Raw genomic sequence first — 57671 nt, forward strand, 5'->3', positions numbered from 1 at the left:
CTCAAGATTCGCTCGACTTGCATGTATTAGGCACGCCGCCAGCGTTCGTCCTGAGCCAGGATCAAACTCTCCAAGAAAGTTGATATAGCTCATTTTGTTACGTTGGCTTAGCTTTTATAAAAAGCTAAAAAATTGTTTGTTGACGTTCTTGTTTGTTTAGTTTTCAAAGATCGATATCACTCATAAGCGACTTTATTAATATACCATCTTTCAAAATCCAAGTCAACGGTTATTTGTTTTTATTTTATGTAATACTGAACAAATATTGCCGACTCAAATGAGTATACCAGCATTATCACTATCTATCAAGAGAAAATTAACAAATTTTAAAAACTATATAGAAAAAAGGAGCACCAAATCAGGTGCTCCTTCCTTGAGAAGTGCTTATTCTTCAGTAGTATCGGAATGATCGTCTTCTGTATCCAACTCAGTTTCTTCGTCTTCTACTTCTGTATTAACCATTTCTACCGCTGATCCATCCATTACGATTGTTTCTTCCATGTCATCAGAATCTGTTTCTTCCGAAACCTCTTCTTTTTCTACTTTCGCAACAGTTGCAACGTAGTTATGGTCATCACTTTTAATACTAATTAATTTTACACCTTGAGTGTTCCGTCCCATTGTGGAAATGCCAGCCACATCAATACGGATAAGTACTCCGCCGGTGGTAATTAACATTAAGTCTTCTTCACCTGTAACAGCTCTTACGGAAACTAGATTGCCATTCTTTTCGGTAACATGGCAAGTTTTAATACCTTTACCGCCTCTGCCCTGAATACGGTACTCTTCAGCTGGTGTCCGCTTACCGTACCCATTCTTAGTAACAATCAGGACACTGCTATTTTCCTCAAGAACTTCCATTCCCACTACTTCATCATCACTGTCTAAGGTAATCCCTTTAACCCCTGTAGCAGTCCGTCCCATAGAACGAACGTCTGTTTCAGGGAAACGGATGAGCATTCCTTTTTTCGTACCAATAATCATATGCTTCGATCCATCTGTTAAGCGAACGGATATCAGTTCATCACCTTCACGAAGATTTAGTGCAATTAAACCATTATTACGGATATGTGCAAATGATGTTAATGGTGAACGTTTAGATATACCCTCTTTTGTCGTAAAGAATAGGAACCAGTCATCAACAAACTCCTCAATCGGGATAATAGCATTAACCCATTCTCCTTTTTCAACTCCAAGGAGGTTAATGATTGGCAGTCCTTTTGCCGTTCGGCTGTATTCAGGAATTTCATATCCCTTTGAACGATAAACCTTCCCTTTATTTGTAAAGAAGAGAATCGTATCATGTGTTGAGGTCGTAATTAAATGCTCGACAAAATCGTCCTCATTCGTTCCCATCCCTTGGATACCACGGCCGCCTCGTTTTTGTGCGCGATAGGTTGAAACCGGGAGTCGTTTAATATAGCCATTATGTGTTAACGTAATAACAATATTTTCACGTGGAATGAGATCTTCATCTTCAATATTTTCGATCCCGCCTGTAACGATTTCCGTACGGCGCTTGTCATTAAATCGCTCTTTGATTTCGATTAATTCTTCGCGAATAATTTCTAAAACCTTTTCATCGTCAGCTAAAATTGCTTTTAGTTCAGCAATCAACTTTACTAGGTTTTGATATTCTTCCTCAATTTTCTCCCTTTCCAGGCCAGTTAAACGTTGGAGACGCATATCAAGAATAGCTTGTGCTTGTTTTTCAGAAAGGTTAAATTGTGTCATTAAACCTTCGCGGGCAATATCCGTTGTCTGCGAGCCTCGAATTAAACTAATAACTGCATCAAGATTATCCAATGCAATTCTTAAACCATCCAGAATATGAGCCCGTGCTTCTGCTTTACGTAATTCAAACTCTGTTCTTCTGCGGATAACGACTACTTGATGGTCTAAATAATAGACTAAACATTGTTTAAGATTTAACACCTTTGGATGTCCGTTTACAAGAGCTAATGTATTGATCCCAAAGCTAGTTTGAAGTGATGTTTGTTTATATAAGTTATTTAAGAGGACATTCGCATTTGCGTCTTTACGAACCTCAATAACAATTCGCATCCCTTTACGATCTGATTCATCTCTTAAATCTGTAATGCCTTCTATCTTTTTATCACGATGTAATTCTGCAATTCTTTCGACTAACTTTGCTTTATTCACTTGATATGGAAGCTCGTTAACAATGATAACTTCTTTACCATTTGATTTTGTTTCAATTTCTACTTTTCCGCGAATCGTTATGGATCCTCGGCCTGTTTCATAGGCCTTACGAATACCGCTTCGACCCATGATGATTCCACCGGTTGGAAAATCAGGTCCCGGTATGATTTCCATTAACTCTTGAATCGATATGTCTGGATCTTGGGTAATGGCCAAGACGCCATCAATAACCTCACCAAGCTGATGTGGTGGAATATTCGTAGCCATACCAACTGCAATCCCAGAAGAACCGTTAACTAAAAGATTCGGGAATCTTGCTGGTAAAACAGATGGCTCTCTTTCCTCACCGTCATAGTTATCTTGAAAATTAATCGTATCTTTGTTTAAATCTCTTAATAATTCCATTGAGATTTTCGACATTCTTGATTCTGTATAACGCATCGCTGCTGCTGAATCACCGTCTACTGAACCAAAGTTCCCATGACCATCTACCAGCATATATCGATAGTTAAAATCCTGTGCCATACGTACCATCGTTTCATATACGGCTGAATCACCATGTGGGTGGTATTTACCAATTACATCGCCAACGATACGCGCTGACTTTTTATAAGGTTTATCTGCATGTATTCCTAGATCATGCATAGCGTATAGAATACGGCGGTGGACTGGTTTTAATCCATCTCGGACATCTGGAAGGGCACGAGAAACAATAACACTCATAGCATAGTCGAGAAAAGATGTTCTCATTTCATGACTAATATTAATATCTTTTATTTGGGAATTTGGTGTTTCTGCCATTTTAAGTACCTCCTATTTAGGTGACGATCTGCCTTTAATACGATCTAGATAAACGAAAAAAGGAGGATAGTGGTCACCCCTCTATCCCTTTTTAAAATAAGCTTTTCTTTATGTCTAGCTCCGGCGGCTAGGGGCTCGAGGTCATAAGCACCCCCCTGAAAAAGGCAAAAACCGCCTTTTTGCAGGGTGCGTCTTATGCTTGTCGCTCCTAAACGAGCCGCCTCCGCTTTTCTTTATACATCTAAATTCTTTACATATTGTGCGTTAGCTTCAATGAAATTACGACGTGGCTCTACCTTGTCGCCCATTAGCATTTCAAAGGTTTCATCGGCTTCAATTGCGTCTTCGAGACTAACCTGAAGCATCGTTCTAGTAGAAGGATCCATGGTCGTTTCCCATAATTGCTCAGGATTCATTTCACCTAACCCCTTATAACGTTGGATATTAGGTTTCGGCTGGCTTGGCAGCTCTGCGAATATTTGTTCCAGCTCTTTGTCATCATAAGCATAACGAATCTTTTTACCTTGCTGGACTTTATATAAAGGTGGCTGGGCAATATATACATAGCCAGCTTCTAAGATTTTTCGGATATAACGGTAGAAGAATGTCAAAATGAGTGTTCGAATATGAGCACCATCAACATCCGCATCCGTCATAATAACGACTTTATGGTACCTAGCTTTAGCAATATCAAAATCTTCTCCAATGCCTGTTCCGATGGCAGTTATCATCGAGCGAACCTCATTATTTGAGAGAATCCTATCTAATCGTGCTTTCTCAACATTAAGGATTTTCCCTCTTAATGGCAGAATAGCTTGAAAATGACGGTCACGGCCTTGTTTTGCTGAACCACCTGCCGAATCACCCTCAACAATATACAATTCACTAATAGAAGGATCCTTCGAAGAGCAATCTGCTAATTTCCCAGGTAAGCTTGAAACTTCTAAAGCACTTTTACGTCGTGTTAGCTCTCTCGCCTTCTTTGCAGCCATCCTTGCTCTTGCAGCCATTAGCCCTTTTTCAACAACTTTCCTTGCCACTGATGGGTTTTCCAAGAGAAATTTATCAAAATGACTAGAAAATAATGAGTCAGTAATCGTCCTAACTTCAGAATTTCCAAGCTTTGTTTTCGTTTGTCCTTCAAATTGAGGATCAGGATGCTTAATCGAAACGATGGCCGTTAAGCCTTCTCGCACATCTTCACCCGTTAGATTCGTATCATTTTCTTTAATCAAGCCATTTTTCCGAGCGTAATCGTTAATAACGCGAGTTAAACCAGTTTTAAAGCCTGATTCATGAGTCCCGCCCTCATACGTGTGAATGTTATTGGCAAATGAGTAAATACTTTCAACATAACCTTCATTGTATTGAAGGGCAACTTCCACACTAATTCCATCGCGCTCTCCCTCAAGAAAGATTGGTTCGTCATGAATGACCTCTTTCGTGCGGTTTAAATGCTCAACATATGATTTAATTCCGCCTTCGTAGTAATACTCATTCTTTTTATTTTCAACACGCATATCTTCAATCGTGATTTTAATTGCACGATTTAAGAATGCAAGTTCACGAAGTCGAGTTGCAAGAATGTCATACTCGTATTCCAACGTTTCAGTAAAAATTTCACTATCAGGTTTAAAGTGAATAATCGTACCCGTTTTGTCGGTAGTTCCAATTACCTCTAATTCTTTAACGACCGCTCCACGTTCAAATTTAATTTGATGTATATTACCATCAAGGTGTACATACACTTCCAAATTACTGGAAAGAGCATTAACAACTGATGCACCTACACCATGCAGTCCACCAGAGACTTTATATCCTCCGCCTCCGAATTTACCTCCGGCATGGAGAACAGTCATAATCACCTCAACTGCAGGTCTGCCCATTTTTTCTTGAATTCCAACGGGAATACCACGTCCGTTATCTTTAACCGTGATACTGTTATCTTCTTCAATGGTGACATTGATTTCATCACAATAGCCAGCCAATGCCTCATCAATACTATTATCCACAATTTCCCAAACGAGATGATGAAGACCTTTTCCACTCGTTGAACCAATGTACATACCTGGTCTTTTTCTAACAGCTTCTAGACCTTCTAGAACTTGTATTTGATCGGCACCGTATTCTTCTTCTAGGACTTCCTTTTGTTCTAATGTCAATTTAGTTCACCCGCACTTTCATTTTAAAAAAATATTCTAGTAACCAGAAATAAAATAAAAATTCACTAATCTAGCATTTCCTTTTGATTTGAACGTTTTTTTAATGTTCCAGAAGAAATTGGGGATAAATAAACCTTGTCATATGTAATTACGACTGATTTAAAGGGGTTTTTTGAAAGGTTAACGAGCTTTTCCTTATGCTGTTTTACTAACTCTTCAACTAAGTTTGAAGAGTTTACGCACCCTTTATCAAGAATGGCGATGATGTCCTTCGCCCTGATATTTAAATCTTCCCCGACATGTATATACACACTTCCACCTCAATTAACTTTATTGATAAAACCAGATTCTACTTCAAAAGTCGAAGCCTCTTTTAAGGTTTGATGATGGATGCCGTCTACACTTGTTGTAGTAACAAATGTTTGAACTTTTCCTTGAATGGTATTAAGCAAGTGTGACTGACGATAATCATCTAATTCTGACAATACATCGTCAAGGAGTAAGATTGGATATTCCCGAATTTCTGAATGAATTAATTCAATTTCGGCAAGCTTAACAGAAAGTGCAGTTGTTCTTTGCTGGCCCTGTGACCCAAATGTAGAAACATCTCTCTCATTGACAAAAAACAACAAATCATCGCGATGGGGACCAAATAGTGTTGTTCCACGTTCTATTTCCCTCGTTCTGACTTTACTAAATTTTTCCTCAAAGCATGCTTTCATTTTCGACAAATCTTGGTCTTCTAATACATCAACGGATGGTTTATAGGTTATTTTCAATGATTCTAGACCTCTAGAAATACCTTTATGAATTGGTTTAGCCCAATTTTCAAGCAAATAAAGAAACTCAAATCTTTTCGAAACTATTTTTACTGCCATGTTAATAAACTGTTCTGTCAGCACTTCAAGCATCGTCTGATCAGTCAGTTTTTTAATTTGCAGCATTTTTAAAAAATGATTACGTTGTTGTAGTATCTTTTGATATTGACTCATATCATGTAAATAGATTGGTGAAACTTGTCCGATCTCCATATCAATAAACCGCCGCCTAATTTGTGGGCTGCCTTTAACTAAATTAAGATCCTCTGGTGCGAACATAACCACATTCATGTTCCCAACATATTGGCTCAACTTCCGTTGTTCCATATGATTACATTTTGCCTTTTTGCCTTTTTTAGAAATAATCAACTCTAAAGGCAGAGAGCTATATTGTTTTTGAACCCTGCCTTCTATTTTAGCATACTCCTGATCCCAACGAATAAGATCTTTATCATTGGAGGTACGATGCGACTTAGCCATTGCTAAAACATAAATGGATTCCATCACGTTTGTTTTCCCCTGGGCGTTTTCCCCGAGAATCACATTCACCTTATTTTCAAATTCAACCGATAGGCTCTCATAGTTCCGATAATTTCTTAGTGCTAATTGTTCAATATACATAATTAATCGGTAATCAAAAACTCACCAAACCCAGGGATTTGAATCTTATCCCCAGCACGAAGCTTTCTTCCTCTTCTTTGGTCTTGTTCCCCATTAATAAAAATATCGTTTTCACTTAAAAACCATTTGGCCATGCCGCCAGATTGGATGACATCTGCTAATTTAAGAAATTGTCCTAACGTAATAAACTCTGTATTCAGCGTTATTTTTTCAGGCACTGTTTTTCACTCATTTCTAAAATGGTCTCAATACTTTATTTTACTAAAAAATTTAAAATAAAGAAAGTCACCAAAATCATGGTGACCATTTTTTAAGAAGACAAAGCATAAGTCTTTGAACTTAGATCATTGTCCAGCTACAGCCCCCTAACGGCTAGTGTCCTTCGCTCTCCGCCCTACGATAAGTCAACATCGAATCGCAAAAGGCGCTCTTCGTGTTTCCTTTATCTTTGGTTGGAGTGCTCCAGGCCATACGCCGCTGAACAGGGTGCTTGCGCTTTTTTCCTAATAAGTTCTAACTGGCAAAATTAACTGCAGGGTAGTTTCATCATGCAGTGGTTTAATAACAAATGGGCGCATTGCTCCAGTAAAACTGACTTTTATATCTGTGCCTTCAAGTGCTTTTAAGGCATCCATCATATATTTTGCACTAAAGGAGATCTTTAAATCCTCACCATCAATCGCTTGACTTTGAATTTCCTCAACTACTTTCCCTACTTCAGGGGTATTGGAGGAAATTTCAATTACTCCGCTATCAATCGTAGAGAGTTTTACTACATTGTTTCTTCCTTCACGTGCCAGCAGGGAGGCACGATCAATCGCATGCAAGAAGTCCTTTGTATTCACAATAATATCTGTTTTACTTTCATTTGGAATAAGTCTAGAAGTATCAGGATAGTTACCTTCCAAAAGCCTAGAGAAAAATAACAGATGTTTTGCTTTAAATAATATTTGATTTTCGGTGATAACAATATCAATTAATTCGTTAGAATCATCGATAATTTTACTTAGTTCATTCAAGCTCTTGCCTGGAATGACTACATTGTAGTTTTCGTTATTTTCCGTTTCAATTTTTGCCTTTCTTAATGCAAGACGGTGACTATCTGTTGCAATACAGTTTAATTCACCATTTTCGACTTTCCAGTTTACACCTGTCAAGATGGGACGTGTTTCTGAAGTGGATACAGCAAAAAAGGTTTGACGGATCATCGTCTTTAAGAGATCGGTGGCAATATGAAATTTATTATTTTCTTCGATTTGCGGAAGGTGAGGGTATTCCTCAGCATCAAGACCGTTTAAATTAAATTCAGATTTACCTGAACGTATGACGGTTTGTAATGAACCAAGTACTTCAATTTCAACACTATCTGTAGGTAACTTTTTTACTATTTCACTAAAGAACTTTGCTTGAAGGACAATTGAACCACTTAGCTTAATCTCAACGATTTCCTCTCCAGCTTCCTCTTTTGGAATAAATGATTCAATTGAAATATCTGAATCACTTCCTGTTAAAGTAACTCCATCGTCGCTAGCTGTTATTTTAATTCCTGTCAAAATAGGAATTGTCGTTCTTGATGTGACAGCCTTCATTACATCTTGGACACTTTGAACGAGGCGGTCCCGTTGGATGATAAATCTCATTTGATAATCCCCCCAGCAAATTTTTAATCTAATTTCGCATAAATTGAATTTCTTAAACATATAATAATAAGTTTTTTAAATAAAAAAACAGTAGAAGTACTAGTAGGGCCTGTTAGTATGTGGATAACCTGTTTTTCGTCATGGAAACACAGTCTATCCACATGTGGACAGACTGTGTATAAATAGACCTTAGTTATTCACAGTATTCTAGCTCCAGCGCCTAGGGTCTCGGGTCATAAGCCAATCCGTCAGAAAGGTTAAAGAACAACCTTCCCGCCGGCTCGTCTTATGCCGGTCGACCCTGTGCAAGGCGCTTCTGCTTTTTTATGTTCCCTTAAACTTTCAACAACTCGTTTATTTCTTTCACTTGTCGTTGTAATTGAAGGTCAGACTGCAGCAGCCTTGAAATTTTTTCGTGTGCATGGATAACTGTGGTATGATCACGTCCACCAAACTCTTCTCCTATTTTTGGCAATGAATAATCGGTTAATTCACGTGATAAATACATAGCTATCTGTCTAGGGTATGCTACAGATTTTGTTCGCTTCTTCGCCTTGAAGTCTTCAAGCTTCACACTAAAATGCTCACCGACAGTCCGTTGAATTTCATGAATGGTGATTACCTTTGGTTTCGAACTAGGAATGATATCCTTTAGTGCCTCTGACGCAAGATCGGCGTTAATATCCTTATTAATCAGGGAAGAATAGGCAACAACACGGATTAATGCTCCCTCAAGTTCTCTGATATTGGTATCAATTTGATTTGCAATATAAAGCATCACTTCATTCGGTATATCTAAACCTTCAGCCCTAGCCTTTTTCCGTAGGATGGCTATTCTAGTTTCTAAATCTGGTGGAGTAATATCGGTAATTAGTCCCCATTCAAAACGTGAACGCAATCTATCCTCGAGGGTCGGAATTTCCCGTGGCGGCCTGTCACTTGAGATAACGATTTGCTTGCTTTCTTCATGAAGAGTATTAAAAGTATGGAAAAATTCCTCTTGTGTTGATTCTTTTCCTGCTAAAAATTGAATATCATCAATTAGAAGCACATCGACATTTCGATATTTATTGCGGAATTCTACCGCTTTATTGTCACGGATAGAATTAATAAACTCATTCGTGAATTTTTCTGAAGATAAATAAACTACTTTAGCATTAGGCTTATGCTCCAGAACATAATGGCCAATCGCATGCATTAAGTGTGTTTTTCCTAAACCAACGCCCCCATAAATAAATAAGGGATTGTAAGCTTTTGCAGGTGCTTCAGCTACTGCCAATGAAGCTGCATGAGCAAACCGGTTGCCCGAACCAATAACAAATGTATCAAACAGGTACTTTGGATTTAAAATATTGGCGGGAAAATCATGTTGATCGTCTTCCTTTTTGGCCTTTTTAGCAGACATGAGCAACTCTGCGTCTTCCTCTTTTTGATTTTGCGGAATAATGAACTTTACAGATAGTTCTTCTCCAGTGATTTCATAAAGAATACCAGAGATTAACTGGGAATAGCGCTCCTCGAGCCAATCACGTGCGAATTCATTAGGAGCCGTTATCACAAGTAGATCTCCTTGAAGGGAATGGGCCTTCGTGGACTTCAGCCAGGTATCAAAACTAGGCTTGCTAATCTTCTTCTCGATATTGGTTAGGGCAGCATTCCATAGATCCGCAATATTCTCCAACGGTTGTCCCTCCTTTATTTCTTTTTTATCTATCTATTTCTAAAGTGCACGTTGCAGCTTTGTCTTACGTCTAAACTCCATATATAAGAATATTTTTTCACAAAGCGTTGTGAAGTATCCTCAAATCATCCTTATATCAAAATGGACAAAAGTTCCGTGAAAAAACGATGTTATACAAGGTGTACAACTGCTAATTTATAAATATACGAAACAATGGTTGTGGAAAAACATAATATAGGAAATAAAGTGGAGTTTCGACAATATCCACCGCTTGTGGACAAGTTTCTGCAGTATGCTGGAATAACTTGTCCACACCTTATCCACAATTTGTGGATAACATTTTTTTAGACGAAGTTATTCAGAGTGAAAACACAAATATAATATCAAATAAAAGGCAAGGGCGCAATGCCCTTTCGTGGTTTATCCACAACTGTAACAATATGTGGTTAAAACTTGTCCACAAGTAGTGTGTCCTGTGCAAAAACTGTCAATATCTTGTGAAATGGCAAATAAAAAGTCGAAAAAAATATCCACAGGTATGAATTTTAAAAGTTGGCTTTGAAGAAAAATCTTTTTAGTGTTAAAAAAATCTGTGTGCAAAAAAAATGGAACTGAGGGAACAATATGTTATGGGCGGTTGACAACATGAGGGTCCGTCTTTATAATTAGTTAGACTGTCTTTAACAGCTATTCCTCAGAGGAGGTGTCTTATAATGAAAAGAACGTATCAACCAAATAAACGTAAACATAGTAAAGTTCACGGTTTCCGCAGTCGTATGAGCTCTGCAAGCGGACGTAAAGTCCTAGCGCGCCGTCGTCTAAAAGGAAGAAAAGTATTATCAGCTTAGGCCACTGAAGCATCAGTGGTCTTTTTTCTCATAAAGTTTAAGAAAAGAGCTCTAATAAAGGATCTTTCTCATTGGAAAAGTTTTTGTATAGATGGATGGTGTTTTCTATGAAGAAAGAATTACGGGTAAAGAAGAATAAGGAATTTCAAGAGGCATTCCAAAAAGGACAATCTTTTGCTAATAGGCAATTCGTTATCTATAGCCTGAAAAAAGAGAATCAAGACTATTTTCGGATTGGTCTTTCTGTGAGTAAGAAGTTAGGAAATGCAGTGACTAGAAATCAAATAAAAAGATACATAAAACAAGCTGTGTTCGAACTATCAAGCCAGATTGTAACAGGGAATGATTACATAATCATTGCTAGGAAACCGGCTGCCGAAATGGACTTTTTTGAAGTGAAAAAGAGTTTAACTCATGTCCTTAAGGTAGGAAAGGTTTTTATTAAAAAATAGTTTTCGAATAATGATGTAATCGTCATAAATTTAAGAGACAAGGTATTCTAAAAGATGGTAAAATACCTATGAAATAGTCCAATGGATATTTTTTCTTGGAAAGGTATTCATACTTATCTCGTATTTATAATACTCAAGGAGGAAATTTCGGTTGAAAAAACGAATATTACTTTTGATTGGCATCGTTTCTGTTTTTCTGTTCTTAACAGGATGTACAGAAATTAATAAGCCAATTGATGCTGAAAGTACAGGTTTTTGGAATGAATACATTGTCTATCCGTTATCTTGGGTGATTGTAAAAGGTGCAGAAATACTAGGTGGAAGCTTTGGTTTTTCATTGATTGTGGTTACAATCTTAATTCGGTTAGCGATTCTACCATTAATGATAAAGCAAACAAGAAGCTCTAAAGCTATGCAGGCCTTACAGCCAGAAATGAAGGCCCTTCGAGAAAAATACAGTTCCAAGGATCAAAAAACGCAGCAGAAATTACAGCAGGAAACAATGGCACTTTTTCAAAAACATGGTGTTAACCCCATGGCGGGATGTTTTCCTTTAATTGTACAAATGCCGATCTTAATTGGTTTTTACCATGCGATTTCAAGAACAAGAGAAATTGCTGATCACAGCTTCCTTTGGTTCAGTCTAGGGGACAAAGATCCATTTTATGTATTGCCAATTATTGCTGGTATCACAACATTTATTCAGCAAAAATTGATGATGGCTGGTCAAGAGCATAACCCACAAATGGCGATGATGCTTTGGATGATGCCGATTATGATTGTCATTTTTGCTTTCAATTTCCCAGCAGCCCTTTCTTTGTATTGGGTAGTAGGAAATACTTTTATGATCGTCCAAACTTATTTCATTAAAGGGCCGGACCTGAAGAAGAATGCAGTCGCCGGTAAAGCGGGAGGAGCAAAAAAGTGAAACAAGTAACTGCTACCGGACAAACTGTCGAAGAAGCAGTGGAATCAGCTTTAGCTCAATTAAATACAACTAAAGACCGTACAGATGTAGCCATTATTGATCAAGGAAAAAAGGGTATTTTCGGGATTTTTGGTGCCCGCCCTGCTGTCGTTAAGGTTACAGTGATCATCGATCCAATTGAGGAAGCGAAGAAATTTCTGCTTCAGGTTAGTGAGCAAATGGGAGCTCCAGCCAATATTGAAATCAAACGTGATGGAAAACAAGTTCATTTCATTTTGACAGGCGAAAAAATTGCTCTTTTGATTGGTAAAAGAGGGCAAACCTTAAATTCACTGCAATATTTGACACAGTTAATCATTAATCGATTCTCAAATCATTATTTAACTGTTATTTTAGATGCAGAGGATTATCGAAATCGCAGAAATGATACGCTCACCCAATTAGCACATCGCCTTGCCTTAAAAGCATTAAAAACTGGCAAGGATGTAGCATTGGAACCGATGCCTTCATATGAGCGTAAAGTCATTCACACAGCTTTATCCGATAATCGAAGGGTGAAAACTTTTTCAGATGGTTCAGACCCACATCGACATATCGTGATTTCACCAGTGAAATAAAAAAGACATCTTTTTGTGAAGATGTCTTTTTTTTGGCTGAAAAATTCGTTGATACCATTTTTTGAAATCTTATGTTTTATTGTTATTCACATGTGGATAAGTTAAAATAATACGTGAACATTATTAGACTGTGGATAATTAGTAGTAGGTTTACTGGTTTTTCACCACAGGTATAGATGTGGTATTCTACTAATTTGGAGTAAAATCTTAGTTGTTTTTAAATAGATTAAAGAGTGGTGAGAGTAATGGAATTTGATACGATAGCTGCCATATCTACACCGATGGGTGAGGGAGCAATAGCAATTGTACGATTGAGTGGCGATGATTCCATTAAAATCGCGGATCAAGTTTTTCGAAGCATCGGCGGTAAAAGGTTGACAGAGGTACCAACGCATACCATACATTATGGACATTTAATCAATCCAAAAAATGAACAGGTTATCGAAGAGGTAATGGTATCGGTAATGAAGGGACCAAAAACTTTTACAAAAGAAGATGTAGTTGAGATAAATTGTCACGGCGGAATTGTTTCTGTTAATCGAGTATTGCAGCATGTTTTAGCATATGGAGCAAGACTAGCTGAACCGGGTGAATTCACAAAACGTGCATTTTTAAATGGACGGATTGACTTATCACAGGCAGAAGCAGTAATGGATTTAATTCGAGCAAAAACAGATCGCGCTATGAATGTTGCGCTCGGACAAATGGAAGGTCGATTATCCAATTTAATTAGGAAACTTCGCCAGGAAATTTTAGAGATACTGGCACATGTCGAAGTAAATATCGATTATCCAGAATATGACGATGTTGAAGAAATGACCCATAAGATGTTATCGGAAAAAGCTATTTATGTCCGAGATGAGTTAAAGAAACTGCTACAAACATCGCAGCAAGGAAAAATTTTGCGCGAGGGTCTATCTACGGTCATTGTTGGCCGCCCAAATGTCGGGAAATCTTCGTTATTAAATAGCCTTGTTCAAGAAAATAAAGCGATTGTCACGGATATCCCTGGGACAACCCGTGATGTCATAGAGGAGTATGTCAACGTTCGCGGGGTACCGCTTAGACTCTTAGATACTGCGGGAATAAGAGAAACTGAAGATATTGTTGAACGCATTGGAGTAGAAAGGTCTCGACAAGTATTAAAGGAAGCAGATTTAATCTTGTTAGTGCTCAATTATGCTGATCATTTTACAAAAGAGGACGAAAATCTTTTTGAAGCTGTAAAAGGAATGGATGTCATCGTTATTATCAATAAGACAGACCTCGCGCAGCAAATTGATATGAATCGTGTGAAGGAATTGGCTGCAGATCATAAAATTGTCACGACCTCATTACTAGAGGATCGTGGTGTTGATGAGCTCGAAGAAGCCATCTCAACCTTATTTTTTGCAGGTTCACTTGAGACTGGCGATATGACCTATTTATCAAACAGCCGCCATATTGCTTTGATCGGGCAAAGTTTGCATACAATTGAAGAAGCGATAGATGGAGTAGAAATGGGAACGCCAATTGATATCGTCCAAATAGATGTTACTAGAACTTGGGAACTGCTTGGTGAAATCATCGGTGACAGTGTCCATGAAAGCCTAATTGATCAGTTATTTTCACAATTCTGTTTGGGGAAATAAGAAAAGCTTCAGCGCCTTCGAGAAATAGGCGCTAAAGCTACTAATAGTTTTAGAAAGAGGAGGAAATAAATGTCATACGAAGCAGGTAATTTTGACGTTGTGGTCATCGGGGCAGGTCATGCTGGCTGTGAGGCCGGCCTCGCGTCTGCACGCATCGGTGCAAAAACATTAATGCTTACGATTAACCTCGATATGGTTGCCTTTATGCCATGCAACCCTTCAATAGGCGGCCCCGCAAAAGGGATCGTTGTCCGGGAAATAGACGCCCTTGGCGGAGAAATGGGTAAAAATATTGATAAAACCCATATTCAAATGAGAATGTTGAATACAGGGAAGGGCCCTGCAGTTCGAGCATTACGTGCCCAGGCTGATAAAGTTGAATATCAGAGTGAAATGAAAAATACGATTGAAAATACACCTAATTTAACACTCCTGCAAGGAATGGTAGAACAATTACTTGTTGAGGACGGCGTTGTTGTCGGAGTTATGACAAAAACAGGTGCTATTTACCGTGCAAAAACAGTCGTTATTACGACTGGTACGTATCTTCGTGGAGAAATTATCCTCGGTGAATTGAAGTATTCAAGCGGCCCCAACAACCAGCAGCCATCAATTAGACTATCTGAGCATTTAGAAGAGCTTGGTTTTGAGTTGGTTCGTTTTAAGACAGGAACTCCGCCGCGGGTCAATAGTAAAACGATTGATTACAGCAAAACAGAGATTCAGCCTGGTGATGAAGAGCCAAGATCGTTCTCATATGAAACAACTAAGTATATTACCGACCAACTTCCATGCTGGTTAACATATACAAATGAACAAACACATACGTTGATTGACCAAAACCTCCATCGTTCACCCATGTATTCGGGTATGATTAAAGGATCAGGGCCGCGTTACTGTCCGTCGATTGAAGATAAAGTGGTCCGATTTAATGATAAACCGCGCCACCAAATCTTCCTTGAGCCAGAAGGCAGAAAGACGCAAGAAGTTTATGTCCAAGGCTTATCGACCAGTCTTCCGGAAGATGTCCAACAGCAGCTCATCAAATCCGTTCCAGGATTGGAAAATGCACAAATGATGAGGGCTGGATATGCGATTGAGTACGATGCCATTAATCCGACACAGCTTTGGCCATCACTAGAAACAAAGATTATAAAAAACCTTTTTACTGCCGGTCAAATTAATGGAACCTCAGGATATGAAGAAGCGGCTGGTCAAGGAATTATGGCTGGAATTAATGCTGGGCGAAGTGCATTAGGAAAGGACCCATTAATTCTTAGTCGTTCAGATGCCTATATAGGAGTGTTAATAGACGATTTAATTACTAAGGGAACAGCTGAACCGTATCGTTTGTTAACTTCAAGAGCAGAATACCGTCTTCTTTTGCGCCATGATAATGCCGACTTAAGGTTAACGGAAATGGGTCATTCCATTGGACTTATCACAGATGAGCGTTATCAAAGATTTCTAGCAAAAAGGGCTGCTGTTGAGGCGGAAAAAGCAAGACTATCTTCTGTTAGAATAAAACCTACAAAAGAAGTTCAAGAGCTAATTAGAGGTACGGGCGGCAGTGAGCTTAAGGATGGAATCCTTGCTGCAGATTTATTGAAACGACCAGAGATAACGTATGCACATATTGAAAGTTTAATACCTAGTGATGTGGAAATAGATCACGAAATAAAAGAACAGATCGAAATTCAAATCAAATATGAAGGATATATTGAAAAGTCGCTACAGCAGGTTGAACGCTTAAAGAAAATGGAGAATAAGAAAATTCCAGATAATATTGATTATGACTCGATATCTGGGCTTGCAAATGAAGCGAAGCAAAATCTGAAACAAATCAAACCTTTATCTCTTGCTCAAGCCTCAAGAATCTCTGGTGTAAATCCAGCTGATATCTCCATCCTCCTTATTTATTTAGAACAAGGAAGAATAGCTAGGACGAGTAATTTATAATTGGGCTGTGTATAATGCTGATAATTAATTTTGGCACTCTGTTGATTGGAGCGGAAGGCACGAAGACTCCTGCGGGAGGACGGGGCTGGGGAGACCCCGCAGGCGCTTAAGCGCCGAGGAGGCTCCCCGGACCGCCCGCGGAAAGCGAAGTGCCTGGAGCGGAATTCAACAGACAAGTTTATCAAAGCCAATCATTTTTAAAAAAAGAGGAAGTTTTGCTGATGAACACCGAACAATTTAAAGCTATGCTTCTTGAGAAGGGCATTACCCTTAGCGAGAAGCAGCTTGATCAATTTGATAAATACTTTCATACCTTGGTTGAGTGGAATGAAAAAATGAACCTTACAGCTATCACCGATCAAAGTGATGTATATTTAAAACATTTTTATGATTCCATCTCGGCTGCTTTTTATTTTGATTTCTCGCAGCCTCTTCACCTATGTGATGTAGGAGCTGGTGCGGGTTTTCCCAGTATTCCATTAAAAATTGTCTTTCCTCATTTAGAGGTAACCATCGTAGATTCCTTAAATAAGCGAATAACATTTTTAAATCATTTAGCAAATGTATTAAACTTGGAAAAGGTACATTTCATTCACGACCGTGCTGAAACTTTCGGTGTTAATCCGGCACATAGGGAATCATATGACCTCGTAACGGCTAGAGCGGTTGCGAGAATGTCCGTTCTTAGTGAGCTTTGCCTGCCGCTTGTAAAAGTTGGCGGCCACTTCGTTGCAATGAAAGCGGCTCATGCGAATGATGAGCTAGCAGTTGGTCAAAAAGCTATCACGACAATGGGCGGAAAACTGGAACAAACATTTACTTTCACATTACCGATGGAAGAAAGTGAAAGAAATATCCTAGTGATCAAAAAGGAAAAACAAACACCTAAAAAGTATCCGAGAAAACCGGGGACACCTGGTAAAATGCCAATCGAATAAACTCGGGTAGTATGTTTAAATAAAAACAACATGATTGGCAGGAAGACAACAGATAGATAGCGAATATGTAATAGGGAGTTTCGTAAAGGTGGTGTTGGGGATGAAGAATTCGTTTTCACGCTTTTTTGGCCTCGGCGAAAAGGGAGATCAAAAGGTTGAGTTGGAAAAAGAGCTTGATCAAGAGCTAGAATTAGAAGTGGTAAGAAATGAAGAAATAAAAAAGATTCCGATTGATCGTATTGTTCCGAACCGTTTTCAGCCTCGAACCGTATTTGATGATGAAAAAATAGAGGAATTATCACGAACAATTCATACACACGGAATCATTCAGCCAATTGTAGTCCGACAGTTTGATGGGAATTATGAAATCATTGCCGGTGAGCGCCGCTTTCGGGCAATGAAGAAACTGGGTTGGGATGAAGCTCCGGCAATCATAAAAAATTATACAGACAGAGAAACCGCTTCGGTTGCGTTAATAGAGAACTTGCAGCGAGAAGAGCTGTCGCCTATTGAAGAGGCAATGGCCTATGGAAAGCTGCTTGAGCTCCATAACTTAACACAAGAAGCACTTGCTCAGCGACTTGGAAAAGGTCAGTCGACAGTTGCCAATAAACTCAGGCTTTTAAAGCTGCCGCAGCCTATCCAAGAGTCCTTGTTAAATAAAGAAATTACCGAGCGGCATGCCCGAGCACTTATTCCGCTAAAAGATCCCCAGAAGCAGGTAGCGCTTTTACAAGACATTATTGAAAAAAACCTTAATGTAAAGCAAACAGAGGATCGAGTTGCCCGGATGCTCGAAGAAAAGAGTCAAAAACCTAAGCCAAAAAGAAAAGCCTTCAGCAAGGATATGAGAATTGCTGTAAATACCATTCGACAATCGTTAACAATGGTTTCGGATAATGGAATTAATCTCGACTCCACTGAGGAAGAATTTGAAGAGTATTATCAATTTACGATAAAAATACCAAAGAAAAAATAAAATAGTTTAAAAAATAGAGCCAGACTTTTAAGTAGTTTGGTTTTTATTTTTGTGAAATAGATCTTTTTCTTTTACCCGATGTAAAAAAATGTAAATTTTACTTTTAATCGTCATGAATATTTTATGAAAAAAAAGAACAATAAATCAGTTTCATGATAAAATAACAGAGCATGGAATTTTATATTACTAGTTTTGCTTGCTAGTCTGACGGGAAAACTAGTTATTTTTACTAGAATTTGAGCTTTATTATTTGAAACAAGGGTAGGTGACATCGTGGGCAAAACGATTGCAATCGCTAATCAAAAGGGGGGAGTTGGAAAGACGACTACCTCTGTCAATCTAGGCGCCTGCTTAGCATACATTGGGAAAAAAGTATTATTAGTAGATATTGACCCTCAAGGGAATGCAACGAGCGGAATTGGTATTGAAAAGGCAGATGTTGAACAGTGTATATATGATGTTTTAGTAGACGATGTGGAAGCAAAGGATGTTATTAAATCAACATCGGTTGAAAACTTATATGCCATACCTGCGACCATTCAGTTAGCAGGAGCGGAAATCGAGCTTGTCCCAACGATTTCAAGAGAGGTTCGTTTGAAACGTGCTCTTGAAGAAGTCAAAGATCAATTTGACTACATTATTATCGATTGTCCGCCTTCATTAGGTTTATTGACACTGAACTCCTTAACAGCCTCTGATTCTGTTTTAATTCCTGTGCAATGCGAGTATTATGCTTTAGAAGGTTTGAGTCAATTATTAAATACTGTACGTCTAGTACAGAAACACTTAAACCAGGACTTGAAAATAGAAGGTGTTTTACTAACGATGCTCGATGCCAGAACCAATCTTGGCATTCAAGTCATAGAAGAAGTTAAGAAGTATTTTCAAGATAAAGTATATAAAACCATTATTCCAAGAAATGTACGTCTAAGTGAGGCACCGAGTCATGGCGAACCAATTATTAATTATGATTCAAAATCGCGCGGGGCAGAAGTTTATTTAGATCTAGCAAAGGAAGTGGTCTCAAATGGCTAAAGGTCTAGGAAAAAAGGGCATTAATGCTTTTTTTACAACTATCGAAGCCGGTAAGGAAGAGACTATCGAAGAAATTAATCTTAAAGAATTGCGCCCTAATCCTTACCAGCCAAGGAAAACCTTTCACCAAGAGGCGATTGATGAATTGAAGGCCTCAATATTAGAGCATGGCATTCTCCAGCCCCTTGTGGTTAGAAAAAGCATTAAGGGATATGAAATTGTCGTTGGGGAAAGACGCTTCCGTGCAGCTAAGGAAGCAAAACTTGAAAGCGTACCGGCTGTTGTCAGAGAGTTAACAGAACAGCAAATGATGGAATTAGCGGTTTTAGAAAACTTGCAGCGGGAAGACTTGAACCCGATTGAAGAGGGACAGGCATACCAAACGCTTATGGAAAAGTTGAAATTCACCCAGGAAGAGGTTGCGAAGCGATTAGGAAAAAGCCGCCCGCATGTAGCGAATCATATACGCCTGCTTTCTCTTCCTGTTAAGATTCAAGAGTTGATTTCCAATGGAACAATCTCAATGGGCCATGGCCGTGCTCTTTTAGGGCTTCGCCAAAAGGCTAAGCTGCCAGCTTTAGTAGATAAAATTGTTCAGGAATCATTGAATGTCCGCCAGTTGGAAAAACTCATTCAGCAAGTCAATGAAAATGTTCCACGTGAAACAAAAAGGCCTGAAAAGAAACAGGATGTCTTTCTTCAGGAACGTGAACATTCCCTCCGCGAACGGTTTGGCACAACGGTAAACATCAAACAATCCAAAAATAAAGGTAAAATTGAAATAGAATTCTTCTCAAAAGAAGACTTAGAACGAATTCTAGAAATGCTCAGTCAAGAAGATCCACTTTAAACCATCAATGGATGGTTTATTTTTTTTATAGGGCTGTGTTAACCTATTTTTTTGCATAAAAACCGGTTGATTTGAACGGAAGGCGCTCGACTCCTCGAAAATGCTATCGCATTTTCTTCGTGCGGTGATTATTCGAAGGAGTAATTTCAAAGTCCTGCGGGAGGACGGGGCTGGGGAGACCCCGCAGGCGCTTCAGCGCCGAGGAGGCTCCCCGGACCGCCCGCGGAAAGCGTAGCGCCTCGTGACAGGAAAAGCCCGCCTGTCACTGCGGTGAGTATTCAAAGAAGCTTTCCTTAGTGGAGTTCAAATCAACAGTCAAGTTTAACACAGCCTTTGCCAAAATAAATCCTTCCCACGGAATGAAAAACATGATAGTTTAATACTATTATAAATTTCGAGACTCGAAGAATAGGTGAATAGTAGATGTTTTTATTAGGGACACTTGTAAACGCAGGTTTAATTGTTGTTGGTACGTTAATAGGAAGGCTCTTAAATCGGATTCCAGAAAGCATGAAAACAACGGTTATGTATGCCATTGGACTATCGGTGATTGTTCTCGGATTACAAATGGGTTTGAAGAGTGACAATTTTCTGATTGTAATTATTAGTTTGGTTATGGGTGCAGTTTTGGGTGAACTCATGCAATTGGAGGAAAGGCTAAATCAGCTTGGACTTTGGCTTGAAAAGAAAATGGGTTCAATTGGTAAAGGGGCTGTAGGAAACGGAAGTATTGCTGAAGGATTTGTTAACGCAACTTTAATCTTTGTGATTGGAGCAATGGCCATTATAGGAGCATTGGATAGCGGGATTCGCGGTGATCATGATGTTTTATACACAAAAGGACTAATTGATGGATTCACCTCAATTATTTTAACAACCACGCTTGGAATAGGTGTTATTTTTTCAGCTATTCCTGTTTTTCTTTATCAGGGTTTGATTGCGTTATTTGCTACTCAAATTAACACGATTATTCCTGAGGCACTGATGGATCAATTTATTGTGGAAATGACAGCAACAGGTGGGATCATGATTTTTGCTATCGGTTTAAATCTAACAGGATTAGTAAAAATAAAGGTTGCCAACCTCCTCCCTGCTATTATGATGACGGGGATTATTGTTACAGTTCTCTATCAATACCATAGCTACTTTTAATTATGTTACAGTATTTGTAAGTAAAAGAGCAATTGGGGATAAAACCCGATTGCTCTTTTAATTGGTTTTTTTATGTTCATGCGGCAGATCTTGCAGACGTCCTCTTGAATGAAGAATACTTGCTTGATAAATGCCATTTGCAATGGTTTTGGCCATTTTCATCACTAGATTAAGACGAGTGTTTTGCAGGACGAAGAATTCCATGAAACCGCTTACGTTAACAATTCCCGTTATATGAATATCACCGACTGCGGGAAGCTCTTTATTTACTCCAGCTCCAGGTTTAACCGGTCCATCCGCAACCTGTATAACCCCAATATTCTTCAATCTGCCCAAACAGGCATCAATACCTATAATATATGGATCTTGATGGTTAATCGTTATTTCTCTTAACCGTTCATTAAGATTAACGGCATGGATCGGTTCATCTAATGTACCGTAAACATGGAAGGAAGAAATATCTTTTTCCTCTAAAAAGGATCCAACAAGTGGTCCTAATGAATCGCCAGTGGAGCGGTCAGTTCCAATACAAACAAATACGATGGGACGTGTTTGTGTCCTGGGCAGAAACTTAAGTAATTCCATTGCCAGACTTTCAACGGCCAGAAAATCATCATGGTTAATTCGCTGTGTATTGGTCCTCCTATCAAAAAAACTTGGTTTCAGATTCATGAGCCCACTCCTCGTTCCGCTTTTCTTTTTAACAGTATACGGAATATTAAGAATATCTATACGTAGTGAATGAAAGATATTCTAAAGTAAATAAAAAGAATAAATCACAAATACTATAAAATATTGTGGATAATTTGATAAAATAAGTATGATTCAATAGCTAGAGAGGATAAGGTGTTTACATGAATTCAATTATTCAGCGATTAATTGATAAATTTCAAAATGAAGATACTTGGCTAGCGCTAGGGGAAGGCTTACTTAAAATTATTGCCATTTTAATCGTGGCCAAAATTCTGATTAAGGTAGGAAGCATCGCGATCGATAATGTCTTTAAGATAAGAACTCGTTCTCCTTTAAAGACTTCAGAACGAAGAGAAGAAACATTATCAAAGCTTCTCGATAATGTGCTTACATATGTGGTTTATTTTATTTCCTTTATGATGATTCTATCGGTGCTAACCATTGATGTAAAAGCTCTGATAGCTGGGGCAGGGGTTGTCGGACTTGCCGTTGGTTTTGGAGCTCAAAGTCTTGTCAAAGATGTTATCAGCGGTTTCTTTATCATTTTTGAGGATCAGTTTTCTGTTGGTGACCATGTACGGATTGGCCAATTTGAAGGAACCGTTCAAACGATTGGTTTACGGACAACAAAGTTAAAAAGTTGGACAGGGGAAGTTCATATTCTGCCGAATGGTAGTATTATTCAAGTAACGAATTTTTCTTTAAATAATAGCCTAGCCATTATTGATATATCTGTTGCCTGTAAAGAGGATATTGAAAGGACAGAAAAGGTAATAAGGGATTTACTTGAAAAATTGCCGGATCAATACGGAGAGTTAATAAAAGCTCCCGAGCTTTTAGGTGTTCAAACCTTAGGACCATCAGAGGTTGTGTTACGGATTGTAGCAGAAACATTGCCAATGAAGCATGCAGGGGTTTCAAGGAAAATAAAGAGTGATATTAAACAATGTTTAGATGAACATGGGATTGAAATTCTATACTCGAAAAGTTCTGGTAGTGTCAATGAACCTAGTGTCTAAAAGGGAGTGTATTCAATGGAAGAAAAAGAATTTGGGTTAAATGATGTCGTTGAAATGAAAAAGCAGCATCCATGTGGGACAAATCGTTGGACCATTATCCGGATGGGGATGGATATCCGGATTAAATGTGAAGGCTGCGGGCATAGCGTAATGATTCCAAGAAGAGAATTTTCACGGAAAATGAAGAAAATATTGGTGAAGCACGAGCAATAGTTTGTGCTTCTTTTTTTTGCTTATCTGTATTATTCTAATTAGAAAAGTAGATATGTAAATGCGGAGGTGGAGAATTTGGTTGAAATTCTGAAATCGGCTTGTCCTTTAAATTGTTGGGATAACTGTGGGCTACTCGTAACAATAGAGAATGATAAAATAATCAAAGTGGATGGAGACCCTTCTCATCCAATTACCAAAGGGAAAATTTGTGGCAGAGGAAGAATGCTAGAAACAAGGACAAATTCTCCTGAAAGGCTGCTTTATCCGTTAAAAAAAGTGAACGGTGAATTTAAACAAATATCATGGAATCAAGCTCTCAATGAAATAGCCTTCAAATTAAAGGAAATTAAAGATCAGTACGGCTCCGCTGCAGTCCTCCATAGTCATGATTATGCAAATAGCGGAATACTAAAAAATCTAGATCAGCGATTTTTTAATGGCTATGGCGGTGTGACAGAACTTTATGGGTCACTCTGCTGGGGTGCAGGAATTGAGGCACAGAGTTGGGATTTTGGCGATGCTTATGGTCATGAACCGGATGATGTTTTAGCAAGTAAAAACATTGTTATTTGGGGACGAAATGTAGCACGGACGAACATGCATTTTTACGAAAAGCTCCTCGAGGTAAAGAAAAACGGAGCAAAAATTTTTGTTATTGATCCATTATTTAATGCAACTGCAAAAATTGCAGATAAATATATATCAGTAAAACCTGGAATGGACGGTATCTTAGCTGCAGGTATTATAAAGGAAATCCTCCGTTTAGGGCTCGAAGATCGGAAATTTATCGATCAGCATACTCATGGCTTTCATGATGTAGAGGAGCTAATTGATAGTATTACCATCGAGAAAGTTAGTGAAATGACAGAGGTGCCTATTGAAACCATACAACTTTTAGCAAAGGTTTTTGTGGATCGACCAACCTCTACCTTCATGGGCCTCGGATTACAGCGCTACAAAAATGGCGGGAATACGATCCGTTTCATTGATGCGCTTGTAGCGATAAGCGGTAATATTGGAATTCAGGGCGGCGGCGCCAATTACGCCAATCTCCAAGTAGGGCAAAGCTTTGATTTAGCCAATTTAACCTTGAATGAACGGAAGACCAGCCATAGGAAGTTTTCGATTATGAAGCAGGCGGAGGAAGTGTTGACGGCAGTAAATCCGGAGATAAAAATGATCTTCGTCACCTGTGGTAATCCAGTAATACAGGTTCCAGATTCAGCTATTGTCGAAAGGGCATTTTCTTCGGTTTCCACGCTTGTTGTGGTTGAACAATTTATGACAGATACAGCTCATTTGGCTGATTATATCCTGCCAACGACCACCTCTTTTGAGGAAGAAGATGTTTATTATTCTTCAATGTATCATCATTACGTCAATTATGGGCCGAAACTTGTTTCTGCCCCAGGAGACGCAAAATCTGATTTGTGGATTTGGACACAGCTTGCTGAAAGACTTGGTTTTGGTGAGGATTTTAAGTATTCAAGAAATCAATGGCTGGAAATGACCTTTCAGTCATTAACAGCAAAGGGTATGACGCTTGATGTACTAAAGGAACGACATACCCATGAATTACCGGTGAAACGAATTCCGTGGGATGACTTTCAGTTCAAAACTCCAACAGGTAAATTTGAGTTCACATCCACGAACAAAGGTGGGCTGAAATTAGCAGTGCCGGAAGAATCAAAGTGGAGTAATCCTCTCCTGGCAGAAGATTTCCCATATAACGTATTAACGATTCATCCCTTAAGGTCAAACCATTCGCAAAATTACCATCTCCTGCCAAAAACTCCCCAACTAAAGGTTGAAGTGGCTGGTAATATTGCAGCTGAAAAATTCCTCAAGGATGGAGACCGTGTCCGGGTATGGAATAATCGCGGCGAAGTGAAGGGAAATATTTCTATAGCGCCTAAGGCTCATCCTAACACGATTAATATTGATGAAGGAATTTGGAAACAGTTTGGCGGCTCAGTTAATAACCTAACATCGAGCCGTGAATCAGATAATGGACTGGGCAGCACCTTGTATGATTGTCTTGTTAATCTTGAAAAAATAAATGAACTGCCGTGATGTGCGGCAGTTTTTCTATTTATCTAGCTTGTCTTTTTACCGGCTAATGCCTATAATTGTGAGAGGCTTTTTTAATTCATGGACGATATGTTTATAAATAGATATATATCTTGAGGAGTGAATAGTATGGCTTTAACAGCAGGGATTGTAGGGCTTCCGAATGTGGGCAAGTCAACATTGTTTAACGCAATTACCCAAGCAGGTGCGGAATCAGCTAACTACCCGTTCTGTACGATTGATCCTAACGTAGGAATTGTAGAAGTTCCCGATCACCGCCTAAATAAATTAACAGAATTAGTTCAACCGAAGAAGACAGTTCCCACTGCCTTTGAATTTACCGATATCGCAGGGATTGTAAAGGGTGCAAGTAAGGGGGAAGGGCTTGGAAACAAGTTCCTATCACATATTCGTCAAGTAGACGCGATTTGCCAGGTTGTTCGTTGTTTTGCGGACGACAACATTACCCACGTATCAGGTAAAGTCGATCCGATTTCCGACATTGAAGTCATTAACTTAGAGTTAATTCTTGCTGATATGGAATCCGTTGAAAAGCGGATTAGTCGTGTTGAAAAATTAGCTAAGCAAAAGGATAAAGAGGCGGTGGCTGAGTTTGAAGTGCTTTCCATGCTTCGTGAAGCCTTTGAAGCTGAAAAACCAGCACGGACGGTTGAATTTACCGAAGAACAAATGAAGATTGCAAAAATGCTTCATCTGTTAACGATTAAGCCGGTTCTATATGTGGCAAACGTTGGTGAAGATGATGTTGCAGATCCAGCTGGAAACGAATATGTACAAAAGGTTCGTGAGTTTGCAGCGGCGGATAATGCTGAAGTGATTGTGATTTGTGCGAAAATCGAGGAAGAAATTGCTGAACTGGAAGGCGAAGAAAAGCAAATGTTCCTTGAAGAGCTTGGAATTAAAGAATCTGGACTTGACCAATTAATTCGTGCAGCTTATGACCTGCTGGGATTAGCTACTTATTTTACAGCCGGTGTGCAGGAAGTTCGTGCTTGGACGTTTATAAATGGCATGAAAGCTCCACAATGTGCGGGTATCATTCACTCCGATTTTGAACGCGGCTTTATTCGTGCCGAAACGGTTTCTTATGAAGACCTATTAGCAGGCGGAAGCTATAATGCTGCGAAGGAAGCTGGAAAGGTTCGTTTAGAAGGTAAAGAGTATTTGGTGAAAGATGGAGATGTTATTCACTTCCGTTTTAATGTGTAAAAATTGTTAGCCTTGCTTAAGCAGGGCTTTTAAGCTTTTCTGGGAATTATCTTGAAATGGTGAACAGTCTTGCATTTCATCGAAAACTATGTTAAAATTTTAACTTGTGAGTAATGAATAATTGCTCCTTGCCCAAATGGGCCGTTTAGACCAAAAGGAGGTGACTGTGATGAATAAGTACGAAATCATGTACATCATCCGCCCGAATATTGAAGATGAAGCGAAAAAGGCTCTTGTAGAGCGTTTTAACGGAATTCTTCTTGAAAATGGTGCGGAAACTGCTGAAACAAAAGATTGGGGTAAGCGTCGTTTAGCTTACGAAATCAACGATTTCCGTGATGGTTATTACGAAATCGTGAAAACTACATCTTCAGCTGACGCGGTACAAGAATTTTCTCGTCTTGCGAAAATCAGCGAGGATATCATTCGCCATTTAGTAATTAGAGAAGAAGCTTAATATATATTTCGGTCAGAATGTTTCACATGAAACATTCTCCATAAAGAAAAGGAGTTGATTCTGATGATGAATCGTGTCGTGCTTGTTGGCCGTTTAACAAAAGATCCTGATTTGCGTTATACACCAAATGGGGTTCCTGTTGCTACCTTTACTTTAGCTGTTAATCGTCCGTTTTCTAGTCAGTCAGGTGAGCGTGAAGCAGACTTTATTAATTGTGTTGTTTGGCGAAAACCTGCTGAAAATGTGGCAAACTTCTTGAAAAAGGGCAGTCTTGCAGGAGTTGATGGCCGCATTCAAACTCGCAACTATGAAGGACAAGATGGTAAGCGTGTTTACGTTACTGAAGTTCAGGCGGAAAGTGTTCAATTTCTTGAACCTAAAAACTCGTCTGGCGGCGGTGGCGGAAGAAGCGACAATGATCACTTCGGTGCTCCACCAAGGGAACCACAAGGAAATCCTTATGGTGGCGGCAACCAAAGTCAGAATCAGAATCAACGCCAATATCAAAATAACAATAATAAAGGTTTTACTAAAGTGGATGACGACCCGTTCGCTGGTAACGGTCAAATTGACATCTCCGATGATGACTTACCATTTTAAAGAAAACCTTTTATGAACGGTTATGAAAAAATAAAGTAATAAAGGAGGGAATTTTCATGGCAATGGGAGGACGTAAAGGCGGACGCGCAAAGCGCCGTAAAGTGTGTTATTTTACAGCAAACGGTATCACTCGCATCGATTATAAAGATGTAGATTTACTTAAAAAGTTCATCTCTGAACGTGGCAAGATTTTACCACGTCGTGTAACTGGTACAAGCGCGAAATATCAACGTAAACTAACAGTTGCAATCAAACGTTCACGTCAAATGGCATTATTACCATTCGTGGCTGGAGAATAAATCGAACGTAAGCAGCAAGGGTCTCACCACCTTTGCTGCTTTTTTCTTTTCATATAAGTTGAATAGCAATGCTTTTCTAGCTAAAATTAAGGAATAGGCTCCAAGAAATAATTGAGGTGAAGTAGTGAAAAATGTTCGTAAACTTACTGAAGGTGCTATTCTTTTAGCAGCCTTTGCTGTTCTATTATTACTTACCATTTATGTCCCGTTACTTGGGATGATTGTAAATCTGTTTTTGGCTGTACCATTTATGCTGTTTGCAGCTAAGAATGATGTGAAGGACATTCTAGTCTTTCTTATTTCCTCTCTTCTTCTTTCATTCATTGTTGGGACGATTATGTCGTTGCCACTAACCTTGGCGTACGGTACGACAGGTGTTGTTATCGGGTATTTCATTCAGAAAAAGAAGAACATGGGTTTTTTATTCATTAGCGGGTCCCTTGTCTTTTTAATTAATTTAATTATTATTTATGTGTCAAGCATTGTTCTATTTAAAATAGATATGATCACGGAAATGATTGACATGATGCGTGAATCAATTACAACTTCTGCTGATTTACTAAAGAATTTTGGCAATCCACAAGATACGGAAAAGGTAATTGAACAATTCGAAAATGGATTAAATCTTATTAAAACATTGATTCCAACCCTATTTGTTCTCTCTTCGCTTTTAATCGTATTTATTATCCAACTTGTCTCATTACCGATTATTAAGAGATTTGGGATTAACGTAGAAAAATGGAAAAGCTTTAAAGATATCACCCTGCCTAAAAGCTTATTGTATTATTTTCTCTTTACTTTGTTACTAAGTATGTTGATGAATCCTGCTGAAGGTACCTTCTGGTATATGGCAATAATAAATATGACCTATATTCTGCAATTCTTAATGATCCTGCAAGGATATACATTCATCTTTTATTTCTTTGACCAAAAGGGTATTTCAAAGGCAGTCTCTATAATGATAGCAATTTTCACTTTCATCGTGCCATTTTTCCTTTATATTATAGGGATATTAGGTATAATTGATTTAGGCTTTGGTTTACGAAAAGGCTACAATAAAAAAGAGTGATGACTACTGTTTAGGAGCTGAAAAAATTGCCTGCATTTATTGAAAAGCGCTCGATTCGTTACCCTTTTTACGGGTTGATAGGCATTACAGTGGTGTTGCTCATTGTCCTTACCTACTATAATTGGATACTTAGCTTGATTGGATTATTTCTTATCACTTTACCGCTGTACTATATGTTTGACATCGATTCAAGGCAAAGGAAAGAAATGGAAGATTATATTGCAACCCTTTCTTACCGAGTGAAACGAGTGGGCGAAGAAGCGTTAATGGAAATGCCAATTGGGATAATGCTCATTAATGATGACTATTTTATAGAATGGGCCAATCCATTTCTGTCCTCCTATTTTGATGCAGATACGCTTATTGGAAAGTCCCTATATGAAATTGGAGATACGTTAATACCGTTGATTAAACAAGAAGTGGAAACCGAAATTATTACCCTCCATGGACGAAAGTTCCGTGTGATTCTTAAAAGTGAGGAGAAGCTCCTTTACTTCTTTGATGTCACTGAGCAAAAAGAAATTGAAAAAATGTATCATGATGATCGGACCGTGATTGCGATTATCTTTTTAGATAATTATGATGAACTCACACAAGGTATGGATGACCAGATGCGCGGCAGCATAAATAATATGGTTACTTCAACCCTAAATAAATGGGCTCAGGACAATGGTATTTTTCTAAAAAGAATTTCATCTGAACGGTTCATTGCTGTATTCAATGAGGCTATATTACTGCTCCTGGAAAAAGGTAAATTTCCCGTTCTGGATGAAATAAGAGAAATGACTTCTAAGCAAAATATATCCTTTACATTAAGTATTGGTGTAGGTGCAGGGACCCCCTCACTTCCTGAATTAGGTGTATTAGCACAATCAAGCTTGGATTTAGCCTTAGGAAGAGGCGGAGATCAAGTAGCGATAAAACATCCAAATGGCAAAGTGAAATTCTTTGGCGGAAAAACAAACCCGGTTGAAAAACGGACAAGAGTTCGTGCCCGCGTGATATCTCATGCATTAAAGGATTTAATAACAGCCAGTGATAAAGTCATTATTATGGGGCATAAAAATCCTGATATGGATTCGGTTGGGTCGTCAATTGGTATTTACAAAGTAGCACAGATGAATCAAAAAGATGCCTACATAGTCCTGAACTTTCAAGAGATGGATGGTGCTGTCCATAGGCTAATGGGGGAAATTCGTCAACAGGAGCAATTATTTTCGCATTTTATTGGGCCGGAAGAGGCATTGGAAATTGCAACAGAAAAAACTCTATTGGTGATTGTGGATACCCATAAACCAGCACTGGTTATTGAAGCACGTCTCCTTAATAAAATTGATAATGTAGTGGTTATTGACCATCACCGCCGCGGGGAAGAATTTATTGAGAATCCTGTACTCGTTTATATGGAACCATACGCCTCTTCAACATCAGAGCTTGTAACCGAATTTCTTGAATACCAGCCGAAACGCGGTAAAATAGAAATGATAGAAGCAACGGCTCTATTAGCCGGGATTGTGGTGGATACCAAAAGCTTTACTCTAAGAACGGGTGCGAGAACCTTTGATGCTGCCTCCTACCTAAGAGGGCAAGGAGCAGATACGATCCTTGTTCAGAAGTTTTTAAAAGAAAGCGTTGATACCTATATTAAGCGCTCTAAGTTAATTGAATCGGTTCTTTTTTATCACGATGGTATTGCGATAGCAAAAGGTGATGAAACGGATGTACATGATCAAGTTCTTCTTGCCCAGGCAGCCGATACGCTCTTAACTATGGATGGCGTTGCAGCTTCATTTGTAATTGCAAAACGCAATAATGAGGGGCTTATTGGAATTAGTGCGCGGTCACTTGGTAATGTAAATGTTCAGATAATAATGGAAAAACTGCAGGGCGGCGGGCACCTGACCAATGCAGCCACACAGCTGACCGGCATCTCATTAATAGAAGCAGAACAACAATTAAAGTTAGCAATTGAAGACTATTTTGAAGGTGGGAAAAAGGAATGAAAGTAATTTTTCTAAAAGATGTAAAAGGAAAAGGAAAAAAAGGTGAAGTAAAGAATGTTGCCGACGGCTATGCACATAACTTTTTAATCAAGCAAGGCTTGGCAATTGAAGCAAATAATACAAACATCAGCACACTAGAGGGCCAAAAGAAAAAGGAAGACAAACGTGCTGCAGAAGAGCTTGCGGAGGCTAAAAAACTTGGCGAACAGTTAGAAAAAACAACTGTTGAGTTAGCGGCAAAAGCTGGTGAAGGCGGTCGCTTATTTGGCTCAATTACAACAAAGCAAATCGCTGAAGAGCTTCAAAAGAAACACGGAATCAAAATTGATAAACGTAAAATGGAATTACCAGACGCCATTCGCAGCCTGGGTCATACAAAAGTTCCAGTTAAACTTCACCATGAAGTTGTAGCATCTTTAACAGTTCATGTAAAAGAAGTAAATTAATTACCAGTTCCTATTTTTGATAAACATGATAGAATAACTAAAGTAATGTGATCGGTTCTAGCTGGTCACTTTTCTTCATTATGGACATTATTTTAAATGAAAACTATTAAAATATATATTTTCCTCTTCAAAATAGGAGGTTTTGATAGATGAGCGATTTATATGCAGATCGTCTGCCACCGCAAAATATTGAAGCGGAACAGGCAGTATTAGGTGCGATTTTTTTAGAGCCATCTTCTCTAACAGTAGCTTCTGAAATATTAATACCTGAAGACTTTTATCGTGCTTCCCATCAAAAGATATATAACGCCATGCTAAAGCTGAATGATGAAGGCAAGGTAGTTGACCTTGTAACGGTAACTGAGGATTTAGCAGCAGCTAAGCTAATCGAAGATACTGGTGGGGTCAGTTATTTAAGCGAATTGGCACAATCGGTCCCTACCGCTGCTAATATTGAATATTATGCTAGAATCGTAGAAGAAAAGTCATTATTAAGAAGACTAATACGGACAGCAACAGAGATTGCATCTGATGGTTATGCACGAGAAGATGAAGTCGAAGCACTTTTAAGCGAGGCTGAAAAAAATATTCTGGCTGTGGCACAGCGGAAAAACGCTGGTTCTTTCCATAGTATTAAAGATGTTTTGGTACGTACGTATGATAATATTGAAGAAATGCATAACCGCGTAGGGGACATTACCGGTATTCCTACAGGATTTGCTGAACTTGATCGTATGACAGCAGGCTTCCAGCGCAATGATTTAATTATCGTAGGTGCCCGTCCATCTGTTGGTAAAACAGCCTTTGCTTTGAATATTGCTTCAAACGTTGCCATTAAAACGGATGAAAATGTCGCGATTTTCAGTCTAGAGATGGGTGCAGAACAGTTGGTCATGCGTATGCTTTGTTCCGAGGGCAATATCGATGCCCAAAGGTTGCGTACTGGTTCTCTTACGGATGATGACTGGGGTAAGCTAACAATGGCCATGGGTGCACTTTCAAACTCTGGTATCTTTATTGATGATACTCCAGGGGTAAAAATAAGTGATATTCGTTCCAAGTGCCGCCGCTTAAAACAGGAGCACGGTTTAGGCATGATTTTAATTGATTACTTGCAGCTTATCTTGGGAAGCGGTCGTTCAGGCGAAAATCGTCAGCAGGAAGTATCGGAAATCTCCCGTTCCCTCAAGCAGTTAGCGCGTGAGCTTAAGGTTCCAGTTATCGCACTATCTCAGCTTTCCCGTGGTGTCGAGCAGCGTCAGGACAAACGCCCGATGATGTCCGATATTCGTGAATCCGGTTCGATCGAGCAGGATGCGGATATTGTTGCCTTCTTGTACCGTGATGACTACTATGATAAGGAATCAGAGAATAAAAACATCATCGAAATCATTATCGCCAAACAGCGTAACGGTCCAACAGGTACTGTTTCACTAGCCTTTGTAAAAGAATACAATAAATTCGTGAACCTCGAGACACGATATGATCCAAGTGCATAAACGTTGAGAAGGCCGGCCATTCATTTGGCTGGCTTTTTTTGATAGATTCATTGATTTGTATTTTTGAAAGAAGCCGGTCCACAGAAAATAACGTTATTCGTGCCCGTTCAGGCTGAAAAGGGAAGTGAGCGGTAACGAATAGAGGCTATTCATGCCCGTTCTGGCTGAAAAAGGAGGTGAGCGGTAACGAATAGAAAAATTACTCCTTTAAAATGTAATAAGATGATCTACTATGTCTTATTAGTTCAAAGTTTTTTGCTAAAATACGTCTAATTGTTTTTTTAGACTTTATTATGCTACACCAAACATGAATACTATCTGTCGTAATCTTTCTATCTGGAAATAGTAAGCTAAATTCATTCACACACCTTAATATAGCTTCCTCGGTCTCCTCTATGCATCCACATTTTTTACATACAAACGATTCGTCGGAGAAAAAGGTCTTACAGTTTGGACAAGGTATTCCCTTTTTCAAATGCTCATAGGTATAGCACGGCAGCCGAGTATAGGGAGATTCCACGATATGGCGGGCGTTTAATTGGTGAGCTAATTGAAAATGTTTTTTATTTAGTTTTACCGGTCTAGTATTTAATTTTTTCAAGAAGCGGTTAAGCTGTGTTGGAAAAATAATAGCAGGATTTATTGAGGTGGTATATAAATGAAACTCGGGGTTGTTGAAGATTAGATAGGAGTCAATCAAATAATGGTATCCTAACTTGTGTAACAATTTTTTTAGTAAAGTCTCACATCGTTCTAGTTGATGTAATGGATTCTTTTGGAGGATGTCTGCGGGGTTATACCATTTATCATCATTGATTGAGTAATCCCCCTCAAAGTATTTAACATCTAAAAGGTAAATCTTCTCGTCTGCAATTATCAAAGTATCAATTTGGAACCTTGAACCATTATATTCAAGTAATAAGTCATTGAGGATCAACCATTCGTCCGTTAGACCTCTTAGCCAAACATCACTTCTTAATTCACCTTCATAGCCTTTTTCAATGTTCGAAAAACTCAGAGATTCACTGGAGCTAAACGTCATACGAGCGTTTAAATACCGTAAAAGAACTAATTCTAATTTTTCTGGTCGCAGTCGAAAAAACATATTCCACTTCCTTATTATTATTTTTAAAAAGCTCTAATACCTATTTTATGGAAAATCAGCCACCATTTCAAGCTAGATTCCTAAATTAATATTTTACGAACATATTCTAATAAAATACTATAAAACGTTCGTGTTTTGTTGACTTTTAGCTGTATTTATTGATAAAATTGAGTTTAGAAAAGGAAAAACGTATTTAATTTGGAGGTGCCTATATGACGTCAGTAGTGGTAGTTGGTACACAATGGGGAGACGAAGGAAAAGGTAAAATCACCGATTTTCTTTCTGAAAATGCAGAGGCAATCGCACGTTATCAAGGTGGAAATAATGCAGGTCATACCATAAAGTTCAATGGAGAAACATATAAGTTACATTTAATTCCATCCGGGATTTTTTATAAGGAAAAAATTTGTGTAATCGGCAATGGAATGGTTGTGGATCCGAAGGCACTTGTCGCTGAACTTGCTTATTTACACGAAAAAGGAATTACGACCGATAATCTCCGTATTAGCAATCGTGCACATGTTATCCTTCCATACCATTTGAAGCTTGACGTTGTTGAGGAAGAAAGTAAAGGCGTCAATAAAATTGGAACCACTAAAAAGGGAATTGGCCCTGCTTATATGGATAAGGCAGCGCGCGTTGGGATTAGAATTTCTGACCTCCTTGAACGTGAAGTTTTTGAAGAAAAGCTAGAGCGCAACTTAGCGGAGAAAAATCGTTTATTTGAACGTATTTATGAGACAACGGGTTTTACAAAAGAAGAAATCCTAGATGAGTATTATGAATATGGCCAGCAAATTAAGCAGTATGTTTGCGATACATCTGTCGTCTTAAATGATGCTTTAGATGAAGGAAAACGTGTGTTATTTGAAGGTGCACAGGGCGTGATGCTGGATATTGACCAAGGTACATACCCGTTTGTAACTTCTTCAAACCCAGTCGCTGGTGGTGTTACAATTGGTTCTGGTGTGGGTCCATCAAAAATCACCCATGTTGTAGGTGTTTGTAAGGCCTACACCTCTCGAGTAGGCGATGGACCATTCCCAACAGAATTACATGATGAGATCGGGAATCAAATTCGTGAAGTAGGTCGAGAATACGGTACAACTACCGGCCGTCCACGCCGTATTGGTTGGTTTGATAGTGTGGTGGTACGCCATGCCCGCCGGGTCAGCGGATTAACTGATCTATCTCTAAATTCGATTGATGTATTATCAGGAATTGAGACTTTAAAAATTTGTACGGCCTACAGCTATAAAGGCGAATTAATCACTGAGTATCCTGCAAGTCTAAAGGTACTAGGTGAGTGTGAGCCTGTTTATGAAGAACTGCCAGGTTGGAAAGAGGATATTACAGGGGTTAAGTCATTAGATGAATTACCTGTTAATGCGCGCCATTATGTAGAACGGGTAACGCAGCTTACCGGCATCCCGTTAACTACCTTCTCGGTGGGCCCAGATCGTAATCAAACCAATGTTGTTCGCAGCCCTTGGAGACAAATTTAATCATATATAAGCCCTCAATTTTGGGGGCTTATAAATTAATTAAAACTTTTATTAAAAAAGTATTGCACTATAGGACCAAGCCATGATATTATAAAAAGCGTCGTCACGAACGAAACAATTAGTAAAACACCTACAGTGTATAACGAAACAATTCAAAGTACGAGCCATTAGCTCAGTTGGTAGAGCATCTGACTTTTAATCAGAGGGTCGAAGGTTCGAATCCTTCATGGCTCACCAAGTTTTATTGCGATAGCAAAGAAACTTTCATTAGTGAAGAAAAATCATTTTCATTTAATATTGGCCCCTTGGTCAAGTGGTTAAGACACCTCCCTTTCACGGAGGTAACACGGGTTCGAATCCCGTAGGGGTCATTGGCATTTGATTGTTGGCAAGTGATTGGCAAGCCCGGTATCCTTGCTTACGATCAATATCAAAAAATGGTCTGGTAGTTCAGTTGGTTAGAATGCCTGCCTGTCACGCAGGAGGTCGCGGGTTCGAGTCCCGTCCAGACCGCCATAAAAAAATGGCTCAGTAGCTCAGTCGGTAGAGCAAAGGACTGAAAATCCTTGTGTCGGCGGTTCGATTCCGTCCTGAGCCATATAAAAAAGAAGCTTGCAAATTGTAAGCTTCTTTTTTGTTTGTCATGAATGTTACATTGTTGTAAAAAAACTTCCAAAAATTTACATTAAATTCACAACGCATGCCTCAACCTTTTTGAGGTGATCTTTTGATGACATCTAGTGAAAAACGTTGGTGTAACAGCTTTCTTTTATTGATATAGGGATAATAGCATAGTGGAAAGTGGGATAAAATTACTACTTCGGATGCCCATTTATTGCATAAAATGTCGCTTATTATACAATTTTGTTACATTATCAAGACTAATCATTATTTTTATTTGAAATATGTTAAAGTTATAGAGTGGAAAAAGAGGGAAATTTCTTTTGTGGTTAAAAAGCACTAGATTAAGAGAGTTGTTTCCGTAATTTAGGAGGATTCCAATGTTATTTTTTAATAAAGGAAATAAATCAAGTAAATTAGAGAAAAAACAATCTTTGAAAACAGTCATTATGACGGCGTTTACGGCTTCAGCACTATTATTTAGCACCATGTCTGCAAGTGCTGCTGGTTCGTTTAAATTAACAACGGTTTATCACGTATACCATAACCAACAATATATAGGGACTGTTTCCGATAAAGAAATAGTCAAGAAAATTGTCGAAGAAAAGGAAGACAAGTTTAAAGAATCTATGGCGGATTTGGATCTAAAATTTGGCTCTGATATTGAGTACATAAAAGAACAGGTTTTTCATTCAACAGCGAATAATAATGAAACGGTAAAAAAACTTGAGAGTGCCATTCAGCTTCAAGCAGAAGCTTCTTCCATTATTATTGATGGGCAGCCAGTAGTTTTCTTGAAAAACAAAGAAACTGCTGAAGATGTTATCAATCAACTCAAACTTACCTATGTAACGCAAGAACAACTAAATGAGGTGGAAGCTAGAAAGGCAGCACCTGAAACTGAGTTGCCACCACTTGCTGAAAATGAAACTCGTATATTAGACGTTACCGTATCGAAGGATGTTTCATTTGATACAAAAAAAGTTACTCCAGATAAAATTATGTCTGCAGAAGAAGCGGTAACGCTTTTACAAAATGGTACAACAGAAGAAAAGAAATATATTGTCCAAGAAGGCGACGTCCTTGGAACGATTGCGAATAATCATGGATTAAAATTAATCGATTTTCTTGCATTAAATCCTGAACTGACAGAAGACACTGTTGTAAATATTGGCCAAGAGGTCAATGTTACGGCATCAAAACCATATCTTGAAGTCATTGTTAATAAAGAAGTGAATCAAAAAGAAGCTATTCCGTATGCGAATGAAACAGTTAACGATGAGTCAATGCCAAAAGGTGAAACAAAAGTGAAGCAAGAAGGAAAAAATGGCGAACGTTCTGTTAACTATCAAATTTCGACACAAAATGGAACAACGATCAGCAGTGAAGTAACTAGTGAGGTTGTAATTGCACAACCTGTTAATCATATTGTTGTAAAAGGAACAAAGATCATTCCATCACGTGGCAGCGGCAACCTTGCATGGCCAACATCCGGCGGCTATGTTTCCAGTCAGCAAGGGCAAAGATGGGGAAAAAGTCATAAAGGAATAGATATCGCAAGACCAAGCAACCTTACGATAAAGGCAGCTGATAATGGTAAAGTAGTATCAGCTGGCTGGGATGGCGGCTATGGTAACAAAATAATTATTGACCACCAAAATGGAATTCGTACAGTGTATGCCCACCTTTCATCCATTGATGTTAGTGTAGGTCAATCTGTGTCTCAAGGTTCAGCCATTGGTGTTATGGGTTCAACAGGAAACTCTACTGGTGTACATTTACACTTTGAAGTTTATAAAGATGGAGCTCTACAAAACCCGCTTGGCTATTTAAAATAATTTAAAAGTAACACCAGAGCCTCTAGCTAGTACTAGGGGCTCTTTTAAGTGTCAAATACTACTAATAGATGAATTCACGGTGAAACCATGGTAAAGTAAACTAGTGTAGAAATGACATTTATTTTATAACAATAGATTTTAAATCAAAGGAGCAATGGGTATGGAAAAGAAAATTCTGGTAGTGGATGATGAAAAACCGATTGCGGATATATTGCAGTTTAACTTAAAAAAAGAGGGTTACGATGTTTACAGTGCTTATGATGGAAATGAAGCCATCACGATGGTGGAAGAAATACAGCCAGACTTAATCCTTTTAGATATTATGCTTCCGTTAAAAGATGGAATGGAAGTTTGTCGTGAAGTCCGCAAGAAATACGATATGCCGATTATTATGCTGACTGCCAAGGATTCTGAAATAGATAAGGTTTTAGGACTTGAGCTTGGTGCGGATGATTATGTAACCAAGCCCTTTAGCACAAGGGAATTAATTGCGAGAGTAAAGGCAAACTTACGTCGTCACCAAGTTGTCATCTCCCAGACGGATGAGGAAGTGGAGACAAACGAGATTGAGGTTGGCTCACTGACAGTACATCCGAATGCCTATGTTGTTTCAAAACGCGGTGAAACGATCGAATTAACGCACCGTGAATTTGAACTGCTTTACTATTTGGCGAAACATATCGGTCAGGTAATGACAAGGGAACACCTGCTGCAAACGGTTTGGGGCTATGATTACTTCGGAGATGTTCGAACAGTTGATGTAACCGTCCGCCGTTTACGTGAGAAAATTGAAGATAATCCAAGCCATCCTACATGGATCGTCACTCGTAGAGGGGTGGGTTACTATTTACGTAACCCGGATCAGGAGTAAGGCGATTCATGAAAAAGGTTAGTTTTTTTCGATCGATCCAGGTAAAGTTCGTCATCATCTATGTACTGCTTATTTTAATTGCGATGCAGGTTATTGGTGTCTATTTTGTTAAGCAGCTTGAAGAGACCTTAAGAACGAATTTTCAAACCGCCATCAAAGAACGTGTTAATTTACTTGCTTATAATGTCGTTGAAGAGATGGAAAAGAAAAGAACACCTGAGGATCCAAAACTCGAAGATGAAATTAGGAAAATACTTCGGGATTTTGAATCTGCTGATATCTTTGAAGTGAAAGTAGTAGACGGGAAAACTCGTAAAATCCTAGGAACTTCTAGCCAATATCAAGGAGTCGTTGGGCAAAGGACTACGGAGCTTAAGATTACTCAATCGATTAATTTAGCGGAGGATCAAAGCATTATTAAAATTGACCGAAAAAGCGGTCATCGAATTTGGGTGCTGTCAACGCCCATTCAATCAGGCAGTCAAATCATTGGTGCTATCTATTTGGAAGCAAAGATAGAGAATGTCTTTACGCAAATGAAAACCATCAACGGTATATTTGCGACGGGAACAGGTATTGCTTTAGCGATTACCGCCATTTTAGGAATCCTTCTAGCACAAACGATTACCAGACCGATTACCGATATGAAAAGACAAGCAATGGCCATGGCTAAGGGAAACTTTTCTCGAAAAGTAAGAGTATATGGTCAGGATGAAATTGGAACCTTAGCACAAACCTTTAACAATTTAACAAAAAAAATCCAGGAAGCCCAGGCTATGACTGAGGGCGAAAGAAGAAAGCTATCTTCGGTGCTATCGTATATGACCGACGGTGTGATTGCAACAGACCGAAAAGGCAGAGTCATGTTAATCAATGAACCAGCAGCTGAGATGCTGAATGTTTCACGTGAAACAGTTCTCTCGCAGCCGATTGTTTCTTTATTAGGGTTAACCGACACCAATACCTTTGAAGATTTATTAGAGGAAAAGGAGTCATTGATTCTAGATTATAGTACAAAAAAGGAACGATATATCCTGCGTGCTAACTTTTCTGTTATTCAAAAGGAGACTGGATTTGTCAATGGATTGATTGCTGTCCTCCATGATATAACAGACCAGGAAAAAATAGAGGCAGAAAGAAGAGAGTTTGTTGCCAATGTATCACATGAACTTAGAACGCCGCTCACGACAATGAGAAGCTACTTAGAGGCACTGGCAGATGGAGCATGGAAGGATGAAGAAATTGCTCCTAATTTCTTAGAAGTAACACGGACTGAAACGGAAAGAATGATCCGATTAGTCAATGATCTCCTCCAACTCTCTAAATTAGATAGCACTGATTATCGACTTAATAAAGAATGGGTAAACTTTGTTGATTTCTATGACCGAATTATTGATCGGTTTGAAATGGCGAAGGATCAAAATGTGGGCTTTAAAAGGAAGCTTCCTGACCACGCGATTTTTGTAGAAATTGATGAAGATAAGCTGACCCAGGTGCTTTACAATATTATTTCGAATGCACTAAAGTATTCCCCAGAGGGCGGTCAGGTTACTTTTTCGATAAAAGAGGAAGAGAAACGAATTGTCGTCAGTGTTTCTGACGAAGGCGTAGGGATTCCAAAAGAGAATATTGGAAAGGTCTTTGACCGTTTCTATCGTGTCGATAAAGCGAGAACGAGAAAATTGGGTGGAACAGGATTAGGCTTGGCGATTGCAAAGGAAATGGTAAATGTTCATGGCGGCATAATTTGGGCTGAAAGTGAAGAGGGCAAGGGAACCGTAATTTCCTTTTCACTCCCATACGAGCAATCTGAAGAGGATGAATGGTCATGAGGTACGAAAATAGTAAATCAGTGATTTTAATAGTACTAATCATGGTAAGCATAATTTTGACCTGGAATCTTTGGACCTACCAGCCTAACTTTGACCTGATGGAAAACAATGATTATGTTGCCGAGGTTACATTGAAGGAAAAGCGGGAGCTCCACAAGATTATTACTCCTGATTTAGTGCTCTTTCATCATAATGGTCAGCACCGTGGTACAACGAATGCAGTCGAGATTGATAAAATGATGAATGAAATAAGGAAATGGTCCTTCTATGACGTTGAAAATCTTTCCGATAATATCGAGGACATTAAAGCATTGGTACATGGAAACGGTAATGCAGAGATCATATTTCCTGCGGATATTCCCATTGAAATTTACAGAGGCGTATTAAAATTCGAAGAAAAGAGAATTCCTGCTTTTAATTTTAATCGGATAGTTATCAATGTTGAGAATTCTGAAAAGGGAAATGGGATTGTTTACTTTATTTCTTCCGATTATCAAAGGGTGTACATGAGCCATATATCACCCGGTTTATTAAACGAGTTTAATCGAAATTTTTTTAAAAATGCCATGCAGTATCAACCGTACTTTGCCTTTGATGCTTCAGAGCAGCGGACTGTCTTTATCCCTGATGGAAACGTGGAAATGATGGAATATAAATACTTGCCAGTCGTTCTTAATTCGGAGGCGTTTAAAGAAGCGTTGTTTAGTGACCCAAGTTTCGTTCAGAGAGGAACGATCTCACAGGTTGAAGAATACAGTGACGTTTCTAGTAAAATGACGGTCGATTCCAATACGAATATGCTGCATTATATTAATCCCAATGCAGATTCCAAGTATGATGAGAATGCTTATGATTTATTAATGAGAAGCATTGACTTTATCAATGGCCATGGAGGGTGGACAGACCCCTATCGGTATGTTGCAAAGGATGAAAAGAGGAAATCCGTTAAATTCCGTTTGTATAGTACCGAAGGGTATCCGGTTTTTAATGGAAGTGGATTGTCTGAAATTCAAGAAGTATGGGGCAGAAATGAAATTACGAAATATGTTAGACCAAATATAGCCTTAGAGCTTCCGTTAACGACAGAGATGGTAAAAGTAACACTTCCATCAGGAACAGAGGTATTGCAATTCCTTAAAAGCCGAAGGAGTTTTAAACCGGAATTACTAGAACAACTTGTTTTAGGATATCGGATGACAAGGGCTGACGATGTAAACAAACTTATCCTCCTAGAACCTGCTTGGTTTTATCAATATAACCAGGTATGGGGACAAATTACGAAGGAAGATCTAGGGGGGGCTTTACATGGATTGGAGTAAAATAAAAACGATTTTTATCATAACGTTTTTGATTTTAGATGTCTATCTATTATTTCAATTTATGAAGATTCGAGACGCTAATAAATATGAAATTATTACTGAGACCTCCATTGTAGAAAAGCTTGAGGCTGACGAAATTAGCTATAAAGAGCTGCCAAAAGCGCCGATCAAGGCCCAATATCTTAGTGCAAAACCAAAACTGTTTACAAAGGATGATATAGCCAAACTCAAGGGGCAAATCGTAATTCTGAAAGAACCAGCCACATCATTACAGGTGAAACTTGAAAAGCCAATCACTTTAAATACAAAGTTTGAGGCTGCAGAACTTTCTCCATTTATTAAGGATAATGTTTTGTACGGGGACCAATATCAGTTTTGGAAAAAAAATGATAAAAAGAATACGATTATTTACCTTCAGCATTATGAGAATATGACGTTATATGAAAACCTGAGCGGGATGATTACATTTCAAATCGATGATACCAATCAAATTGTTTCCTATGAACAAACCTTTTTGGAGGGCATTGAAAAAATGACCGATGGAGAGGAAATCCTCCTGCCGTTAAAGGCACTAGAGACCTTGCACCAAAAGGGTGTCTTAAAGTCAAAAAGTAAAATTACAAAAGTGGAGCTAGGCTATTCAACATTGATTCAGCTTGCAGCCTCGCAGGCTTTAGCGCCTACTTGGCGTTTTGTAGTGGATGATAAAGAGAGCCTTTATGTCAATGCACTAGAAGGACAGATTATTCAATTTAACAGCGATGAAACTAGGGATATGGAGTGAAAGTAAATGTCATTACGGTATAGCATTTTAGCGAGCGGAAGTACGGGGAATTCGCTTTATGTAGAGTCAGACGAACACTCCTTTCTGGTAGATGCCGGATTTAGTGGCAAGCAAATGGAGGCTTTTTTTCAACATATAGATCGTGATATTAGTAAATTATCAGGAATTTTTGTGACCCATGAACACAGCGACCATATAAAAGGGATTGGTGTTTTGGCACGTAAATATAAATTGCCTGTTTTTGCTAATGAAAAAACGTGGCAGGCAATGGATCGGCTGGTTGGTGATATTCCACTAGAGCAAAAGATGATTTTCAGTACAGAATCGGTGAAAAGCTTCGGCTCTACAGATATTGAATCATTTGGTGTGTCACATGATGCAGCAGAACCGATGTTTTATGTTTTCCATCATTCCGGTAAGAAATTAGTCTTAATCACTGATACAGGCTATGTTAGTGACCGAATGAAAGGAATCATTTCCAATGCAGATGCCTTTATTTTTGAGTCCAATCATGATGTGCAAATGCTAAGAATGGGAAGGTATCCTTGGAGTATTAAACGAAGAATTTTAAGCGATCTTGGCCATGTATCGAATGAGGATGCAGCGATTGCAATGAGCGAAGTCATCGGAGACAATACAAAGAGGGTGTATCTAGCCCATTTAAGTCTCGACAACAATATGAAAGACTTAGCAAGAATGTCAGTAGCACAAACACTTGAGAGCCAAGGGTTAATTGTCGGCGAGCAATTTGACCTCTACGATACAGACCCGAAGGTACCAACGATATTAACAGCGGTGTAACGAAGAACAAGGATACTTCATGGGTATCTTTGTTTTTTTTATGCTGTGTTATAGCTAAATGTTGATATATGCACCTGTTGATTTTCGCGGAAGGCACGAAGACTCCTGCAGGAGTACGGAGCAGGTGAGACCCCACAGGCGCTTGCGCCGAGGAGGCTCGCCGCAACGCCTGCGGAAAGCGAAGTGACTGGAGCGCAAATCAACAGACAAATTTAAAACACCCTTTTTTTTATAAAATGACGTTAGACAGAGTATAATTGTAACAATAAGCCAAAATATAAATTAGTTGCTTACGAAAGGGAGACGTGGTGAAAATGGGTTACTATGATGATCATTCACAAGAGCGTTACCAAAAGAAGAGTAGAAGCAGAGGAGGTTATTTTTTTGCAAGTATTGTCGGTGCGATAATTGGAGCCATGTTAGTAGTTATTTCTATTCCAGCATTATCTAACCAGGGATTCCTCCCCTACAATGTTCAGCCAAATCAAAATCAACCTGCTGGTGGAGCGAATAATAACAGTAATTTTATTCAGCAACAGGTATCCTTTGATGTGCAAACAGATACAACGAAGGCGATTGATAAGGCTGCAGATGCGGTAGTTGGTATTAATAATATCCAGACATCTAACTTTTGGTACAATGAGTCTGGTGACAATCAGGGTCCTGCTGGAACAGGGTCAGGTGTTATTTATAAAAGGACAGGGAATAAGGCATATGTTGTGACCAACCAGCATGTGGTTGAAGGTGCTACCCATTTAGAAGTTACCTTGAATGATGGCACCAAGATACCTGCTAAATTGCTAGGCGGGGATATTTGGACAGATTTGGCTGTCCTTGAAATTGATGCTGACAAGGTAAAAAAAGTTGCTGAGTTTGGTGATTCAGAGGCGTTAAAAATGGGTGAACCTGTAATGGCAATTGGAAATCCACTAGGAGCTACTTTCTCAGGTTCTGTTACCCAAGGAATTATTTCTGGGATTAATCGTACGATTCCAGTGGATATCAATCAAGATGGCATTATGGATTGGCAGGCGGAAGTTCTGCAAACAGATGCTGCCATTAATCCCGGAAACAGCGGCGGAGCATTAATCAATATTGCTGGGCAGCTTATCGGTATCAACTCGATGAAAATTGCCCAAAATGCCGTGGAAGGGATTGGTTTATCGATTCCCATTAACTATGCACGACCAATTATTAATGATCTTGAGAAATTTGGTGTAGTAAAACGTCCTTATATGGGAGTCGATTTAAAATCAGTGGCTGAAATCCCTGGTTATTATCAAGAAGAAGCATTAAAATTACCTAGGAATGTCAATTATGGAGTAGCTCTTCGTCAAGTCGTCTCAAATTCGCCTGCAGCACAAGGTGGCTTAAGAGAGCTTGATGTAATTGTTGAGTTGGATGGCAAAAAAATACATGACGTCATTGATTTGAGAAAGCATCTCTACCAAGAAACCAAAATCGGTGATCAAATGGAAATTAAATTTTATCGTGATGGAAAGCTGCAAACCACGACCATCACATTAGCCGAAGAAGATCGATCATAAAAGAAAGCAGAAAGGTGTTAATTGCCTTTCTGCTTTTTATCGAGGTTCATTGGGGATAACTTATCAACAGGTCGTGAATAGTATCAAAATATAACTGTATATATTGTGGCGAACAAATGATTCCATACAAGATGTGGATAAAAATTGTGGACATGTGGATAACTTTTGTGGATAACATGTTTGTAAAATAAAAAATAGGGGTTGTGGATTGTGAATATCTCAATTGTCACGGTTGGCAAATTAAAAGAAAAATATTTAAAAATGGGAATCGATGAATATCTCAAGCGATTGAATTCGTATGCAAAAGTAGAAGTTATTGAGGTGGCGGATGAAAAGGCACCGGAAGAACTTAGTGAAATGGAAATGCTTCAAGTAAAACAAAAAGAGGGAGAACGAATATTGGCTAAGATTAGCCAGGATACATATGTGTTTGCACTTGCGATTAACGGGAAGATGCAACCATCTGAAGAGCTTGCGGATACGTTAGACAAATTGGCTACCTACGGAAAAAGCAAGATTGCTTTTATAATCGGCGGGTCATTAGGGTTAAGTGAGGAAGTGTTGAAACGTTCAAACGAGCAGCTTTCTTTTTCAAAAATGACCTTTCCCCATCAATTGATGAAGCTGATACTTGTCGAGCAGATTTATCGAGCGTATCGGATTAATCGGGGAGAACCTTACCATAAATAGAGGCGTTTTTTTAACATTAATTTCTCTGAACAGTACTATAGGTAAATGAGGTTTTTAGCCAAATGCCTCTCCTTATGGATAGGCTGGCTTCCTTTAGTAATTGTAAATGCCTTTGTATATATTCTGATCCAAAGGTATTGATCAAATCTAAGAGTATTGAATGAGAGCTGTATTGATGCTGGTACTACCATTGCCAATTTTCTCTCCTTGCAAACTGGGGATAAGCGGACAAAAAGTTAATGGTGATGGGAGCTTGAACTAAATAAGGATATGTGTTGAAAAAAAATTGATCGCCGTATCTTATAGCAGTTAATGCAAGTGGTAATTCACGTCTAAATATTTCATTGCGTTTTGCTGAGACAGATGGGGTATATTCTCCTTGATCTATGTGTAAATAAACATAAAAATACAAAAAATCCCCATGACATTTCCACTCGCCTAAAACTTCATCCCTCATAGGGTTAATTTTTCCCCAAGCATAATTCATTCCGATGTTTAAATATAGTTCTCCAGTTATATCAGAATGAGTGAGTGTGTAACGCCTGGGCATTAATGGTTCCGTAGAAGAAACACCTTCCACGTATTGCACAGATAGTTTTTCGGGATAAAAAGTACTCAAGTAAATCAACCCCCATATTTTCATGATACTGAAGACCCCTACTGTTTTTTTATTCTTAGTATACATTTTAATTAAATGAAGGCAGTTTTATGACAAGTCAGAGCTACCTATTTTAAAGGGTTTTGAAAATGGGTTTCTATGAAAGCGGTAATCAGTTACAACTGCCATTAATGGTTTTTGAAAAAACAGTGTCTGACCCCAATGCGTTAAAGATTTGCATCATTGGGAGCAGGCATTGTTTCATGACTGTTAGAATCATCATGTTTAAGTCTGCCATCTTCCATTCGATACACTTGATCGCAGTATTCCAGCATTCGTTCGTCATGGGTAATGATTATATGTTTCATTTTTAACAAACCCGACAATTTTCATGTTTTCTAATGATCCTTCTATCTTCAGCGTATCACCAATCTTAAAGCCCTTTTCTTTAAAGTATCATTAGCGATAACATCCAAAGGTTCATTTGCCAGTCAATTTGAGGGATTACCACCAGAAGTGCTGCAACCACTTTTTGGAGGATAAATCACACAAGTGATTACCAAAGCAGAAATAGTAAATCAGCCTTATTCCGGGCAAAATAATGAGAGAATCTATGACGTATCGAGTCCATGGAATTCTCAATGAAGTATAACTTTGATGAAAAGGATAGTATAGCAAGAATTAAAAGCGAGGCTAACTCTCTATTTGAGTGAAATGATTATTTAGTAATTACTGTGTTCTTTGTGCTTTTATGCTCATTATAATATTGCGTTTGCCAGTAATGGCAAGGTGAACAGTACCATAAGTAAATGAGGTTTTATAAAAAAAATTACTATTTATTATCAGCTTATTTTTCTATCTCAAAAAATAAAATTTAGGTGAGGGATTTTAATGAAGAAACAATTAATGGAAATGTTAGAGGCCCGCAAAGATGAAATGATTCAAATTCGCCGTTATTTACATGAGAACCCGGAGCTTTCATTTAAAGAGGAAAAAACAGCTCAATATATTGCTGATTTTTACAAAGGAAAAGATGTTGAAATACATAGAAATGCAGGAAACGGAAACGGGATGATCGTAACGATAAAAGGCGGAAACGCTGGAAAAACGATTGCTCTTCGCGCGGATTTCGATGCACTGCCAATTTTGGAAGAAACAGATGTACCATTTAAATCGAAAAATGAAGGTGTGATGCATGCCTGCGGCCATGATGCCCATACTGCTTATTTACTTGTTCTAGCCGATTGTCTGATCCAATTGAAGGATTCAATTGCAGGAACGATTAAAATTATTCATCAACATGCGGAGGAAGCTCCTCCTGGAGGGGCGAAAAGTATTGTTGAATCTGGTGTGCTAGCGGATGTAGACAATATATATGGTATTCATATTTTCCCTACTCATCCAGCAGGTTTTGTCGGCTATCGCAGCGGATATTCGTTGGCGGGCAGGTCATTTTTTAAATTAATCGTCCAAGGTACAGGCGGGCATGGTTCTTCTCCGCATTTGGCCAATGATGCAATTGTTGCTGCTGCTCATTTTGTAACAGCGGTACAAACAGTGATCAGTCGCCGGATTAATCCTTTTGAGATGGGCGTGATTACAATCGGCTCATTCGATGGTAAAGGAACATTCAATGTGATTAAAGATCGTGTAGAGCTTGAAGGAGACGTTCGCTACATGACGGTTGAAACGCAGCAGCTCATCGCAAAAGAAGTCAATCGTATTGTAAAAGGGATTGAAGCGGAATTTGGAGTACAATGCAAGCTGGAGTATACGGCCGATTATCCGCCGCTCTATAATGATCCGGAAGTAACAGCAAACGTTGTCACAAGTCTAAAAAACATGAGTGATCCAGACATTAAAGAGGTTGGAGAATATCCGATGCTCTCTGGTTCAGAAGATTTTGCTTACTATCTTGAAAAAATCCCTGGTTGTTTCTTTTACATTGGCTGTAAACCAAAAGGGATTGAGAATGCCTATTTCAATCATCATCCGAAATTCGATATTGATGAAGAGTGTCTTCTTGTTGCAGCCAAATCAGTCGGACAAGTTGTCTGCAGCTATTATGGGGTGGAGTAGGACCTGCAAATCAGTGCCTGTCATCTCCCGTACTTTACTGAATAGGAAACTGGAAAACCCTTTTTGAAAAAGGAAGTTGAAAAGGGATAACATAAAAAAACTAGATGCCATATATGGAGGCATCTAGTTTTTTTTGAATAGTATAAATGCCTTCTCTTATAAAGTCCATGAAATAATTGGAATGCTTATCTCTTTGTTGCTATCTTCGTGTCCCAATGATTAATAGGTTACAGAATTGTAAGGATTGGCGATACATTTGTAAGGATAAATTATGGTTGCACCCCTCAATATCTTTTATAGTTAGATATATAAAATAAGCCGAGGGATGATGAAATGAATAAGGAAATCGTTTTGGAAGCTGTAAACATAAAAAAAGTATTTGGATCGAAGGGGAACATTCATACAGCAGTAAATGATATTGAACTGCAAGTGAATAAAGGAGAATTTGTTGGAATTATGGGTCCATCAGGTGCAGGGAAATCGACGCTTTTGAATGTGTTATCAACCATTGATGTACCGACTACAGGAGAAATTAAAATCGATCGGCAAAACATCTTCAAATTAAAAGAAGAAGATTTAGCGGATTTTAGAAGAGACAAGTTAGGTTTTATTTTTCAGGATTACAATTTAATTGAAACACTAACTGTAAAGGAAAATATTATCCTCCCTCTCTCCTTAGCAAATGTTTCGTATCAAGAAATTGAAAATAGAATAAAAAAAGTATCGAAGGCACTTGGAATTGAGGGTATCTTACATGCCTATCCATATAACATTTCAGGAGGGGAGCAGCAAAGAACGGCAACAGCAAGAGCGATTATTACAAATCCAAGCCTCATATTTGCGGATGAACCAACTGGTGCGTTAGACTCGAAATCTGCTTTTATGCTGCTTGGAATACTTGCTGAATTAAATGAACAACAAAAAGCTACGATTTTAATGGTTACTCATGATGCTTATGCAGCCAGCTTTAGCAGTCGTATCTTATTTATCAAAGATGGGTCGATTTTTTCTGAAATAAGGAAGGGAGACCGCAGCCGAAAGCGATTTTTTGAACAAATTATTGATATCCTCGCCACCCTTGGAGGAGGTGGGCATCATGACGTTATTTAGTCTAGCAAAAAAGAATATAAAGATGAATACAAAACATTATTTACTGTATTTTTATCCGATGGTATTCAGCATCGTTATTTACTTTACATTTGTTTCGCTCCAGTATAACAACCAGATTATCCAATCAGCGACAGCCCTTGGGAAAGTACAGCCAGCGTTTATGGCAGCATCTGTTTTGCTGTTGCTATTTTCAACCATATTTATATGGTATTCGAATCATTTTTTTATAAAAAAACGAAAAAAGGAGGTCGCTTTATACTCTTTATTTGGGATGAGGAAGAAACAGATTGCAAGGCTCCTATTCTATGAAAATCTGATTATGGGATTGGTTGCACTCGGGATTGGAATCTCGATTGGTGCCCTTTTGTCTAAACTATTTTCAATGTTATTAATAAAACTAATGGGATTCTCACTAATTGCAAATCTTGCACTATCTTCTGAAGCGGTCATTCAAACGTTAGCCGTTTTTATTGCGATTATTGGCGTTACTTCATTTTATAATTATCGGATGATTTACCGTTATACGTTATTGGATCTGCTAAAAGCTGACAAACATGGGGAAAAACAGCTGAAGGTCTCAAAGGTAGCCACTCTAGGATCACTAGTAGCGTTTGGAATAGGATATTACATTCTGTTGCAACCTAGTCATTCCGATATCTATAAGGAATATGGTTTCTCTGCTGTCTTATTTTCTCTGCTAATGATTGTAATTGGATCTTTTCTATTTATCCGGTCCGCATTTACTTCTCTTTTAGAAAGAATGGTAAAAGCCAAAAGGGTTTATTTTAAAGGGACAAATTTAATCAGCGTTTCGCACCTACGGTTTCGAATGAAAGGAAATATTCTCATCTTATTCACTATTGCTTTATTAAGCACGGTTACCCTTTTTGCTCTCGGGGCTATTTTCAGCTTACATCATAATTTAACGACAATTGCATCGGCTAATAATCCATTAAGTCTTATGTATACCTCGCAAAATAACGAAAAGGATGTACAAGTCGCCAAGTTAATTAAGGAAAGTGGAGAACACCAGATTGTTTTTTCGGATCGAGTAGAGTATTTACAGGTTGAAGGAGATCTTTCTGAAACAGGAAGGTGGCCAGATCGGTTTCCGGTCATTCTTCTATCGAACAAGGAATATCAACGATTGGCTGAAAAAATGGGAAATTACCATAATGAGGACATTGGAAAAGATAAAGCAATTGTATTTAATGATGGGAATATTAATCAAAATACGGACCCTTATACAGGGAAAACCATTACGATTATGGAACACGAAAAGCTTACCGTTCAGACATATGAAAAGAAGCTGGTGTTAAACCAAAGCTATTATGTTTTTCCAGTGGTAATCAATGATACAAAGTATCAGGAACTCAAAGAGCATGCCGTTGTAAAAGAAATGCAAATATATAAATTGAAAAACGAAAAATCATTGGAAAAATTAATAAAGGAGATTCAAGAAGTCGTTCTAAAAGATGTCAAAGTTGATGATGATGATGATTCAATCATGTTTTCCTCCTTCGTACTGGAGTTTCAGAAAGGTGTCCAAACATACGGTCTGCTTATTTTCATCGGTTCTTTTTTAGGGATTGTCTTTTTGCTGGCCACAGGTAGCATGCTGCATTATAAACAGCTAACAGAAGCAACCGCTGATCAGGGACGTTATCATATACTAAAAAAGATTGGAATGAGTAGAAAGCAAATTCAAGTAACCATTGCCAAGCAATTATTGCCTGTCTTTTTCCTTCCCTTGGTGATTGCCATACCCAATAGTTCATTCTTAATCACAGCACTGGCAAGGTTTTCACAGATGAATATGCTGCTGCCGTTTCTAAGTACCATCGCTATTTATGTGGCAATCTATTTGGTTTACTATTTGATTACGCTAAGGAAATACAACACGATTGTGAATAATTAAAAGAAAGGGCGTGATGGCTGCATCACGTCCTTATTTATTGGTGAAAGTTGTGTATTCTTCTCTTAGCAGATCAACTGTTTTTGAAAAATAGATGGAGGCTTCGGTATAGCTCCCTTCCTTCGAATGAAGAGAGAGCAGATGCCCCAATTTCGCTGCTGTTTTTTTTGCGAGGTATAATCCCATCCCAGTGGAGGCCGCAACTTGCCGTCCATTAATGCCTGTAAAGCCTTTCTGAAAAATTCTTGGCAAATCCTCTACGGGGATTCCCATTCCATGATCCCGGATGATGATTTTTCTTTCATTCGCTTTGATTTGAATGGAAATCTTGCCGCCAGCGGGTGTGTATTTTAAGGAATTTGATAGAAACTGGTTTAAAATAAAAAGAAGTCCTTTTTTATCGGTTAAGACCTCCATAGTTGTTAGATCTAAATGAAGCTTTATTTTTTTCGATAAAAATAACTTCCGATTCGCTTTTACTGCTTCCTTTACGAGTTGTTCTGCATTCATTTCTTGAATAAAATAGTCCTTACTGAAATCGCTAGCTCTTGTATAAGAAAGAACTTGGTCAACTAAATGCTCAATTTTCCCCATTTCCTCCTCCAGGCTTTCTGGATTCTGTTCCGTTTCGAAAATCATTTTGCTGACAGCTATCGGTGTTTTTATTTCATGAACCCAGGATGTCATATACTCATGCCATTCCTTTTGTTCATGTTTCAATCTCTCAATTTTTTGTTCATATTGCTCCTTTTGAATTTTTAAGAGTTGGATCGTTAATTTCTCTTCATTTCTGTGAGTGTGTGAGGGTTCCAATAGATATCCAGTTTCTGTTTTCTCTTTGAATTCACGATAAGAATCCTTTTTCCTACGGTAATCAAATTGTAAATAAATCAAAAATAGTAAGGCCAATATAAGCAATAAATAGAGAAGGTTGCTTATATGAATATGTAAGTTTGGATCAAGTAATATGATGATGGCTGTTAAGCCTAAGACAAGGGAAAATATAAATAATAGGAATCGGTGATCAACGAGATAATGTTTCCACTTCATCGCAAAAGGTATCCTTGTCTTTTTTTGGTCATAATCGCATCTTCTACGCCAATTTCTTCAAGCTTTTTCCGCAGCCGAGTTACATTGACAGTGAGCGTATTATCATCAATAAACTGCTCATCTTCCCACAATGCCCGCATTATTTCATCACGAGAGATAATTTGTCCTGCTTTTTTCATAAGGAGGTAAAGAATCTGAAATTCATTTTTTGTGAGTGAAGCCTCTTTTCCCTGATACAATACAAAGGAATTTTGGAGATTAAGAGTAAGCTCACCAATTGTAAGTAAGTCTTTTTCCTTGTGTTGAATGGAGTTAGACCGTCTGAGGACAGCATTCATCTTGGCCACCAATACTTCGAGTGAAAATGGTTTTTGTATATAATCATCCCCACCCATGTTCATGGCCATCACAATATCCATACTTTGCGAGCGTGAAGAAATAAAAATGATCGGTACGTCTGAAAGCTGGCGAAGTTTGCTGCACCAATAAAATCCATCATGTCCAGGTAAGTTAATATCTAGAAGGATAATATGGGGCTTTTCCCTTAACATTTGCTGGTCAATATCCTCAAATTCTTCCGCAATAACGGATTGAAAATTCCATTTTGCTAAGTACTGACCCATTAAATTCCTCATTTTATGATCATCTTCAACAATGAAAACCTTGTACATATTCATCACCCATTTAAGTATATCAAAGGGAAACCAGAATTTAACAGGGTATTTCAACTGAATACAGAACTGTATAGATTTGTTTAAGAAAGCAAGGTTTTTAAAGTGTCCAACCAACACATTTTCCATTTAAAAAAAACGCCATTTTCTCATAGTTCATTCATCCAAACAAATATGTATACGAAGAATCCTAGTAAGTATAAAATAGGACAGTTGGCGTTTTGTTGCAGGAAGGATGATAACTATGTTAAAAGCATATGCTTGGCTAACATTTTGTGTAATCGTGTGGGGAAGCAATTTTGTATTTGGAAAGTTGTTAGTCCAAGATTTTTCCCCAGCGCTATTAACCATGCTTAGACTTTTGTTTATTGTACTATTTTTAATTGGATTATCCTCATACAAAAAACACTTTAAACGAGTTCATAAATCGGATATACTAGCGGTTGTTTTTCTAGGGGTTATTGGTGTTTTTATCAACCAATGGTCTTTTTTTGTAGGTTTACAAACAGCTGATCCAACAACATCTGCATTAATTTTGGCAACTACCCCTATTTTAACTAGCATATTAGCTTCCATTTTTTTAAAAGAAAAATTAACCATTCGTATGTTGATGGGATCTATTGTGGCAATCATAGGTATTTATTTTGTTGTCGCAAAAGGGAACTTATCTTCTTTGCATATCGATAAAGGTTTATTATGGATTGTTATAACGATGATAACATTTGCTATTATGATTATCATGACGAGGCTTCTTTCTCACAGAATAGATCCACTAACCATTACTTTATATTCAAATGTTGTAGGCTTGATTGTTTCGATTCCTTTTGCTTTTTTACTAGACACTCCCTTACAAATAAGCTCTAAAATGACTGATTGGGCTTTTCTGATTGGAACTGCCGTTGTTGTGCACGGTATAGCAACATTGATTTGGAATAACAACATTAGACATGTTGATGCTTCAAGGGCGTCAATATTATCTAATTTAGAACCTTTTGTAGCTATGATCATGGGATTGATCTTGCTATACAAACCAATAACTGGAGCAGAACTTTTAGGATCACTATTTATAGTGGGTGGAGTAGTACTATCTACATATCAACGAAAAAAGCTAATTAGCCGATTGAATTAACAAGAACTATATATAGAAATAGAGCAAGAAGTTATACTTCTTGCTCTATTTCTATATATTTAGTGAGTTTTGCAAGATGTATGTCTACAAAAGGTTTTTTATTTAGGAAGATAAAAATGAGGGAATAAAATTTGTTTAGATTCCCCATAGTTGGACAATTATATAAGGGGTGGAAAGTTTTATAGTAAAAGGTAAATGAAGGAGGATGAATAATGTTACTAGTACCACGTGAGATAGACAAACTAATGATTGTTGTGGCAGCTGACCTCGCTAAAAGAAGATGGGATAGAGGTTTGAAGCTAAATTACCCTGAGGCCATCGCACTCATTACATACGAAGTATTAGAAGGTGCTAGAGATGGGAAAACCGTTGCAGAATTAATGGAATATGGAGCAACCATATTGACACGAGATGATGTAATGGAAGGAATTGCAGATATCATTGACGATATTCAGGTAGAAGCTACTTTTCCTGATGGAACTAAATTAGTAACTGTGCACGATCCAATACGTTAACTAGAGGCAGGAGGACACCCGAATGGAATGGGAACCAGGGCAATTGTTTTTAAAAGAAGAACCAATTATTTGCAATGAGGGAAGAGACCTTTTTCGAGTGAAGGTAACCAATACAGGTGACCGGCCAGTTCAAATAGGTTCACACTTTCACTTTTTTGAAGTGAATGAATCCTTACAATTTAATAGAGAAGAAGGGTATGGGAAAAGGTTAAATATTCCGGCCGGTGCGGCAGTCCGTTTTGAACCGGGTGATGAAAAGGAAGTTGAACTGGTTCCATATGGAGGCGAGCGTAAGGTTTATGGCTTTAACAATAAAATTGATGGGCCATTAGAAGGGGGCAATCGAAAATGAGTTTTGAAATGCCGAGGAAGCAATATGCCCAAATGTTCGGTCCCACTACTGGAGATTCGATTCGGCTGGCTGACACCGATTTAATCATTCAAATAGAAAAAGATTATACCACTTATGGCGAAGAAGTCGTGTTTGGCGGCGGTAAAGTCATTCGTGATGGAATGGGACAACATCCACTCGTCACGCGTGGTGATGGAATCCCTGACGTGGTTATTACGAATGCGGTCATTTTAGATTACACAGGAATTTACAAGGCAGATATTGCGCTTCGTGACGGAAAAATAGCTGCAATTGGCAAAGCGGGAAATCCATTGGTAATGGATGGGGTCGATATCGTCATTGGGGCTTCAACTGAAATTATCGCTGGTGAAGGGATGATTGTAACTGCTGGAGGAATTGACACCCACGTTCATTTTATCAATCCGGCACAAGTCGAGGTTGCCTTAACTGCAGGACTTACCACCTTAATTGGCGGTGGTACAGGTCCTACTGCAGGTTCAAGGGCGACAACTGTTACTCCTGGTGAATGGAATATCCACCGCATGCTTGAAGCGGTAGAGGGTCTGCCAATAAATGTTGGATTAACAGGTAAAGGACAGGCAGCAGCAGAGGAGCCGTTGGCCGAACAAATTAGGGCCGGTGTCATTGGTTTAAAAGTTCATGAGGACTGGGGTGCGACACCTTCAGCGCTCGATTATACATTAAGGGTTGCAGATAAATTTGATGTACAGGTGGCACTTCATGCAGATACCCTAAATGAAGCAGGTTTTGTTGAAAATACAATGGCAGCTCTAAAAGACCGGGTTATTCATATGTACCATACAGAAGGTGCTGGCGGTGGACATGCGCCAGATTTGATTAAATCAGCCAGCTTTATGAATGTTCTGCCATCTTCAACGAATCCTACCTTGCCCTATACGATTAATACAGTTGATGAACATTTGGATATGCTGATGGTTTGTCATCATTTGAATCCTTCCGTTCCTGAAGATATCGCATTTGCTGATTCACGAATTAGAAAGGAAACCATTGCTGCAGAAGATGTCCTGCAGGATATGGGCATATTCAGTATGACAAGTTCCGATGCGCAGGCAATGGGAAGAATCGGTGAGGTGGTTCTAAGGACATGGCAGGTAGCCGATAAAATGAAAAAAGAAAGAGGTTTCCTTAAAGGGGATAGTAAACTTTCTAATAATAATCGGGCAAAGCGTTATATTGCAAAATATACCATTAATCCTGCGATTACCCATGGAATTGCCGATTATGTCGGGTCCATTGAAGTAGGAAAAATTGCAGACTTAGTGATTTGGTCGCCGGCATTTTTTGGTGTAAAGCCAGAGTTGGTCCTTAAAAGTGGAATGGTTGTCCATGGAATGATGGGGGATGCAAATGCATCGATTCCAACTCCGCAGCCAATCATTAGCCGTCCTATGTATGCTACTACTGGTAAAGCCTTACAGAAACATTCGATTACCTTCATATCGCAAGCAGCTTATGAAGATAAAGTCCATGAAAAACTTGGGTTAGAAAAAATGATTCTACCTGTACATGGAATAAGAAAGTTAACGAAAAAAGACATGAAACTGAACTCGGAAACCCCAGAGATAACTGTTGACCCACAAACATATGAGGTTAGAGTCAATGGAGAACTGATTACCAGTGAGCCGGCAAAAGAACTGCCGATGACGCAACGTTATTTTCTATTTTGAGGTGAAAAGGTGTGCTAATTGAAAGAATCGAAACAAATATTGAAAGAATGGAAAAGGAAGAAATTATCAGGCGTCATATCGAAAAGGTATACCTTGAGAGTGATCACTTGGTAAAACGGATTCAAAGAGTGACTACTGATCACGGACGGGAAATCGGTATTCGATTAAAGGATCCACGTGATCTTGTTGCCGGTGACGTCCTTTATATGGATGAAAAAAATATGATTGTTATTGACGTGGTTGCAGATGATTTATTAGTTATCATCCCCCGCAGTATCAAAGAAATGGGGACAATCGCTCATCAGTTAGGAAATAGGCATCTTCCAGCTCAGTTTGAAGATCAAATGATGATGGTTCAATATGATTACCTTGTGGAGGAACTATTAAATGAACTGGACATTCCCTACCAACGTGAAAAACGAAAAGTAAAACAGGCTTTTCGACATATTGGTCATAGCCATGGATGATAAAATTCTTGCACTGTTTCAGCTATGTGATTCCAATTTCCCTACAGGTGCCTTTAGTCATTCCTATGGACTTGAAAGTTATATCCAGGAGAATACGGTGCATAACGTAGAAACATTTTCGCAATGGCTTCGGGTTTTTATTCAAGAGCAGCTCCTAAACTCAGATGGGCTGGCATGTCATTTAGTGTACCAAGCATTAGAGGATGAAGATTTCGAAAAAGTATGGAAAATGGACAGAATGTTGACCGTGCAAAATTTGCCTCGTGAAACGAGGGAGGGCAGCATGAGGA

53 protein-coding genes, 4 tRNA genes and 1 rRNA gene (1 of these 58 running past the window's edge) are annotated in these 57671 nt (G+C 38.6%); 44 read left to right on the forward strand and 14 right to left on the reverse strand.

Going from position 1 to position 57671, the window contains the following annotated elements:
- From BLR86_RS13645 to dnaA, 8 genes are all read right to left on the reverse strand, one after another.
- Nucleotides 1-77: ribosomal RNA gene (locus BLR86_RS13645) — 16S ribosomal RNA — on the reverse strand; the annotation flags it as partial.
- A gap of 307 nt (nucleotides 78-384) precedes the next feature.
- Nucleotides 385-2964: a DNA gyrase subunit A gene (gyrA, locus tag BLR86_RS13650; protein ID WP_090762327.1), complete on the reverse strand. Its 2580-nt coding sequence runs from the start codon at nucleotides 2962-2964 to the stop codon at nucleotides 385-387.
- A gap of 233 nt (nucleotides 2965-3197) precedes the next feature.
- Nucleotides 3198-5126, reverse strand: coding sequence for a DNA topoisomerase (ATP-hydrolyzing) subunit B (gene gyrB / locus BLR86_RS13655; protein WP_090762329.1), 1929 nt, complete (start codon nucleotides 5124-5126; stop codon nucleotides 3198-3200).
- Nucleotides 5127-5191: 65 nt separating this feature from the next.
- Nucleotides 5192-5437 (reverse strand): extracellular matrix regulator RemB, encoded by a 246-nt coding sequence (gene remB, locus BLR86_RS13660; RefSeq protein ID WP_090762330.1) that lies wholly within the window; start codon nucleotides 5435-5437, stop codon nucleotides 5192-5194.
- A gap of 9 nt (nucleotides 5438-5446) precedes the next feature.
- A complete protein-coding gene (recF, locus tag BLR86_RS13665; protein ID WP_090762332.1) occupies nucleotides 5447-6565 on the reverse strand; it encodes a DNA replication/repair protein RecF in 1119 nt (372 codons plus the stop codon).
- A 2-nt stretch (nucleotides 6566-6567) separates the two neighbouring features.
- On the reverse strand, nucleotides 6568-6783 hold the full coding sequence (yaaA, locus tag BLR86_RS13670; RefSeq protein WP_090762334.1) for a S4 domain-containing protein YaaA: 216 nt from the start codon (nucleotides 6781-6783) through the stop codon (nucleotides 6568-6570).
- 285 nt (nucleotides 6784-7068) lie between these two features.
- On the reverse strand, nucleotides 7069-8205 hold the full coding sequence (gene dnaN / locus BLR86_RS13675; RefSeq protein ID WP_090762336.1) for a DNA polymerase III subunit beta: 1137 nt from the start codon (nucleotides 8203-8205) through the stop codon (nucleotides 7069-7071).
- A gap of 334 nt (nucleotides 8206-8539) precedes the next feature.
- Nucleotides 8540-9886 carry a chromosomal replication initiator protein DnaA gene (dnaA, locus tag BLR86_RS13680; protein WP_090762338.1) on the reverse strand — a complete coding sequence of 449 codons (1347 nt, stop codon included), beginning with the start codon at nucleotides 9884-9886 and terminating at the stop codon, nucleotides 8540-8542.
- A gap of 713 nt (nucleotides 9887-10599) precedes the next feature.
- On the opposite strand from dnaA, the gene rpmH reads away from it, so the two are divergent.
- The 11 genes from rpmH (at nucleotide 10600) to BLR86_RS13735 (ending at nucleotide 21275) form a co-directional block, all read left to right on the forward strand.
- On the forward strand, nucleotides 10600-10734 hold the full coding sequence (gene rpmH, locus BLR86_RS13685; RefSeq protein WP_090762341.1) for a 50S ribosomal protein L34: 135 nt from the start codon (nucleotides 10600-10602) through the stop codon (nucleotides 10732-10734).
- Between the two features lie 107 nt (nucleotides 10735-10841).
- Entirely contained in the window at nucleotides 10842-11186 is a 345-nt protein-coding gene (gene rnpA / locus BLR86_RS13690; RefSeq protein ID WP_090762343.1) for a ribonuclease P protein component, read from the forward strand.
- A gap of 151 nt (nucleotides 11187-11337) precedes the next feature.
- Nucleotides 11338-12114 (forward strand): YidC family membrane integrase SpoIIIJ, encoded by a 777-nt coding sequence (gene spoIIIJ / locus BLR86_RS13695; RefSeq protein WP_090762345.1) that lies wholly within the window; start codon nucleotides 11338-11340, stop codon nucleotides 12112-12114.
- Nucleotides 12111-12731, forward strand: coding sequence for an RNA-binding cell elongation regulator Jag/EloR (jag, locus tag BLR86_RS13700; RefSeq protein ID WP_090762347.1), 621 nt, complete (start codon nucleotides 12111-12113; stop codon nucleotides 12729-12731). Before spoIIIJ ends, jag begins: the two co-directional genes overlap by 4 nt.
- Before the next feature lie 245 nt (nucleotides 12732-12976).
- Complete coding sequence (mnmE, locus tag BLR86_RS13705; RefSeq protein ID WP_090762349.1) at nucleotides 12977-14362, forward strand: tRNA uridine-5-carboxymethylaminomethyl(34) synthesis GTPase MnmE; 1386 nt, start codon at nucleotides 12977-12979, stop codon at nucleotides 14360-14362.
- Nucleotides 14363-14431: 69 nt separating this feature from the next.
- The gene (mnmG, locus tag BLR86_RS13710; RefSeq protein WP_090762351.1) at nucleotides 14432-16321 is read left to right on the forward strand and encodes a tRNA uridine-5-carboxymethylaminomethyl(34) synthesis enzyme MnmG; all 1890 of its coding nucleotides are present in this window, start codon (nucleotides 14432-14434) and stop codon (nucleotides 16319-16321) included.
- Nucleotides 16322-16542: 221 nt separating this feature from the next.
- On the forward strand, nucleotides 16543-17259 hold the full coding sequence (gene rsmG / locus BLR86_RS13715; RefSeq protein WP_090762911.1) for a 16S rRNA (guanine(527)-N(7))-methyltransferase RsmG: 717 nt from the start codon (nucleotides 16543-16545) through the stop codon (nucleotides 17257-17259).
- 100 nt (nucleotides 17260-17359) lie between these two features.
- Nucleotides 17360-18238: a nucleoid occlusion protein gene (noc, locus tag BLR86_RS13720; protein WP_090762353.1), complete on the forward strand. Its 879-nt coding sequence runs from the start codon at nucleotides 17360-17362 to the stop codon at nucleotides 18236-18238.
- Nucleotides 18239-18511: 273 nt separating this feature from the next.
- Nucleotides 18512-19273, forward strand: coding sequence for a ParA family protein (locus BLR86_RS13725; RefSeq protein WP_090762355.1), 762 nt, complete (start codon nucleotides 18512-18514; stop codon nucleotides 19271-19273).
- On the forward strand, nucleotides 19266-20123 hold the full coding sequence (locus BLR86_RS13730) for a ParB/RepB/Spo0J family partition protein (protein ID WP_090762357.1): 858 nt from the start codon (nucleotides 19266-19268) through the stop codon (nucleotides 20121-20123). The genes BLR86_RS13725 and BLR86_RS13730 overlap by 8 nt, the downstream gene beginning before the upstream one ends.
- Before the next feature lie 423 nt (nucleotides 20124-20546).
- On the forward strand, nucleotides 20547-21275 hold the full coding sequence (locus BLR86_RS13735) for a DUF554 domain-containing protein (RefSeq protein WP_090762359.1): 729 nt from the start codon (nucleotides 20547-20549) through the stop codon (nucleotides 21273-21275).
- 57 nt (nucleotides 21276-21332) lie between these two features.
- Here BLR86_RS13735 and yyaC read toward each other — a convergent pair whose 3' ends face one another.
- On the reverse strand, nucleotides 21333-21947 hold the full coding sequence (gene yyaC, locus BLR86_RS13740; RefSeq protein WP_090762361.1) for a spore protease YyaC: 615 nt from the start codon (nucleotides 21945-21947) through the stop codon (nucleotides 21333-21335).
- A 182-nt stretch (nucleotides 21948-22129) separates the two neighbouring features.
- Here yyaC and BLR86_RS13745 point away from each other — a divergent pair, with 182 nt between their 5' ends.
- The 11 genes from BLR86_RS13745 to dnaB all read left to right on the forward strand — a co-directional run bounded on the left by BLR86_RS13745 (nucleotide 22130) and on the right by dnaB (nucleotide 32873).
- Nucleotides 22130-22987 (forward strand): mechanosensitive ion channel family protein, encoded by an 858-nt coding sequence (locus BLR86_RS13745; RefSeq protein WP_090762363.1) that lies wholly within the window; start codon nucleotides 22130-22132, stop codon nucleotides 22985-22987.
- Between the two features lie 15 nt (nucleotides 22988-23002).
- Entirely contained in the window at nucleotides 23003-23200 is a 198-nt protein-coding gene (locus tag BLR86_RS13750) for a DUF951 domain-containing protein (protein WP_090762365.1), read from the forward strand.
- A gap of 75 nt (nucleotides 23201-23275) precedes the next feature.
- On the forward strand, nucleotides 23276-25273 hold the full coding sequence (locus BLR86_RS13755; protein WP_090762367.1) for a molybdopterin-dependent oxidoreductase: 1998 nt from the start codon (nucleotides 23276-23278) through the stop codon (nucleotides 25271-25273).
- Between the two features lie 126 nt (nucleotides 25274-25399).
- Entirely contained in the window at nucleotides 25400-26500 is a 1101-nt protein-coding gene (gene ychF, locus BLR86_RS13760; RefSeq protein ID WP_090762368.1) for a redox-regulated ATPase YchF, read from the forward strand.
- Between the two features lie 169 nt (nucleotides 26501-26669).
- Nucleotides 26670-26957: a 30S ribosomal protein S6 gene (gene rpsF / locus BLR86_RS13765; RefSeq protein ID WP_090762370.1), complete on the forward strand. Its 288-nt coding sequence runs from the start codon at nucleotides 26670-26672 to the stop codon at nucleotides 26955-26957.
- 63 nt (nucleotides 26958-27020) lie between these two features.
- Nucleotides 27021-27557 carry a single-stranded DNA-binding protein gene (gene ssb, locus BLR86_RS13770; protein WP_090762372.1) on the forward strand — a complete coding sequence of 179 codons (537 nt, stop codon included), beginning with the start codon at nucleotides 27021-27023 and terminating at the stop codon, nucleotides 27555-27557.
- Between the two features lie 62 nt (nucleotides 27558-27619).
- Entirely contained in the window at nucleotides 27620-27856 is a 237-nt protein-coding gene (rpsR, locus tag BLR86_RS13775) for a 30S ribosomal protein S18 (RefSeq protein ID WP_090762914.1), read from the forward strand.
- A gap of 124 nt (nucleotides 27857-27980) precedes the next feature.
- Nucleotides 27981-28925 (forward strand): YybS family protein, encoded by a 945-nt coding sequence (locus BLR86_RS13780; RefSeq protein WP_090762375.1) that lies wholly within the window; start codon nucleotides 27981-27983, stop codon nucleotides 28923-28925.
- 26 nt (nucleotides 28926-28951) lie between these two features.
- Nucleotides 28952-30928 carry a DHH family phosphoesterase gene (locus tag BLR86_RS13785; RefSeq protein ID WP_090762377.1) on the forward strand — a complete coding sequence of 659 codons (1977 nt, stop codon included), beginning with the start codon at nucleotides 28952-28954 and terminating at the stop codon, nucleotides 30926-30928.
- Nucleotides 30925-31374 carry a 50S ribosomal protein L9 gene (gene rplI, locus BLR86_RS13790; protein WP_090762379.1) on the forward strand — a complete coding sequence of 150 codons (450 nt, stop codon included), beginning with the start codon at nucleotides 30925-30927 and terminating at the stop codon, nucleotides 31372-31374. The genes BLR86_RS13785 and rplI overlap by 4 nt, the downstream gene beginning before the upstream one ends.
- 149 nt (nucleotides 31375-31523) lie before the next feature.
- The gene (gene dnaB, locus BLR86_RS13795; protein ID WP_090762382.1) at nucleotides 31524-32873 is read left to right on the forward strand and encodes a replicative DNA helicase; all 1350 of its coding nucleotides are present in this window, start codon (nucleotides 31524-31526) and stop codon (nucleotides 32871-32873) included.
- A 199-nt stretch (nucleotides 32874-33072) separates the two neighbouring features.
- Here the strand turns inward: dnaB and BLR86_RS13800 are convergent, their stop codons facing one another.
- On the reverse strand, nucleotides 33073-33978 hold the full coding sequence (locus BLR86_RS13800; RefSeq protein WP_090762384.1) for a nuclease-related domain-containing protein: 906 nt from the start codon (nucleotides 33976-33978) through the stop codon (nucleotides 33073-33075).
- Nucleotides 33979-34190: 212 nt separating this feature from the next.
- Between BLR86_RS13800 and BLR86_RS13805 the strand changes: the two genes are divergently transcribed.
- The 13 genes from BLR86_RS13805 to rlmH all read left to right on the forward strand — a co-directional run bounded on the left by BLR86_RS13805 (nucleotide 34191) and on the right by rlmH (nucleotide 45786).
- Nucleotides 34191-35483: an adenylosuccinate synthase gene (locus BLR86_RS13805; protein WP_090762386.1), complete on the forward strand. Its 1293-nt coding sequence runs from the start codon at nucleotides 34191-34193 to the stop codon at nucleotides 35481-35483.
- 161 nt (nucleotides 35484-35644) lie between these two features.
- A tRNA-Lys gene (locus BLR86_RS13810) sits at nucleotides 35645-35720 on the forward strand.
- A 62-nt stretch (nucleotides 35721-35782) separates the two neighbouring features.
- Nucleotides 35783-35854 (forward strand) — tRNA-Glu (locus BLR86_RS13815).
- Between the two features lie 68 nt (nucleotides 35855-35922).
- Nucleotides 35923-35999, forward strand: a tRNA-Asp gene (locus tag BLR86_RS13820).
- Between the two features lie 9 nt (nucleotides 36000-36008).
- A tRNA-Phe gene (locus BLR86_RS13825) sits at nucleotides 36009-36081 on the forward strand.
- Nucleotides 36082-36484: 403 nt separating this feature from the next.
- A complete protein-coding gene (locus BLR86_RS13830) occupies nucleotides 36485-37942 on the forward strand; it encodes a peptidoglycan DD-metalloendopeptidase family protein (RefSeq protein WP_090762388.1) in 1458 nt (485 codons plus the stop codon).
- A 160-nt stretch (nucleotides 37943-38102) separates the two neighbouring features.
- Nucleotides 38103-38813: a response regulator YycF gene (gene yycF / locus BLR86_RS13835; protein WP_090762390.1), complete on the forward strand. Its 711-nt coding sequence runs from the start codon at nucleotides 38103-38105 to the stop codon at nucleotides 38811-38813.
- An 8-nt stretch (nucleotides 38814-38821) separates the two neighbouring features.
- A complete protein-coding gene (gene walK, locus BLR86_RS13840) occupies nucleotides 38822-40645 on the forward strand; it encodes a cell wall metabolism sensor histidine kinase WalK (protein ID WP_090762392.1) in 1824 nt (607 codons plus the stop codon).
- Nucleotides 40642-41964, forward strand: coding sequence for a YycH family regulatory protein (yycH, locus tag BLR86_RS13845; protein WP_090762394.1), 1323 nt, complete (start codon nucleotides 40642-40644; stop codon nucleotides 41962-41964). Before walK ends, yycH begins: the two co-directional genes overlap by 4 nt.
- On the forward strand, nucleotides 41951-42748 hold the full coding sequence (locus BLR86_RS13850) for a two-component system regulatory protein YycI (RefSeq protein ID WP_090762396.1): 798 nt from the start codon (nucleotides 41951-41953) through the stop codon (nucleotides 42746-42748). The genes yycH and BLR86_RS13850 overlap by 14 nt, the downstream gene beginning before the upstream one ends.
- A 6-nt stretch (nucleotides 42749-42754) precedes the next feature.
- Nucleotides 42755-43549, forward strand: coding sequence for an MBL fold metallo-hydrolase (locus tag BLR86_RS13855; protein WP_090762398.1), 795 nt, complete (start codon nucleotides 42755-42757; stop codon nucleotides 43547-43549).
- 314 nt (nucleotides 43550-43863) lie between these two features.
- Nucleotides 43864-45096: a S1C family serine protease gene (locus BLR86_RS13860; protein WP_090762400.1), complete on the forward strand. Its 1233-nt coding sequence runs from the start codon at nucleotides 43864-43866 to the stop codon at nucleotides 45094-45096.
- Between the two features lie 210 nt (nucleotides 45097-45306).
- The gene (gene rlmH, locus BLR86_RS13865; RefSeq protein ID WP_090762402.1) at nucleotides 45307-45786 is read left to right on the forward strand and encodes a 23S rRNA (pseudouridine(1915)-N(3))-methyltransferase RlmH; all 480 of its coding nucleotides are present in this window, start codon (nucleotides 45307-45309) and stop codon (nucleotides 45784-45786) included.
- A gap of 184 nt (nucleotides 45787-45970) precedes the next feature.
- Here the strand turns inward: rlmH and BLR86_RS13870 are convergent, their stop codons facing one another.
- Both BLR86_RS13870 and BLR86_RS26105 read right to left on the reverse strand, forming a co-directional pair.
- Nucleotides 45971-46405 (reverse strand): staygreen family protein, encoded by a 435-nt coding sequence (locus BLR86_RS13870; protein ID WP_090762917.1) that lies wholly within the window; start codon nucleotides 46403-46405, stop codon nucleotides 45971-45973.
- Between the two features lie 206 nt (nucleotides 46406-46611).
- A complete protein-coding gene (locus tag BLR86_RS26105) occupies nucleotides 46612-46752 on the reverse strand; it encodes a hypothetical protein (RefSeq protein ID WP_175492896.1) in 141 nt (46 codons plus the stop codon).
- A 523-nt stretch (nucleotides 46753-47275) separates the two neighbouring features.
- Between BLR86_RS26105 and BLR86_RS13875 the strand changes: the two genes are divergently transcribed.
- From BLR86_RS13875 to BLR86_RS13885, 3 genes are all read left to right on the forward strand, one after another.
- On the forward strand, nucleotides 47276-48463 hold the full coding sequence (locus BLR86_RS13875) for an amidohydrolase (RefSeq protein ID WP_090762404.1): 1188 nt from the start codon (nucleotides 47276-47278) through the stop codon (nucleotides 48461-48463).
- A 333-nt stretch (nucleotides 48464-48796) separates the two neighbouring features.
- Nucleotides 48797-49573 (forward strand): ABC transporter ATP-binding protein, encoded by a 777-nt coding sequence (locus BLR86_RS13880; protein ID WP_090762406.1) that lies wholly within the window; start codon nucleotides 48797-48799, stop codon nucleotides 49571-49573.
- Nucleotides 49560-51491, forward strand: a complete 1932-nt coding sequence (locus tag BLR86_RS13885; RefSeq protein WP_090762408.1) for an FtsX-like permease family protein — start codon at nucleotides 49560-49562, stop codon at nucleotides 51489-51491. Before BLR86_RS13880 ends, BLR86_RS13885 begins: the two co-directional genes overlap by 14 nt.
- A gap of 30 nt (nucleotides 51492-51521) precedes the next feature.
- On the opposite strand, the gene BLR86_RS13890 is transcribed toward BLR86_RS13885, so the two are convergent.
- A complete protein-coding gene (locus tag BLR86_RS13890; RefSeq protein ID WP_090762410.1) occupies nucleotides 51522-52538 on the reverse strand; it encodes a sensor histidine kinase in 1017 nt (338 codons plus the stop codon).
- Entirely contained in the window at nucleotides 52535-53209 is a 675-nt protein-coding gene (locus BLR86_RS13895) for a response regulator transcription factor (protein ID WP_090762920.1), read from the reverse strand. The genes BLR86_RS13890 and BLR86_RS13895 overlap by 4 nt, the downstream gene beginning before the upstream one ends.
- Before the next feature lie 244 nt (nucleotides 53210-53453).
- Between BLR86_RS13895 and BLR86_RS13900 the strand changes: the two genes are divergently transcribed.
- The 6 genes from BLR86_RS13900 to BLR86_RS13925 form a co-directional block, all read left to right on the forward strand.
- Nucleotides 53454-54338: a DMT family transporter gene (locus BLR86_RS13900; protein WP_090762412.1), complete on the forward strand. Its 885-nt coding sequence runs from the start codon at nucleotides 53454-53456 to the stop codon at nucleotides 54336-54338.
- A 212-nt stretch (nucleotides 54339-54550) separates the two neighbouring features.
- Nucleotides 54551-54853, forward strand: coding sequence for an urease subunit gamma (locus BLR86_RS13905; protein ID WP_090762414.1), 303 nt, complete (start codon nucleotides 54551-54553; stop codon nucleotides 54851-54853).
- A 22-nt stretch (nucleotides 54854-54875) separates the two neighbouring features.
- Entirely contained in the window at nucleotides 54876-55205 is a 330-nt protein-coding gene (locus BLR86_RS13910) for an urease subunit beta (RefSeq protein WP_090762415.1), read from the forward strand.
- Nucleotides 55202-56914, forward strand: coding sequence for an urease subunit alpha (gene ureC / locus BLR86_RS13915; protein ID WP_090762417.1), 1713 nt, complete (start codon nucleotides 55202-55204; stop codon nucleotides 56912-56914). Before BLR86_RS13910 ends, ureC begins: the two co-directional genes overlap by 4 nt.
- 11 nt (nucleotides 56915-56925) lie before the next feature.
- Nucleotides 56926-57381, forward strand: a complete 456-nt coding sequence (ureE, locus tag BLR86_RS13920; protein WP_090762418.1) for an urease accessory protein UreE — start codon at nucleotides 56926-56928, stop codon at nucleotides 57379-57381.
- Nucleotides 57374-57671, forward strand: the 5' end (the start) of a protein-coding gene (locus BLR86_RS13925; protein ID WP_090762420.1) for an urease accessory protein UreF. It continues 389 nt past the right edge of the window; the window shows 298 of its 687 coding nt (coding positions 1-298); the start codon lies at nucleotides 57374-57376; its stop codon lies off the right edge, out of view. Before ureE ends, BLR86_RS13925 begins: the two co-directional genes overlap by 8 nt.

The sequence above is a fragment of the Bacillus sp. OK048 genome, from assembly GCF_900103525.1.
GTDB lineage: Bacteria > Bacillota > Bacilli > Bacillales > Cytobacillaceae > Neobacillus.

What these genes read in the sequence shown, in the direction of transcription:
- gyrA (WP_090762327.1), bottom strand. Translation starts at nt 2,964, where the DNA reads ATGGCAGAAACACCAAATTCCCAAATAAAAGATATTAATATTAGTCAT.
- recF (WP_090762332.1), bottom strand. Translation starts at nt 6,565, where the DNA reads ATGTATATTGAACAATTAGCACTAAGAAATTATCGGAACTATGAGAGC.
- dnaN (WP_090762336.1), bottom strand. Translation starts at nt 8,205, where the DNA reads ATGAGATTTATCATCCAACGGGACCGCCTCGTTCAAAGTGTCCAAGAT.
- rpmH (WP_090762341.1), top strand. Translation starts at nt 10,600, where the DNA reads ATGAAAAGAACGTATCAACCAAATAAACGTAAACATAGTAAAGTTCAC.
- rnpA (WP_090762343.1), top strand. Translation starts at nt 10,842, where the DNA reads ATGAAGAAAGAATTACGGGTAAAGAAGAATAAGGAATTTCAAGAGGCA.
- mnmE (WP_090762349.1), top strand. Translation starts at nt 12,977, where the DNA reads ATGGAATTTGATACGATAGCTGCCATATCTACACCGATGGGTGAGGGA.
- mnmG (WP_090762351.1), top strand. Translation starts at nt 14,432, where the DNA reads ATGTCATACGAAGCAGGTAATTTTGACGTTGTGGTCATCGGGGCAGGT.
- rsmG (WP_090762911.1), top strand. Translation starts at nt 16,543, where the DNA reads ATGAACACCGAACAATTTAAAGCTATGCTTCTTGAGAAGGGCATTACC.
- noc (WP_090762353.1), top strand. Translation starts at nt 17,360, where the DNA reads ATGAAGAATTCGTTTTCACGCTTTTTTGGCCTCGGCGAAAAGGGAGAT.
- BLR86_RS13730 (WP_090762357.1), top strand. Translation starts at nt 19,266, where the DNA reads ATGGCTAAAGGTCTAGGAAAAAAGGGCATTAATGCTTTTTTTACAACT.
- BLR86_RS13735 (WP_090762359.1), top strand. Translation starts at nt 20,547, where the DNA reads ATGTTTTTATTAGGGACACTTGTAAACGCAGGTTTAATTGTTGTTGGT.
- yyaC (WP_090762361.1), bottom strand. Translation starts at nt 21,947, where the DNA reads ATGAATCTGAAACCAAGTTTTTTTGATAGGAGGACCAATACACAGCGA.
- BLR86_RS13745 (WP_090762363.1), top strand. Translation starts at nt 22,130, where the DNA reads ATGAATTCAATTATTCAGCGATTAATTGATAAATTTCAAAATGAAGAT.
- BLR86_RS13750 (WP_090762365.1), top strand. Translation starts at nt 23,003, where the DNA reads ATGGAAGAAAAAGAATTTGGGTTAAATGATGTCGTTGAAATGAAAAAG.
- ychF (WP_090762368.1), top strand. Translation starts at nt 25,400, where the DNA reads ATGGCTTTAACAGCAGGGATTGTAGGGCTTCCGAATGTGGGCAAGTCA.
- rpsF (WP_090762370.1), top strand. Translation starts at nt 26,670, where the DNA reads ATGAATAAGTACGAAATCATGTACATCATCCGCCCGAATATTGAAGAT.
- ssb (WP_090762372.1), top strand. Translation starts at nt 27,021, where the DNA reads ATGATGAATCGTGTCGTGCTTGTTGGCCGTTTAACAAAAGATCCTGAT.
- rpsR (WP_090762914.1), top strand. Translation starts at nt 27,620, where the DNA reads ATGGGAGGACGTAAAGGCGGACGCGCAAAGCGCCGTAAAGTGTGTTAT.
- rplI (WP_090762379.1), top strand. Translation starts at nt 30,925, where the DNA reads ATGAAAGTAATTTTTCTAAAAGATGTAAAAGGAAAAGGAAAAAAAGGT.
- dnaB (WP_090762382.1), top strand. Translation starts at nt 31,524, where the DNA reads ATGAGCGATTTATATGCAGATCGTCTGCCACCGCAAAATATTGAAGCG.
- BLR86_RS13800 (WP_090762384.1), bottom strand. Translation starts at nt 33,978, where the DNA reads ATGTTTTTTCGACTGCGACCAGAAAAATTAGAATTAGTTCTTTTACGG.
- BLR86_RS13805 (WP_090762386.1), top strand. Translation starts at nt 34,191, where the DNA reads ATGACGTCAGTAGTGGTAGTTGGTACACAATGGGGAGACGAAGGAAAA.
- BLR86_RS13830 (WP_090762388.1), top strand. Translation starts at nt 36,485, where the DNA reads ATGTTATTTTTTAATAAAGGAAATAAATCAAGTAAATTAGAGAAAAAA.
- yycF (WP_090762390.1), top strand. Translation starts at nt 38,103, where the DNA reads ATGGAAAAGAAAATTCTGGTAGTGGATGATGAAAAACCGATTGCGGAT.
- walK (WP_090762392.1), top strand. Translation starts at nt 38,822, where the DNA reads ATGAAAAAGGTTAGTTTTTTTCGATCGATCCAGGTAAAGTTCGTCATC.
- yycH (WP_090762394.1), top strand. Translation starts at nt 40,642, where the DNA reads ATGAGGTACGAAAATAGTAAATCAGTGATTTTAATAGTACTAATCATG.
- BLR86_RS13850 (WP_090762396.1), top strand. Translation starts at nt 41,951, where the DNA reads ATGGATTGGAGTAAAATAAAAACGATTTTTATCATAACGTTTTTGATT.
- BLR86_RS13855 (WP_090762398.1), top strand. Translation starts at nt 42,755, where the DNA reads ATGTCATTACGGTATAGCATTTTAGCGAGCGGAAGTACGGGGAATTCG.
- BLR86_RS13860 (WP_090762400.1), top strand. Translation starts at nt 43,864, where the DNA reads ATGGGTTACTATGATGATCATTCACAAGAGCGTTACCAAAAGAAGAGT.
- BLR86_RS26105 (WP_175492896.1), bottom strand. Translation starts at nt 46,752, where the DNA reads ATGAAACATATAATCATTACCCATGACGAACGAATGCTGGAATACTGC.
- BLR86_RS13875 (WP_090762404.1), top strand. Translation starts at nt 47,276, where the DNA reads ATGAAGAAACAATTAATGGAAATGTTAGAGGCCCGCAAAGATGAAATG.
- BLR86_RS13880 (WP_090762406.1), top strand. Translation starts at nt 48,797, where the DNA reads ATGAATAAGGAAATCGTTTTGGAAGCTGTAAACATAAAAAAAGTATTT.
- BLR86_RS13885 (WP_090762408.1), top strand. Translation starts at nt 49,560, where the DNA reads ATGACGTTATTTAGTCTAGCAAAAAAGAATATAAAGATGAATACAAAA.
- BLR86_RS13890 (WP_090762410.1), bottom strand. Translation starts at nt 52,538, where the DNA reads ATGAAGTGGAAACATTATCTCGTTGATCACCGATTCCTATTATTTATA.
- BLR86_RS13895 (WP_090762920.1), bottom strand. Translation starts at nt 53,209, where the DNA reads ATGTACAAGGTTTTCATTGTTGAAGATGATCATAAAATGAGGAATTTA.
- BLR86_RS13900 (WP_090762412.1), top strand. Translation starts at nt 53,454, where the DNA reads ATGTTAAAAGCATATGCTTGGCTAACATTTTGTGTAATCGTGTGGGGA.
- BLR86_RS13905 (WP_090762414.1), top strand. Translation starts at nt 54,551, where the DNA reads ATGTTACTAGTACCACGTGAGATAGACAAACTAATGATTGTTGTGGCA.
- BLR86_RS13910 (WP_090762415.1), top strand. Translation starts at nt 54,876, where the DNA reads ATGGAATGGGAACCAGGGCAATTGTTTTTAAAAGAAGAACCAATTATT.
- ureC (WP_090762417.1), top strand. Translation starts at nt 55,202, where the DNA reads ATGAGTTTTGAAATGCCGAGGAAGCAATATGCCCAAATGTTCGGTCCC.